This is a genomic window from Lysinibacillus sphaericus OT4b.31, assembly GCF_000392615.1.
GTDB classification, from domain to species: Bacteria; Bacillota; Bacilli; order Bacillales_A; family Planococcaceae; genus Lysinibacillus; species Lysinibacillus sphaericus_B.
Map to the genome: position 1 here is coordinate 315,729 of NZ_KB933398.1, position 57,671 is coordinate 373,399.

General features: G+C 37.8%; 60 protein-coding genes and 4 tRNA genes (1 of these 64 only partly in view). 45 read left to right on the forward strand and 19 right to left on the reverse strand.

Annotated elements, in window-relative coordinates:
* Positions 1 to 16 precede the first annotated feature (16 nt).
* From H131_RS01470 to H131_RS01495, 6 genes are all read left to right on the forward strand, one after another.
* A tRNA-Gln gene (locus H131_RS01470) sits at positions 17 to 91 on the forward strand.
* A 6-nt stretch (positions 92 to 97) separates the two neighbouring features.
* Positions 98 to 172 (forward strand) — tRNA-Gly (locus H131_RS01475).
* Positions 173 to 181: 9 nt separating this feature from the next.
* Positions 182 to 255, forward strand: a tRNA-Cys gene (locus tag H131_RS01480).
* 55 nt (positions 256 to 310) lie between these two features.
* A tRNA-Leu gene (locus tag H131_RS01485) sits at positions 311 to 391 on the forward strand.
* Between the two features lie 148 nt (positions 392 to 539).
* Complete coding sequence (locus tag H131_RS01490; RefSeq protein ID WP_010857268.1) at positions 540 to 1,502, forward strand: tyrosine-type recombinase/integrase; 963 nt, start codon at positions 540 to 542, stop codon at positions 1,500 to 1,502.
* Positions 1,503 to 2,264: 762 nt separating this feature from the next.
* Positions 2,265 to 3,077: a hypothetical protein gene (locus H131_RS01495; RefSeq protein ID WP_010857269.1), complete on the forward strand. Its 813-nt coding sequence runs from the start codon at positions 2,265 to 2,267 to the stop codon at positions 3,075 to 3,077.
* Between the two features lie 44 nt (positions 3,078 to 3,121).
* Here the strand turns inward: H131_RS01495 and H131_RS01500 are convergent, their stop codons facing one another.
* Positions 3,122 to 3,319, reverse strand: a complete 198-nt coding sequence (locus H131_RS01500; RefSeq protein WP_010857270.1) for a helix-turn-helix domain-containing protein — start codon at positions 3,317 to 3,319, stop codon at positions 3,122 to 3,124.
* Between the two features lie 141 nt (positions 3,320 to 3,460).
* Between H131_RS01500 and H131_RS01505 the strand changes: the two genes are divergently transcribed.
* Positions 3,461 to 3,718 (forward strand): hypothetical protein, encoded by a 258-nt coding sequence (locus tag H131_RS01505; protein ID WP_010857271.1) that lies wholly within the window; start codon positions 3,461 to 3,463, stop codon positions 3,716 to 3,718.
* A 162-nt stretch (positions 3,719 to 3,880) separates the two neighbouring features.
* Here the strand turns inward: H131_RS01505 and H131_RS01510 are convergent, their stop codons facing one another.
* Positions 3,881 to 4,249 (reverse strand): hypothetical protein, encoded by a 369-nt coding sequence (locus tag H131_RS01510; RefSeq protein ID WP_010857272.1) that lies wholly within the window; start codon positions 4,247 to 4,249, stop codon positions 3,881 to 3,883.
* 818 nt (positions 4,250 to 5,067) lie between these two features.
* Between H131_RS01510 and H131_RS01520 the strand changes: the two genes are divergently transcribed.
* The 17 genes from H131_RS01520 (at position 5,068) to H131_RS01595 (ending at position 20,204) form a co-directional block, all read left to right on the forward strand.
* On the forward strand, positions 5,068 to 5,556 hold the full coding sequence (locus tag H131_RS01520; RefSeq protein ID WP_010857274.1) for a helix-turn-helix domain-containing protein: 489 nt from the start codon (positions 5,068 to 5,070) through the stop codon (positions 5,554 to 5,556).
* Between the two features lie 243 nt (positions 5,557 to 5,799).
* Positions 5,800 to 6,537, forward strand: coding sequence for a hypothetical protein (locus H131_RS01525; RefSeq protein WP_010857275.1), 738 nt, complete (start codon positions 5,800 to 5,802; stop codon positions 6,535 to 6,537).
* Between the two features lie 106 nt (positions 6,538 to 6,643).
* Positions 6,644 to 6,859: a helix-turn-helix domain-containing protein gene (locus H131_RS01530; RefSeq protein ID WP_010857276.1), complete on the forward strand. Its 216-nt coding sequence runs from the start codon at positions 6,644 to 6,646 to the stop codon at positions 6,857 to 6,859.
* A gap of 3 nt (positions 6,860 to 6,862) precedes the next feature.
* Positions 6,863 to 7,117 (forward strand): hypothetical protein, encoded by a 255-nt coding sequence (locus H131_RS01535; protein ID WP_010857277.1) that lies wholly within the window; start codon positions 6,863 to 6,865, stop codon positions 7,115 to 7,117.
* A gap of 268 nt (positions 7,118 to 7,385) precedes the next feature.
* Positions 7,386 to 7,850, forward strand: coding sequence for a hypothetical protein (locus H131_RS01540; RefSeq protein WP_010857278.1), 465 nt, complete (start codon positions 7,386 to 7,388; stop codon positions 7,848 to 7,850).
* Positions 7,850 to 8,944: an SU10 major capsid protein gene (locus tag H131_RS01545; RefSeq protein ID WP_010857279.1), complete on the forward strand. Its 1,095-nt coding sequence runs from the start codon at positions 7,850 to 7,852 to the stop codon at positions 8,942 to 8,944. Before H131_RS01540 ends, H131_RS01545 begins: the two co-directional genes overlap by 1 nt.
* Positions 8,945 to 9,023: 79 nt before the next feature.
* Positions 9,024 to 9,935 carry a phage tail protein gene (locus H131_RS22955; RefSeq protein ID WP_010857280.1) on the forward strand — a complete coding sequence of 304 codons (912 nt, stop codon included), beginning with the start codon at positions 9,024 to 9,026 and terminating at the stop codon, positions 9,933 to 9,935.
* A gap of 165 nt (positions 9,936 to 10,100) precedes the next feature.
* Positions 10,101 to 10,436 (forward strand): hypothetical protein, encoded by a 336-nt coding sequence (locus tag H131_RS01555; RefSeq protein WP_010857281.1) that lies wholly within the window; start codon positions 10,101 to 10,103, stop codon positions 10,434 to 10,436.
* 53 nt (positions 10,437 to 10,489) lie between these two features.
* The gene (locus H131_RS01560) at positions 10,490 to 12,898 is read left to right on the forward strand and encodes a phage tail family protein (protein ID WP_010857282.1); all 2,409 of its coding nucleotides are present in this window, start codon (positions 10,490 to 10,492) and stop codon (positions 12,896 to 12,898) included.
* Positions 12,899 to 13,005: 107 nt separating this feature from the next.
* Positions 13,006 to 13,518 carry a hypothetical protein gene (locus H131_RS01565; protein ID WP_010857283.1) on the forward strand — a complete coding sequence of 171 codons (513 nt, stop codon included), beginning with the start codon at positions 13,006 to 13,008 and terminating at the stop codon, positions 13,516 to 13,518.
* On the forward strand, positions 13,503 to 13,907 hold the full coding sequence (locus H131_RS01570) for a phBC6A51 family helix-turn-helix protein (protein WP_010857284.1): 405 nt from the start codon (positions 13,503 to 13,505) through the stop codon (positions 13,905 to 13,907). The genes H131_RS01565 and H131_RS01570 overlap by 16 nt, the downstream gene beginning before the upstream one ends.
* A gap of 337 nt (positions 13,908 to 14,244) precedes the next feature.
* Positions 14,245 to 14,403 (forward strand): hypothetical protein, encoded by a 159-nt coding sequence (locus H131_RS24885; protein WP_010857285.1) that lies wholly within the window; start codon positions 14,245 to 14,247, stop codon positions 14,401 to 14,403.
* A gap of 234 nt (positions 14,404 to 14,637) precedes the next feature.
* Entirely contained in the window at positions 14,638 to 15,213 is a 576-nt protein-coding gene (locus tag H131_RS01575) for a recombinase family protein (protein ID WP_010857286.1), read from the forward strand.
* 358 nt (positions 15,214 to 15,571) lie between these two features.
* Positions 15,572 to 15,877 (forward strand): MerR family transcriptional regulator, encoded by a 306-nt coding sequence (locus H131_RS01580; protein WP_010857287.1) that lies wholly within the window; start codon positions 15,572 to 15,574, stop codon positions 15,875 to 15,877.
* A gap of 1,041 nt (positions 15,878 to 16,918) precedes the next feature.
* Complete coding sequence (locus H131_RS01585) at positions 16,919 to 18,130, forward strand: MFS transporter (protein WP_010857288.1); 1,212 nt, start codon at positions 16,919 to 16,921, stop codon at positions 18,128 to 18,130.
* The gene (locus H131_RS24890; RefSeq protein ID WP_196228852.1) at positions 18,127 to 18,297 is read left to right on the forward strand and encodes a hypothetical protein; all 171 of its coding nucleotides are present in this window, start codon (positions 18,127 to 18,129) and stop codon (positions 18,295 to 18,297) included. Before H131_RS01585 ends, H131_RS24890 begins: the two co-directional genes overlap by 4 nt.
* Positions 18,298 to 19,109: 812 nt before the next feature.
* A complete protein-coding gene (locus tag H131_RS01595; RefSeq protein WP_010857290.1) occupies positions 19,110 to 20,204 on the forward strand; it encodes an S-layer homology domain-containing protein in 1,095 nt (364 codons plus the stop codon).
* Positions 20,205 to 20,240: 36 nt separating this feature from the next.
* On the opposite strand, the gene H131_RS01600 is transcribed toward H131_RS01595, so the two are convergent.
* Positions 20,241 to 20,990 carry an arylamine N-acetyltransferase family protein gene (locus H131_RS01600; protein ID WP_329600442.1) on the reverse strand — a complete coding sequence of 250 codons (750 nt, stop codon included), beginning with the start codon at positions 20,988 to 20,990 and terminating at the stop codon, positions 20,241 to 20,243.
* A 190-nt stretch (positions 20,991 to 21,180) separates the two neighbouring features.
* Between H131_RS01600 and nagB the strand changes: the two genes are divergently transcribed.
* Positions 21,181 to 21,894, forward strand: coding sequence for a glucosamine-6-phosphate deaminase (nagB, locus tag H131_RS01605; protein ID WP_010857292.1), 714 nt, complete (start codon positions 21,181 to 21,183; stop codon positions 21,892 to 21,894).
* A gap of 381 nt (positions 21,895 to 22,275) precedes the next feature.
* Positions 22,276 to 23,178 (forward strand): S66 peptidase family protein, encoded by a 903-nt coding sequence (locus tag H131_RS01610; RefSeq protein WP_010857293.1) that lies wholly within the window; start codon positions 22,276 to 22,278, stop codon positions 23,176 to 23,178.
* A gap of 48 nt (positions 23,179 to 23,226) precedes the next feature.
* Here the strand turns inward: H131_RS01610 and H131_RS01615 are convergent, their stop codons facing one another.
* A complete protein-coding gene (locus H131_RS01615) occupies positions 23,227 to 24,813 on the reverse strand; it encodes a catalase (RefSeq protein WP_010857294.1) in 1,587 nt (528 codons plus the stop codon).
* Between the two features lie 528 nt (positions 24,814 to 25,341).
* Here H131_RS01615 and H131_RS24185 point away from each other — a divergent pair.
* On the forward strand, positions 25,342 to 25,479 hold the full coding sequence (locus tag H131_RS24185) for a hypothetical protein (protein ID WP_010857295.1): 138 nt from the start codon (positions 25,342 to 25,344) through the stop codon (positions 25,477 to 25,479).
* A 553-nt stretch (positions 25,480 to 26,032) separates the two neighbouring features.
* Here H131_RS24185 and H131_RS01620 read toward each other — a convergent pair.
* Together H131_RS01620 and H131_RS01625 are read right to left on the reverse strand one after the other, a co-directional pair.
* The gene (locus tag H131_RS01620) at positions 26,033 to 26,248 is read right to left on the reverse strand and encodes a helix-turn-helix domain-containing protein (protein WP_010857296.1); all 216 of its coding nucleotides are present in this window, start codon (positions 26,246 to 26,248) and stop codon (positions 26,033 to 26,035) included.
* A 10-nt stretch (positions 26,249 to 26,258) separates the two neighbouring features.
* Entirely contained in the window at positions 26,259 to 26,741 is a 483-nt protein-coding gene (locus H131_RS01625) for a DUF2975 domain-containing protein (protein WP_010857297.1), read from the reverse strand.
* A gap of 627 nt (positions 26,742 to 27,368) precedes the next feature.
* Between H131_RS01625 and H131_RS01630 the strand changes: the two genes are divergently transcribed.
* Positions 27,369 to 28,010 (forward strand): hypothetical protein, encoded by a 642-nt coding sequence (locus H131_RS01630; protein ID WP_010857298.1) that lies wholly within the window; start codon positions 27,369 to 27,371, stop codon positions 28,008 to 28,010.
* Between the two features lie 219 nt (positions 28,011 to 28,229).
* Here H131_RS01630 and H131_RS01635 read toward each other — a convergent pair whose 3' ends face one another.
* Positions 28,230 to 28,739 carry a hypothetical protein gene (locus H131_RS01635; protein WP_010857299.1) on the reverse strand — a complete coding sequence of 170 codons (510 nt, stop codon included), beginning with the start codon at positions 28,737 to 28,739 and terminating at the stop codon, positions 28,230 to 28,232.
* Between the two features lie 15 nt (positions 28,740 to 28,754).
* Positions 28,755 to 29,444, reverse strand: coding sequence for a B3/B4 domain-containing protein (locus H131_RS01640; RefSeq protein WP_010857300.1), 690 nt, complete (start codon positions 29,442 to 29,444; stop codon positions 28,755 to 28,757).
* A gap of 59 nt (positions 29,445 to 29,503) precedes the next feature.
* On the opposite strand from H131_RS01640, the gene queG reads away from it, so the two are divergent.
* Complete coding sequence (gene queG, locus H131_RS01645) at positions 29,504 to 30,634, forward strand: tRNA epoxyqueuosine(34) reductase QueG (protein ID WP_010857301.1); 1,131 nt, start codon at positions 29,504 to 29,506, stop codon at positions 30,632 to 30,634.
* A 14-nt stretch (positions 30,635 to 30,648) separates the two neighbouring features.
* Positions 30,649 to 31,122 carry a tRNA (uridine(34)/cytosine(34)/5-carboxymethylaminomethyluridine(34)-2'-O)-methyltransferase TrmL gene (trmL, locus tag H131_RS01650; protein ID WP_010857302.1) on the forward strand — a complete coding sequence of 158 codons (474 nt, stop codon included), beginning with the start codon at positions 30,649 to 30,651 and terminating at the stop codon, positions 31,120 to 31,122.
* 146 nt (positions 31,123 to 31,268) lie between these two features.
* Here trmL and H131_RS01655 read toward each other — a convergent pair whose 3' ends face one another.
* Entirely contained in the window at positions 31,269 to 32,114 is an 846-nt protein-coding gene (locus H131_RS01655; protein WP_010857303.1) for a VOC family protein, read from the reverse strand.
* Between the two features lie 486 nt (positions 32,115 to 32,600).
* On the opposite strand from H131_RS01655, the gene H131_RS24895 reads away from it, so the two are divergent.
* Both H131_RS24895 and H131_RS01660 read left to right on the forward strand, forming a co-directional pair.
* Positions 32,601 to 32,777 carry a hypothetical protein gene (locus H131_RS24895; protein WP_010857304.1) on the forward strand — a complete coding sequence of 59 codons (177 nt, stop codon included), beginning with the start codon at positions 32,601 to 32,603 and terminating at the stop codon, positions 32,775 to 32,777.
* Between the two features lie 172 nt (positions 32,778 to 32,949).
* Positions 32,950 to 33,780: an aldo/keto reductase gene (locus H131_RS01660; RefSeq protein ID WP_010857305.1), complete on the forward strand. Its 831-nt coding sequence runs from the start codon at positions 32,950 to 32,952 to the stop codon at positions 33,778 to 33,780.
* A gap of 163 nt (positions 33,781 to 33,943) precedes the next feature.
* Here H131_RS01660 and H131_RS01665 read toward each other — a convergent pair whose 3' ends face one another.
* From H131_RS01665 to H131_RS01675, 3 genes are all read right to left on the reverse strand, one after another.
* Positions 33,944 to 36,118 (reverse strand): 5'-nucleotidase C-terminal domain-containing protein, encoded by a 2,175-nt coding sequence (locus H131_RS01665; RefSeq protein WP_010857306.1) that lies wholly within the window; start codon positions 36,116 to 36,118, stop codon positions 33,944 to 33,946.
* Positions 36,119 to 36,689: 571 nt separating this feature from the next.
* Entirely contained in the window at positions 36,690 to 37,532 is an 843-nt protein-coding gene (locus tag H131_RS01670; protein WP_010857308.1) for an RluA family pseudouridine synthase, read from the reverse strand.
* Positions 37,533 to 37,798: 266 nt separating this feature from the next.
* On the reverse strand, positions 37,799 to 38,224 hold the full coding sequence (locus H131_RS01675; protein WP_010857309.1) for a disulfide formation protein C: 426 nt from the start codon (positions 38,222 to 38,224) through the stop codon (positions 37,799 to 37,801).
* Between the two features lie 201 nt (positions 38,225 to 38,425).
* Here H131_RS01675 and H131_RS01680 point away from each other — a divergent pair, with 201 nt between their 5' ends.
* Both H131_RS01680 and H131_RS01685 read left to right on the forward strand, forming a co-directional pair.
* Positions 38,426 to 39,541 (forward strand): GAF domain-containing sensor histidine kinase, encoded by a 1,116-nt coding sequence (locus H131_RS01680; protein WP_036130920.1) that lies wholly within the window; start codon positions 38,426 to 38,428, stop codon positions 39,539 to 39,541.
* 14 nt (positions 39,542 to 39,555) lie between these two features.
* Complete coding sequence (locus tag H131_RS01685; RefSeq protein WP_010857311.1) at positions 39,556 to 40,203, forward strand: response regulator; 648 nt, start codon at positions 39,556 to 39,558, stop codon at positions 40,201 to 40,203.
* A gap of 103 nt (positions 40,204 to 40,306) precedes the next feature.
* Here the strand turns inward: H131_RS01685 and H131_RS01690 are convergent, their stop codons facing one another.
* Positions 40,307 to 41,425: a response regulator gene (locus tag H131_RS01690; RefSeq protein ID WP_010857312.1), complete on the reverse strand. Its 1,119-nt coding sequence runs from the start codon at positions 41,423 to 41,425 to the stop codon at positions 40,307 to 40,309.
* Between the two features lie 412 nt (positions 41,426 to 41,837).
* Here H131_RS01690 and H131_RS01695 point away from each other — a divergent pair, with 412 nt between their 5' ends.
* Together H131_RS01695 and H131_RS01700 are read left to right on the forward strand one after the other, a co-directional pair.
* Positions 41,838 to 42,764 carry a helix-turn-helix transcriptional regulator gene (locus H131_RS01695; protein WP_010857313.1) on the forward strand — a complete coding sequence of 309 codons (927 nt, stop codon included), beginning with the start codon at positions 41,838 to 41,840 and terminating at the stop codon, positions 42,762 to 42,764.
* 74 nt (positions 42,765 to 42,838) lie between these two features.
* Positions 42,839 to 43,582: an effector binding domain-containing protein gene (locus H131_RS01700; protein WP_010857314.1), complete on the forward strand. Its 744-nt coding sequence runs from the start codon at positions 42,839 to 42,841 to the stop codon at positions 43,580 to 43,582.
* Positions 43,583 to 43,938: 356 nt separating this feature from the next.
* On the opposite strand, the gene H131_RS01705 is transcribed toward H131_RS01700, so the two are convergent.
* The 4 genes from H131_RS01705 to H131_RS01720 form a co-directional block, all read right to left on the reverse strand.
* On the reverse strand, positions 43,939 to 44,862 hold the full coding sequence (locus H131_RS01705) for a cation diffusion facilitator family transporter (protein ID WP_010857315.1): 924 nt from the start codon (positions 44,860 to 44,862) through the stop codon (positions 43,939 to 43,941).
* A gap of 75 nt (positions 44,863 to 44,937) precedes the next feature.
* Complete coding sequence (locus H131_RS01710; RefSeq protein ID WP_268890947.1) at positions 44,938 to 46,281, reverse strand: hemolysin family protein; 1,344 nt, start codon at positions 46,279 to 46,281, stop codon at positions 44,938 to 44,940.
* Positions 46,282 to 46,737: 456 nt separating this feature from the next.
* On the reverse strand, positions 46,738 to 47,154 hold the full coding sequence (locus H131_RS01715) for a hypothetical protein (RefSeq protein ID WP_010857317.1): 417 nt from the start codon (positions 47,152 to 47,154) through the stop codon (positions 46,738 to 46,740).
* A 170-nt stretch (positions 47,155 to 47,324) separates the two neighbouring features.
* Positions 47,325 to 47,528 carry a YheE family protein gene (locus H131_RS01720; RefSeq protein WP_036129709.1) on the reverse strand — a complete coding sequence of 68 codons (204 nt, stop codon included), beginning with the start codon at positions 47,526 to 47,528 and terminating at the stop codon, positions 47,325 to 47,327.
* Between the two features lie 173 nt (positions 47,529 to 47,701).
* On the opposite strand from H131_RS01720, the gene H131_RS01725 reads away from it, so the two are divergent.
* The 4 genes from H131_RS01725 (at position 47,702) to H131_RS01740 (ending at position 51,397) form a co-directional block, all read left to right on the forward strand.
* Positions 47,702 to 48,844: a DUF445 domain-containing protein gene (locus tag H131_RS01725; protein ID WP_010857319.1), complete on the forward strand. Its 1,143-nt coding sequence runs from the start codon at positions 47,702 to 47,704 to the stop codon at positions 48,842 to 48,844.
* Between the two features lie 16 nt (positions 48,845 to 48,860).
* Positions 48,861 to 49,208, forward strand: coding sequence for a YlbF family regulator (locus H131_RS01730; protein ID WP_010857320.1), 348 nt, complete (start codon positions 48,861 to 48,863; stop codon positions 49,206 to 49,208).
* A 392-nt stretch (positions 49,209 to 49,600) separates the two neighbouring features.
* On the forward strand, positions 49,601 to 50,263 hold the full coding sequence (locus H131_RS01735) for a ribonuclease H family protein (protein WP_010857321.1): 663 nt from the start codon (positions 49,601 to 49,603) through the stop codon (positions 50,261 to 50,263).
* 204 nt (positions 50,264 to 50,467) lie between these two features.
* Positions 50,468 to 51,397 (forward strand): copper amine oxidase N-terminal domain-containing protein, encoded by a 930-nt coding sequence (locus H131_RS01740; RefSeq protein ID WP_010857322.1) that lies wholly within the window; start codon positions 50,468 to 50,470, stop codon positions 51,395 to 51,397.
* 146 nt (positions 51,398 to 51,543) lie between these two features.
* Here H131_RS01740 and H131_RS01745 read toward each other — a convergent pair whose 3' ends face one another.
* Positions 51,544 to 51,903: a hypothetical protein gene (locus H131_RS01745; RefSeq protein ID WP_010857323.1), complete on the reverse strand. Its 360-nt coding sequence runs from the start codon at positions 51,901 to 51,903 to the stop codon at positions 51,544 to 51,546.
* 194 nt (positions 51,904 to 52,097) lie between these two features.
* Between H131_RS01745 and H131_RS01750 the strand changes: the two genes are divergently transcribed.
* Positions 52,098 to 53,603: a coproporphyrinogen III oxidase gene (locus H131_RS01750; protein ID WP_010857324.1), complete on the forward strand. Its 1,506-nt coding sequence runs from the start codon at positions 52,098 to 52,100 to the stop codon at positions 53,601 to 53,603.
* 47 nt (positions 53,604 to 53,650) lie between these two features.
* Here H131_RS01750 and H131_RS23370 read toward each other — a convergent pair whose 3' ends face one another.
* Positions 53,651 to 53,851, reverse strand: a complete 201-nt coding sequence (locus tag H131_RS23370) for a helix-turn-helix domain-containing protein (protein ID WP_155242360.1) — start codon at positions 53,849 to 53,851, stop codon at positions 53,651 to 53,653.
* 135 nt (positions 53,852 to 53,986) lie between these two features.
* On the opposite strand from H131_RS23370, the gene H131_RS01755 reads away from it, so the two are divergent.
* The 4 genes from H131_RS01755 to H131_RS01770 all read left to right on the forward strand — a co-directional run.
* Positions 53,987 to 55,123, forward strand: a complete 1,137-nt coding sequence (locus H131_RS01755) for a glycerate kinase (RefSeq protein ID WP_010857325.1) — start codon at positions 53,987 to 53,989, stop codon at positions 55,121 to 55,123.
* Positions 55,124 to 55,282: 159 nt separating this feature from the next.
* Complete coding sequence (locus tag H131_RS01760; RefSeq protein ID WP_010857326.1) at positions 55,283 to 56,461, forward strand: MBL fold metallo-hydrolase; 1,179 nt, start codon at positions 55,283 to 55,285, stop codon at positions 56,459 to 56,461.
* The gene (locus H131_RS01765) at positions 56,448 to 56,708 is read left to right on the forward strand and encodes a DUF3006 family protein (protein ID WP_010857327.1); all 261 of its coding nucleotides are present in this window, start codon (positions 56,448 to 56,450) and stop codon (positions 56,706 to 56,708) included. Before H131_RS01760 ends, H131_RS01765 begins: the two co-directional genes overlap by 14 nt.
* A gap of 246 nt (positions 56,709 to 56,954) precedes the next feature.
* On the forward strand, positions 56,955 to 57,671 hold the 5' portion of the coding sequence (locus H131_RS01770) for an HAD family hydrolase (RefSeq protein WP_010857328.1). Its footprint extends 72 nt past the window's final position; only the first 717 of its 789 coding nucleotides appear in the window; it begins with the start codon at positions 56,955 to 56,957; its stop codon lies off the right edge, out of view.

Consider the following 57,671-nt stretch of genomic DNA (forward strand, 5'->3'; position numbering starts at 1 on the left):
ATATACATTTAGTTTTTGGGGTATAGCCAAGCGGTAAGGCAACGGATTTTGATTCCGTCATGCCCTGGTTCGAATCCAGGTACCCCAGCCATTTATTGCGGAAGTAGTTCAGTGGTAGAACACCACCTTGCCAAGGTGGGGGTCGCGAGTTCGAACCTCGTCTTCCGCTCCATTTTTTTCTGGCGGCATAGCCAAGTGGTAAGGCACAGGTCTGCAACACCTTTACCACCGGTTCAAATCCGGTTGCCGCCTCCATACTATTTTTACTTATAATCGGATAATCCGATTTTTTTTATCTCTAAGGTATCATGCCGGTGTGGCGGAATTGGCAGACGCGCACGACTCAAAATCGTGTTCCTTTGGAGTGTCGGTTCGACCCCGACCACCGGTATCAATTGATCGTTAGTTTGACGGCGTTTCATGCGTAAGCATGAGGCGCCTTCTTGCGTTTATAGACGTACAATGTGCGACAAATTAGTCGTTAGCATGTCCTCTATTAGACCGTTTTCCTTAAACACTAGGGAAGGCGGTCTTTTTCTATGTCTAAGCGTAATAACGATTTGGTGGGACGCGAACTCGACATCGTGAGTCGTTCGGTATCAATGCAGGTGACGACGTTCGATGAAGCGTTAGCAGTGTTCATAAAAGATGCACAACGCAGAGGTTTACGAGAATTTACGATTACGTATTACAAACGCGAACTAAATCATTTTCGCGCGTTTCTAGTAAACGAAAATCATTCGCTTTTTATTCATGACGTACAGCGGAAACACCTGGAGGAATTAGTTGAGGATATGCAGGATAGAGGATTGCGGACAACTACTATTAACACGAAGCTACGTGCTATTAGAGCGTTTTTTCATTGGTTACTCGAAAATAAATACTTAGCGGTGAATGACCTCGCAAAGTTTCCCCTCGTACGGGATCGTAAGAACAACGTAGAAACATTTACCGTTAAGCAGTTACATGCGCTGTTAAATGCGACGGACAAGCGGACATTTACAGGACAACGAGACTATACGTTTATGATGCTGCTACTCGAAACTGGAATCCGGCTAAATGAAGCTTGCGGTATTTTAGTAGAGGACGTAAAGCTATCGGAAGGACTCGTTTTTATTCGTAATACGAAAAATCACTATCACCGCTATGTACCTATCCAGGCGAAGATGAAAGAGCAGCTTAGACGGTATTTGCAAATAAGAGGTACATGTGAAACCGAAGCATTATTCGTCACACTTGAAGGGTCTGCGATGAAACGTAACTCACTACAGAAAATCGTTGCTCAATACGGCAATAAAGCGGACATAAAAGGCGTTAGGTGCTCACCTCATACACTACGTCATACGTTTGCAAAGCTATCTGTTATGAATGGCGCTGGCATATTCGAGTTACAAAAGATACTCGGCCATTCAACAATGGAGATGGTAAAAACCTATGTAAATCTATTTTCAACGGAGGTTCACGACAAACATCGTGAGTTTAGTCCGTTAAATAATCTTTAGACAAAAGAAAAAGCCTAGCGTTGGAGCGCTAGACCTTAACTTAACACGATTACACTAATTGCCTGGCAGCGATAGTGTTCACTCACAACTGAATATGAGCGATGATATGCCTTCATTTTACCTCGAAAAATCGTAAAATGCAAAGGCCCGCTTTCCTATTGTCTTTTTTAGGAACGCTCACTGACGAGAAGCCGTTAAGCGTCGTTAAAAAACACGTCAGGTTACGCCGAGCCAACGCAGTAAATTCGGCTAGGACACAATATGCGAGTTCCTTGTTTCTCGTAGTGTCTGAATGTGGTTGACGCACATAATCGGTCAGGAGTGGAAGGTCTGAATGGTTACGGTCATGCAGAATACACGATACATTGTAATTATTGCCGAGTTCCTCATAACAGTAGGATAAGCATTTATGATACATACAAAGGGTGTGTAGACGGATTACAAGACGTTTCGGGGGCAGAAGTAGAAACTACGTGTATTGATTCGAAAGGATCACGATTAAACAAGGGCATACAATACGGATACCTTAATTGAGGATTCATGGAATCGGCTGTCTATGTTAGTTGATTCTTTTTTGAGTCGCTAACGTAGGCAACCGAAATCAGCGCCAAGCCGTTTTCCTTATCTCGGCTTCATGATGTTAACCAATATCTGAATGTCAATGAAAAATCCATAATAATTCATTTAATAGGAAATATTTCTTATAGTATAATAGGTTAAGATGGAATTAATTATTTTTATAGATGGAAGTTGGGGTATTAAATGATTAAAGAAGTAATAGAAAAAACAGGAAGTCTCATCCCGATATTAACAATCGTATTTGGTAGTGTTAGTATTCGGGGTCTATTCGTATCATTTTTTACTTCACTATCTTACGACTCATTTGATATGAGATTATTACCAAGAGGTAGATTTGCAGTGATTAAATTTAAAAAAATTATAAGTGTATTTCTGCTTATTATTCCTGTATATTGTGGATTAGCATTCTTATTAGCGTATGAAGCGATAATATTTCCCGTGTTTGTTTGGATATTTAGTATAGCTTTCCTTGTAATTACTTTTGGAATTACACTTAGTTATTTAATATCTATATTAGAATATATATACATAAAAAGTGATAACTTTAGATGGTTACTTTGGGTAAGGGAAATTTTAGGGAAACTTTCGAAGATTTTTGAAATCAATACTAAAGCCAAAGTTTATATAATATTTACTTTTCTGCTTCTTTCACTAATAATGTTAGCTTATGGGTATTTTGCTGATGTTAAAATAATATTAACTAGCCTAACAGAATACTTAATAACAATGATAGGGGTATCTTTTTTATTCATATACTCAATAAAACCCGATACTAGACCTGTTGAATACATCTTTATTGAAGAAGATGATAATTTAGACGAATTATTAGAAAAGTATTCTGTGAAAAAAGAACTGAAATTAGAATACTTTTTGTCAGATTCAATAGCCGTTTTTTCAACTAAAGATAAAGAAGATAAAGAAGAATATAAAGTGATTAAACGAATATCTGAACCAAAAAGTATATTTGAGGTATATAAAGCTTTAAAGAGTGATTAAAATAAGGAGCGCCTAGCTGTGATGCTAGAGCGCTTTTCCTTATGTTATTTTTTCATTTTAAAATCAATGACTAGTTCCAAATTCAATACTTCTGCAATCTTTTCAAGATCTGAAACAGTATAACTTTCGTTCTTCATTTTCTTAGATAAATTAGATTGAGTTGTATCCATCTTTTTAGCTAATTGTGTTGCAGTCATTTCGTTTTCTACTAGAAGTAATTTAATTTTCTTTGTGATATTCATTTATATACCATCCTTTTATGTATTGTTAGAAATAATATATCATATTTTATGAATTTAATTCATATTTTATGTTGACTTAGTCATATTATTCATTTATTATGAATTTAAGGAATAAATAATGAGTGAGTGGGGGGCTGTATTATGTTTACACAAATGCAAATCGTTGAAGTTGAGCCAGGGTATAGTTACGTAGTGGAAAGAACTCAGATTTTGGACGGAGTACATTTAGAGGTATTCAGACAGCCGGGATACGCTGACGATGCAATCTTGTATCTCGGTGATAATGAAATATTGTTCGCATGGGATGAAGAAGTTGCTAAACTTTTCTCTGAATTGGATACCGCAGAACCTATCGAATTACTAGCAATCCTAGCGCAAGTACCGAAAGTATTAGCTTAAACCGAATCATACTCGCGTCAACGAGTCGAGTCGTCCGTTTTGCTGCCAACATTACGGACAATGCTAGAGTCAGCGCCAACTGGCTTTAGCGTATGAATACGAAGGATCATTGCGCCAACGATGGTCAAAGAAAGCTAGGAGTTGGCGCTCCTAGCTTTCATTTTAGTACCCATCACAATCTTTATCTAAATCAATTACTATTTCTTGACCTAGAATTTTAAACTTTAATTTACCGGTTAAGCAAAGTTCGCTTTTTTCAATATCATTAATAACATCGCCTTCTAATTTTGCTTTTACTTTTACGCCTTCATACTCAAATTCGACTGTAACATTTGTTATACGCTTACTGGGTTCCGTTAGACCAATTGTATCTCTATGCCAATCTCCTAAATCATTATATATCAAGAATTCAATGGCATCATCTTTTCGTTCGGCTTTGATACTAAGGATTTTACCGAAATTAATATTATCTGACCCTTTATTACCTGTTTTCCCTATATTATCAAACGAACCATTGTTTACATCTGTCATATATTTATCACTCCTTTTTTATTATTATCTGCAAGTTAGTGCCTATATATACAAAAGGCTAAAGATTCTTTCGTGTCTTGTTTTGCTAATCTGCTTCGTTAATTTAATAGCAGCAATTGTAATAACATTCTTGACGTAATAGTAGAACACATTATTTTACCTTTAGATGGCTGCCTAATTAGCGCCGAAGTATAGTAGGTAATAGTGTTTTATCATGAACGGATTAGAACGGCTGAATCGACGGTAAAACAGAGATAATTTATCGAGGGGAATTTTTAAATGTTTTTGCTGATAACTTGTCTCAAAAAGGAATTTTGTTCGGGTATAGATAGTAGGGAAGTTTATCTCCTTAATTTCGCCTTTATAAACGTGGCTAAGAACGGCTTTATATCGCAAGTAGACGTATTTATCATGCGAAGGCTAGAACGCCTAAAACAAAGGAGAATTGAACGTTTAAGTCAGTAGGAATAAATATTTCCGAAAACTTGTCCCAAAATAGGACGTTTTAGTGTGCAGTATATAGTAGAACGAAATTTTTCAAAAGTGATATCAAATTCAAATTTTACCGGGCAGTAAGTAGTAGGAAGAAAATTATCAGAAACATGTCCGAAACTGGTTTTTCGTTCGGGTATACAAAGTAGTGGCAAACTTTTTATTCAAATAGTGTTAACGAAATTAAATTTTACTCGCGAATATATAGTAGCAAGTTTTTCTTGAAAAGTGTTAACAGATTTTATTTTTACCGAGCATTATACAGTAGAGGCAATCCCGTCGAGCAGTCGGCGTTCAACCAATAATCAGCTAAAGGAGACGATTTTATGACGGAACAAGCAACGCAAACAATTGATATCCAAAAGGTATTACCGTTTAAGTATGATGCAGGTTGGACAGGCGTCCCTAACTCTATATTCGAAATTTATTCGTTTCATCCTAAGTTTACAGGGGCAACGATGCTTGTTTACTTGTTCCTATTACACCGCCACAACCATAAAGAAGGCTACGCGTGGCCGACGCATGACCAAATAGCAGATGCAGTATGTATTAGTCGGACCACGGTTGGTTCATCAATTAGGGCTTTAAAGGAATTAGATTTAATTTTAGTTGAGCGCAATCCCACTCACAGCAACGATGTGTACTTCATTAAACGTCCTATTGCTGACCGCTCTACATTTGAGCGCAAATTTCCGGAGGCATTAGAGAAAAGAATTAAGCATGAACAATCGCGTCTGTTAGATATTCAACAGCGCCGTGATCGAAAAGAGAAGTTTGAGGCTAAACGTAGGGCAGCGAAGCAAGGTCTTTTGTGAATATATATTTTCCAATGTGTAATTTTTACTTTGCTGTGGTGCAATTTCTGTACCGTATAAAGACTTACTTACTAAGACTTACCTATAAAGACTTAAAACATTTAGCGCTCATTAATGCTTAAAAGAGTGCATTAATAAACGCTATCTATCACTCTCATATATTAGTGATGGTATTTAAAAGAGCATAAACAAAAAATACAACGTGTGGTTAAATTTTTACACCACGAAAATGGGGGTCATCTAATGCAAGAAACAGCCGCAATCATGCCAATAGTTACATTCAAGATGAAAAAAGGAGAAGTATTAGTAGTAACAGATTTAAAAGAACCCGGCGCAGGTGCTATCGAATTAGCTCGGCAGTATATCGGACCAAAAGCGGAATATTATGATGCACTAGATATTATGGCAGATGTAATCGACGGTTACTTTATAGGTGTGGAGGATCCGCGAGTGCGTCGTTGCAATTGTTGCGGTTTTTTCTATCGAGATACAACTAAGAATAATAGTTCGCTAACATGCTCACTGGAATGTAAAACGAAGAAAGATGTTGTAATAAAAGCATGGCGTCGAGAAGTGCGTAAAGCAGGAAAGCCACGCAGACCAACTTTTAAAAATTTATATTATACCGAAGGGTTAGAGTATCCTTTTTGGGCGAATGAAGATCGTATGTACGAATACGACCGTAAGCGTGGGGGTTATTCCTACGGAGATAATTTTGAAGAGTATGTAGGACGTAAGCTCTTAGATGCACAAATGGGCGGTAAAAAGAAGTCGGCGCAGATTATTGATTATGATGGATACGATAAAGCGATGCCTTTTGAGGTAAATCTATCGGAAAAACTACACAAAACAAACAAAAAAACAGTTTATAAACGTAGCGCCGCGGAAATCGATGCCGAATTATTAGAGCGATATGGCGCGGAAAAACTACGCCAAGCACGTATGCAGGCGAAGTATTTTGAAACGGGAAATTACTTCTGATTTAGCTACGACCAACTCAGCTATAAGTGAAGAGTCAGGTTTAGCCTGGCTATTTTATTTAAGCATCTAGCGTTAAAAGTAATAATAAATGATAAGGAGCGATAGTATGGATTTTAGCGAATATTTACGTCACACCCGACATTTTCATGGGCTGACCCAAGCGGTGTTTGCAGAAACGCTCGGGTATAAGCAATCAACGGTATCCGATATTGAAAACAAACGAAAAAACGCAAGTAATAAATTTAAAGCAGCGCTCGTTCGAATGTACCCTCGTACAGAATCGTTCGAGCGTTTTTTAATTGAGATAAAACAAGGAGATTAACATATGACAGCAGAACTTTGGCGTCAAACCGACGCAACATTCGCTCTATACCTCGACTCGATACACTATCGAGAAATCCGCAACATTAAAAGGTCACGAGATTGGTACGTCATAGCAACCTATCAAAAGAATGGACGAGTTGTCGGCTTACAGTGGAGAATTCCTGAAAAAGACTACCGAGCAGCAAAGCGCATTGAAAAACGCGTTAACAAAAGTGTACATGAAATCGTAGAAACACCTTCGTTAGACACGGGCTAGTAGATTGGAGGTACAAACACCTTACCTATTAGCCTATCTATGCTGTAATCAAGCGAAATGACGAATTTATGTTCATATGTGTAGCCTTTTTAAGGGGGTGATAGTAGTGCCAAATAAGTGGGGGGATTTGCGTGATTATACATGCTTAAAAATTGAATCTGAAAAGTTAAAACAAAAAACAAATGCACCTAAAAAGTCGAGAAAAACTGCATTTACTAAATAATTAAATCGAAGTGCCCTAGCAATTAAACAAAGGAGGAAAAGAACTATGACAGACGAAACAACAGTACAGCCGGAACAAGAAGTAATTGAGGCACAAGAAGCCGAACAACCGACAGAGCAAACGGAAATTGACGAGTTACGAGCGCAGGTAGCCGAGTATGAAGCGTTAAAAGCGCAATTGGCAGAGCAAGAGGCAACTCAAAAAGCCGAGATATTAGCGCAGAAGGTCGAACAGTCTGGCGTTAAAGACTTCGATAAATTACAACCGTTCCTAGACGCTGCGAAGCTAGACGGTGACGCACTCGACGAACTCCTGGGAATCTTGCAGGGAATGAAGCCAAAACCAGCGCCAATCGGATCGGCAACAAATGGTGGTAGTGGAGAAAAGACAGCTCAACAGATTGTACTCGCAGAAGCAGAGGCAAAAGCCAGACGCACGGGCACAGTCGAAGATATTGCAGCATTCAGCGGATTAAAACAAAAAATTAAACAATTTGGGGGACGACGATAATGACAAACGCAATTAACACAACAAACTTAGTAGGTAAGAAAGAATCTGTAGTAGATGAGGTACTTTTACTTAATCCAAATCAAACACCTTTAATCAACTTACTTGGTTTCAGTAATCCAGTAACAAATACCATTCATCAGTGGTACGAAGATAAAATGTTTGATACAAAAATGAAGGTAACAGCCGCAGCAACTGCAGCAGCAACGGAATTAACAGTAGCAAGCGTTGAACCGTTTGTAATTCATTCAGTCGCGCAGATTGACGAGGAATTAGTCCTTGTTACTGCGATTGATACGGCTGCTAAAAAACTGACAGTTGAGCGTGGGTATGCGAACACCACAGCGGCAGCGATCGTAAAAGATGCCGAAATCGAGTTCCAATACGATATGACGCCGGAGGGAGCAGACGCACCTAAATCACGATACAAGGCACGTACTCCACAAAATAACGTAACGCAAATCTTTATGGAATCAGTAGAAGTAACAGGTTCAGCGCAAGAGGTTGAGCAGTATGGTGTAGATGACCTCTATAATTACGAAAAGGCGAAGAAACAGTTAGAGGTAGCACTCCAGCTTGAAAAAGCATTAATCAACGGTATCAAGCTAGATAACGGCATTGTGCGACACATGGGTGGCTTACGTCAGTTAATTAAGACGAATGTAATTGACGCTTCTGGCGCACCAGTGACAGTTAAAATGCTCGGAGACTTAGTGCAAGATGTATTTGAAAAAGGAGGTTTAGCAGGCGGTGGTAATCACGCGTTTATCGTATCGGCGCATCAAAAGCGTGTAATCAGCGATTTGCAGAATGATAAAATCCGTATCACACAAGTTGAAAACAATCGTGGCCAAGTAGTTGACCATCTAGTAACCGATTTCGGAAGATTCCCAATCGTGATGAACGATAACGTCAAGACGAATGAAATTTTCTTCATTGATATTAACCGTACGAAAATTAAACCGTTAGGTAAACGAGGATTCTTCCATAAGGAGTTGCCTGAACAGGGAGACAGAAAAGCCGGAATGATTATTGGTGAATACACGTTAGAGTTCAAACAAGAGTCGGCCCATGGTCGTATTAAAAATCTAGCGTAACAATTTCCAAGAGGCTTGCGATTAATTTCGCAGGCTTCTTTTTTATTTATCTGACAAACAATAATCGGAGGCTATAAAAATGGCGAACTTTTACACACTATTAACACCGATAGGACTTGCGAAGGTTACTAACGCACAAATAACGCAAAGTAAAGTGGCAATATCGCATATTGCGGTAGGCGACTCGAATGGAACGAATTATCCACCGACAGGCAACGAAACAGCGCTCAAGAAAGAGAAATGGCGAGGTGGCGTATCAAGCGTTGCTGTCGACGCGGCTAATCCGAATTGGATTGTCGTTGAAGCGATTCTGCCTGCGACAGTTGGTGGATTTACCCTCCGCGAAGTAGCGTTATACGACGAAGTTGGCGACATGATTGCAATCGGTAACTATCCGGATACGTACAAGCCGGTGGCTAGCGATGGTTCGACGATGGACTTGTTGCTACGAACAATTATTGAGGTTAGTAACGCAGATAGCGTCACATTAAAGATTGATCCGAACGTTATTGTTGCAAGTCGTAAATATGTAGACGATAAAATAGCGCCAATTCAGGGGCAAATTACGGACCATGCGGCTAAAAGCGCTAGTGCAGCACATGGAAAAATTTGTAAAGAATACATGTTGTTTCAAGGCGCCTTGGCTACTGGAAGTGCTACCTTGTCTATGCCTGCAGGATTTGCGACGCTAAGCGATTTTGATGAAATTATCATTTCTGGGACAATGAACAATACATCGTCATCAACTTGGAAGCATTTTTGTCAACGGATTGATATACAAAATGTAGGAGAAACATTTGCAGTATCAGAATCTTATGAAATCCTTTACTCATCTACTGCTACCTCAGATGTGTTTTGGTTAAAAGCTAATTTAAATAAAACTTTAAATACTTTAGACGTTGTATATAACAGGAAAAAAGTAGGTGCAAATAACGGTATCGATGTGACAGAAAACCTTATAGGTGTGGTGGTAGGTGTTAGATATGAGTAACATTAAATATACAGTTATCTAATTTAAAAGATGTATTTATTGTACATGGTACAACCTAATCGATTTAATTCATAACGTTTCAATAACTCAAAAGGACGCAAGGCATGACGTTTTCTAAACAAGCGTTGTGCCTTTTTCTATGCACAAAAACAGGGGGAAGCAGAAATGAAACTAGTTAAACGTAAGCAGGAAATAACGCAATTACTAGACGATAACGAAGTGATACTTGCTGCAGCTAAGTTTGTAGTTGAAGTTGAACGCCTTCACGGAAAAGTGCCGCAATTTAAGGTCAAACAGGCAACCGATTTAAAAGTACCACTATCAGCTATAGCAATGAGTGGCCGAATACAAGCTAATCATGCTCGCAAACGATTAGAGGCGCTGAATGCAGCGATCGAATATGCAAATGGTGATAGGAGCGCACGCAAGCGATACATTGCAGCCAGCCAACAAGCCGATCGTTTAGCAGACATAGTGGCAAAGAGAGTTGACAGAATCTAATGACTATTAATCTAACGGCAGTTTTCAGAATGAGGGACCAGGGATCGTCACGTATGCGCCAATTAACGCAGATGATGGAGCGAATGAATCGGACAAGTAGAGCGGCAGGTGAGTCGGTAAGTCGATCTCAAACAGCAGTAAATAGGTTTGGTAGCGCTGTATCTTCAACGTCAAATCGTATGAGTGGATTTTCTACTCGTATGACAGGCTTACGTGCGGGGACTAACGGGCTTAGTGCAAGTTTTAGTGGAATGCAAAGTGCGCTAGTCGGGATAGCTTCGGCATATTTAGGTGCTCAAGGTGCTGCAAAAGCGTTTGATGCAACCATTGGCGCAGCAGCAAGGTATCAACAGTCAGAAGTTGCAGTAAAAGCTATTTTTAATGATGACAAAAAGTCCAATGCGTACATGAAGATGGTTGATAAAATGGCGATCGATAGCCCACTACTTAACAGTACGGACATGCTTGCCTCGTCAAAATCGCTTGTTTCAATGACTAAAAACGTTGATGACTTAGGTAAGGCATGGTCGATTATCGAGCGACTTATGGTGCTTGACCCTACGCAAGGTACAGATGGGGCAGCTTTTAGTTTGAAGGAGCTTTGGCAGGGAGATTCTCAGTCGATGGTTGAGCGTTTTGGGCTTGATAGGCAAAAACTTAATGATATTAAGAAGATGGCTATCCCACAACAAATTGCAGAGATTAATAAAATGCTAGACGGTATGGGAATTACGCAGAAAACCGTAGACGCAATGGGTAAGACAACTCTTGGCTATTGGGCACAAATTGGAGAGCGAGTCGGAAAGTTCATGCGGCAAATCGGAAATATGGGTAACTCTAAACTAGGTGCTTCATTAGGTGGCATCGTTAAAATGTTTGACAATTCTGAGAGTGCTTTAAATTCATTGGCTGCCAAATTAGACGCCAAACTTGCTAGTATCGTGGACAAAGCAATCTCTTTCGGAAAATTCGTATGGAAATGGCGTGAACCTATTGCATATACCATTGGAGCGTTAGCCGCAGCACTAGGCGCATTTGCAGTCGTAGGTGTCATTGCAGCTCTAGCGAATCCAATCTCTTTAATCGCCGCTGGAATCGCATCTGCAGTAGTTGGATTTAAAGCACTTTACGACAATAGCAAGTTAGTTAGAGGAGTCATAGACGGTATTGGTACTGCATTTGACGCAATTTCGAAAATATTTAATGGTGAACACAGAGCAGCAATAGATTTACTTGAATCGACAGGATTAAATCCGAAACAGGTAGATTTGATTAGAAAGTTCGGTTACTCACTAAAAGAAGCTGTCGGCAATATTAAAGGAACATTTCAAAGTATCTCTCACATTTTTAACGGGCAACACAAAGCTGCTATCGACGTACTAAAGAGCGCTGGATTTTCGACAGAACAAGCAAATCAGGTACGTAAGTTTGGCTATAGGTTGAAATCGGCATTTGACGTTGTCCGCGAGGTACTTAATGGTGTAGGTACGCTTTTAACTGGCGGAGGTTCTACTGATTTAGCAGCAGCGCTAGGTATGTCGCCTGAAACGGCAACAAAAGTAGACGGATTTATCAAAAACGTCTATGACAACATTGTCAGTTTCGTGAACTTCACTAAAACGAAATTCGAGGAATTTAAGACGTACATTTCTGAAAAAATAACGCAGATACAACCTGTCTTTGAACGACTAAAAGAAGCATTTTCGCAAGCCTTTACGACGATAGGTTCGATTATATCAAATGCTTGGTCGATTATTGAACCTTACCTAAGTGGATTCTGGAATCTCCTTCAAATTCTCGGAGATATTGCGGTAATTGTATTTAATAACGTTATTGCCCCATCTATTTCGTTCACCACACAACTATTCTCGACTTTATGGACTATTGCACAGCCTATTCTTAGCGCATTAGCAGTAGGATTTGAGCTACTCTCCGAAGTAATTAAATGGTTATGGGATAACGTACTAGCTCCGCTAGTTGAGTTTATCTTAACCGGCGTTAAAAACGCGTTCGATACTTTTTCAGAAGTGTTATCAGCCGTGCAAGGATGGTTCGAAACATTAAGCGGTTGGATATCGACGGCATACGGCCACGTTAAGGATTTCGCAAGCTTTATTAGTTCCGTAAAGATGCCGGACTGGATTACGAACGGAATTAGCGCAGGGGTAAACTTCGTCGGGGGATTAATCGGTGCTGGAGACAAAGGCGGTAAGAAATCTCACTATAGCGGACTAGATTCTGTCCCTTACGACGGTTATTCGGCAAGGCTTCACAAAGGGGAGCGTGTGCTTACTTCGCGCGAAAATAAGGAATATTCGCAAGGTAATGGAGGATCATCTAATGGAGCGATTACTATCGCTAAATTGGCGGACAGTATCATTGTTCGTGAGGATGCGGACATTGACCGAATTGCAGATGGACTTGTAACGAAAATACTAGAGAGACGTGGGGTGACGGCATGAGCATAGAGTTTTAGTAGAAAGACCTTCATAACGAATAACAACGAGGCAGGCATCGAAATTACAACGGTGCTTGCCTTTTCTGATAAAACGAAATGAGGAGTGACGAAATGAAGCAATCACCAACTATGGAAGAATTAAAAGCGGACATTGAGCGTTTACAAGGTGAGATTGATGCGGCAGATTCTGAGCGAGGTTATTGTAAAATACCGTTTCCGCCGATTAGCGACGTTTGGGCAGAACAGGTATACAAACGTAATCTAGCAGATATTAAGCCGTTCTTAGCAGACTACGTTGAGTTAGTTTTAGCAGCAAAGGAAATCGTACCTTTAGGCGAACTAGAACGTGTTAACGATTGGTTAGATGCGCTAAAGGTTGCGAGAGAGGCAAATGATATCGTCTTAGGGGCTACATGTACGTGCATAGCCGTTTTATTACGTATCGCGACTAATGGTGACAGTAGAATGCACTACGCTAACCTTGCGGATATGATCGTAAGTACCATCGAGGAAGTACCTTATTCCGTTTTTTACGAAGATGTCTATAAAGGCGACTATGACGGAAATTATGATAAATACTACGCTGAAAAGCGAGAGGAGCTAATTAAATGGCACGAAAACTAGACGAAATTTTAAAGGAACTGACGGTTGACCAAGCGAAGGCTGCAGAGTTAATTTATGAAAACGACCTATTGTCGAAAGGTAAGCGTCGTTCTTACGTTGAAATCGCAAAGGAAATTGGCGTATCTGACCGAACATTACGTAAATGGCGCCAGTTGCCCGCGATGTTAGAATATAAGACAGCGGTAACAGATACGTATTTAGCGGATAATCGTACACGCGTTATGCAGGCGCTTATTAACGAATGTGAGGCGGGCAATGCCTCGATGATGAAGTTATACATGCAAACGATGGGTATGCTCGTTGATAAGGCGGAAGTTGAGATTAAAGCGCCTAATGCAGATCCAGACGCAGTTGCAGCTCGATTAGCGAATATTAAAAATCGATATTAAATGGCAATATATCAACGTTTTAGTGCGTTAAAGTGATATAAATGCGAGGTTGGCTACGTGCTGACTTCGCTCTTTTTTTATGCGTTGGAAGAGCGTTATGATTCCGTTTTATTCCGAAATAAGGTGAAATAATCGGGTGGACGGTGCTGGCGGACGCGCTACCTTGAAAACAAATAGAAGTCTGACAATTCATATCTGCGCAAATTACTAGGTTGGTGCATATAGAAGCGTGTAAATCGCTATGTATTCCATTATCATAACTTTAACAGTATTGACATCTTTTATGAAGAAATGTACACTAACGATGCAGTATGGTTAATGAGATAGGGGGCAGATGATGGATAACCAATATTTCGTAGGTTGGGGTACATTGGCATTGATAAATGCTGCACTTGCACAAGGGAAGAATAGAACAGGGTTAAATTGGTTTTTACTTTCTCTTGTATTAGGTCCATTCGCAACACTAATTTTGTTATCTGTTGAAAAGAGACAGTAACACTACATATTCACAATAATTGATTTAAGTTAATAAAGCGAGAAGCGTGGTAATGTAGACTCTCTCTTATTCAACTATTGGGGCTTTAATAAAAGCGTAAGTCGATTATGGCTCGGCTTATTTTTTTACTTCAATATTGTCATAACTTAACAGTATTGACAACGTTTTGCCGATACGATAAGATAGCCTTATAAACGTTATCAAAACTTATTATCAAAAGTTAGGGGCGGTATAATGGCTAAATACGGATATGCTCGAGTGTCAACCGTTGCACAAGAATTAGAGTCACAAATTCAGTCGCTAGAATCGGAAGGCTGTACGATTATCTATAAAGAGAAGTTCACAGGAGCTAAGACGGATAGACCGGTATTTAATGAAGTCATGGCGTTGTTAACGGAAGGTGATACGTTAGTAGTAACGAAACTAGACCGACTAGCCCGTAACACTAAAGAGGGTATCGATGTTGTCGAGGCGTTATTCGAGCGCGGTGTACGTGTTCATGTACTTAACGTAGGACTATTAGAGAATACGACAATGGGACGTTTCTTCCTTACTACGTTATTAGCTGTAGCTGAAATGGAACGCAATTTAATCATTGAACGAACTCAAGAAGGCAAAGCGATTGCTAAGCAGCGAGAGGACTTCCGAGAAGGTAGACCGAAGAAATTTGATAAGAAACACTTAGACAATGCAATGCAGCTATTGGAATCGAATAGTTATAAAGAAGTCGAAGCAAGGACGGGAATTTCAGTCGCTACATTAGCGCGTGAGAAACGTAAACGAAAAGAACAAGCGATTATCAACGATTGAGCGAACGTGCTTGATCGTCATTTTTTGCGTTGAAACTGCGTCACCCCAAAGCCCCTTATTCTGAGAGGCGTCATCTGGTCTTCGAGAATTACAGACATCATTTTTAAAACAAGCCGACTTTTGCGCTGTCAGACGCATCGACATTCGCAAAATAAGGTGGTTGTGCGAGTGGTATCGTCTGAGAAATGAGTTTCTTCTATTATATATATATGTATTAAAAGCCTGTTTTGCGTCAATGTTGCGTTGATCTTTTACTAACGATTTATAATTGTAGCATAACATGAAATGCGGTAAAAAGACTATTCTCATGCGGTTTGTATGCGTGTATACTCCGAATTATGAATAGGAGGAGATACTATTGCTAACACATAATTTAACACCAAGAGAAGTATTAGATATGATACCTTTAAAAGAACGCGCATTACAAATCTACGCGGAAATGATGTCCGAACGGATACCGACATTTGCTCCCAAGACGACGAAAGGTAGACGCTATTCAAGAAAAGAAGTTGAGGTATTACTTTATATTTTGCGACGTAAAGATAATGGTTTGACTATTGAAGCGGCGATGGATGAGGCGATGGATATATTTTACGATACTACTGAGCGGGATAGAGTATTAGAAGAAGTAAAATCGCTAGTAAATAAGCTATTAGAGACGTAAGTAAAATTACTTGTTATCGCTTTACTTTCCGATAAGCATACCGTAAACTAGCAGTAATAGGAAAACGGTCGTTTACGCATATGGCGATACAATGTCCGTTCAAATTAACGTATTAGCATGACGGTGAAGGTAACGCACTCTTTTCACGACTCAAAATCGTGTTCCTTTGGAGTGTCGGTTCGACCCCGACCACCGGTATCAATTGAACAAATTAGTTCACTCGAGTAAAAATGAAAAACACCCACAGACGTTGAAATACAGCGTTTGTGGGTGTTTTTTTGATTTAAAGAACAATAGGAAGTTAAATTATTTTAAACTTTTAGATATGGAGTTAATTTAAATAATTTTGATAAGATTGCTCGACTACTTTAATCATACAAGTGAATTCATTTCATAAATAGTTTTTCTATATAGAAACAAGATCATTTTGGTAGGAGCGTAAGGAGGCTACTCCAGCTGGAAAAGCAAGCGAACCGAGACTTTAGACTGAGCGAACCGATGGAATGGGCTCGGTGCTTGCCCGTGGAAAGCGTCCGCCTGTAGCGGAATATACCTATTTGATAGGAACAATTATTTATTTTCTTTAATCATATTCGCCTTTATTGAAATGAAAGTGAATTATGAAATTGACACAATTTGATAAAGATATTGAATAAAAACTTACAATGGAACATAATGGAATTACCCTGGTAATATGTCGAAAGCCGATAAATTCAAGTTGTAATAAATGATTAAAACCGGCATTCCTTCATGTGGGAGACTTCAATTATTTAGATGGTCTTTTCATGTAAACACACATAATAAATAGATGGAATATTTTGATAATATATAGTGTTAAAGGTCTAAGTAATGAACGAAGTAGTTACAAAAATCTTGGTTATTTAAGAATATTTTTCGTTAGTTTTATTCTTTGTACCATTATTTGCAGAACTTTATAAAACACTATATGTCAATAAGTCAGCAAGTCAATGTTAAGAACGAGCTTTTTTGGCAGTGAAAAGGTCGATTAATAATGAATAGTACCTTATAGGGGGACGTTGGATGGACATGGCTCGTAAATATGGTTTGTTAATAGGAGGATTTGGATTTTCTTATTTGGGAAATTGGATTTACCTTGTAGCACTAAATTTATTTGTCTGGCATTTAACAGCATCACCAGCTGCAATGGCAGGGATTTTTATAGTTGGCCCTATTGCTAGGGTTTTAACGAGCTTTATTGCAGGCTCTATCATTGATCGCACGAATAAAAGGAAGATAATGATTTTAAGTGACATCGTACGAGGAAGTATCGTTTTTTTTCTACCATTTATGGAGTCAATTTGGCTAATTTATGCGTTGTTATTTTTAGCTAATATTGCGAGTAGTTTTTTTGGACCGAGTAGTACTTATTATATTACGAAATATGTTTCAATGGAGGATAAACAACGCTTTAATGCATTGTTAGGTACGTTTAATTCAGGGTCATTCTTAGTTGGACCAGCATTAGCTGGCGTGCTGATTATGCTGTTTAATACCACGATAGCTATTTGGATCAATAGTTTCACATTTTTTGTTTGTGCTTTTGTCATTTATTCATTGCCTGATGTAGATGACACTGCAGAGACTTTGCAACAACGTGTTACTTGGCGCATGCTAAAAAGTGATTATTTAGCAGTAGTATTCTTTATACGGAAAAATGGTCTATTTTTGAAAATCTATTTGCTGTTCCAGTGTAGCCTAATGATTGCATTTGCTCTTGATTCTCAGGAAGCAACATTCATTAAGAAGGATTTAGCTTTATCTGATGGCTTATATGGAACAATCGTAAGTATTGCGGGTGTAGGATCTATTGTAGGTGGGATTGTGGCAGCAAGTTTCGCAAAGAAATGGTCGCTTCGCTCATATATTGCAGTGGGACTACTAATGACAATGGTATTTTATACTACATTTTATGCTTCGACCACTAGTTGGATGGCAGTTGTAAGTTTTGTTGCATTAGGTTTCTTTATGGCATTTAGTAATGCGGGTTATGACACATTTTATCAGCAAAGTGTACCACCTGAATTGATGGGGCGCTTTGGAAGTGTCGCTAATATTTTTCAAAGTGTCTTACAGATTTTGTTTACTTTACTGTTAGGCCTGTTTGCACAATGCTTCAATCTACAAATGACTGCAATTGTCTTTGGTGTTTTTAGTATTTTATTGTCCGTGGCATTATTTTTTGTCCTGTACGCTAAAGCGGCTTCGCACAAATTAAAGGGGGAAGTACTATGATTAGTTACTCACTTCACTGCATTTTTTGTAAGCAAATTTTTGAAGTTGTTGAAGGAACAAAGAAATATAATTTGTACAAACAAAATATGAAAGGGAAATTTTCCTGTGAAGATTGTGATTGCAAAATCGAATTACAGTCACGTAAAGGGTTGATGGGAAAACTATAAATTACCGTGTATTTTTATGGTTCAAGCTCAAACGTTCTTTCTATAAATTGTGGCAAGACGTTATTAATGATTGCGCTAGTAGCAAATTCATGATGAAAGTAATGCATAAATTTTCAAACTTATTAAGCAATACTTCCTTTAGGAAAGGGTGTTCTATAGAAGCTATAGCATTATTAAATTTGTGCTACAAAATATGGAAGAGTAATTAGATTCGAACTAAATAGTCAGTATCCAAAAAAAGCAGCAGAATTTTATGCTAAAGTGTTTAACTGGGAAATTGCTGAGCCTCATTGGGATTATTGGGCAGTTACAACAAGAAGGATGGCATTAATGGGGTATTGGTAAGGGACCACATGATTAACCTTATGGAACACGTATTCAAATTGAAGTTGATTCAATGGATGATGCTATTTGAATGCTAATGGTGCTATAATAGTCCGAGATAAAATGGAATTAGATGATTTTTATCTTGCATACCTGGTTGATCCTACTGGACTGGGTTTAGGATTAATTCAAAAGAAATAACTAGTGAAATCAAAAAATAGTAAATGCTTTGATAGAATGCCTCTACATATCTAGTAGAGGTTTTTTTATTTGTATAGCACAAGTAAATATGTGAATTCAAATGTTTTTTTATAGGCGTAAAAGTAATGGAGAATGGGTAATGAAAACAAATAGATGAGGGGGATTTCAGTTAATCATCGAGGATGATAAAAGAGACAGTTATTTTTATGCGATTTTGAGGGAGTATATCTAATTACTGTTTTTGGTGAATAGGATAACAAGGATGAAAGAAAAATAGGGGGAATGACATGAATAAGATTAGTAAGATGCTGTGTGTGGCTGTGCTTTTTGTCTGGATATTACAAATTCAACCGGTTTATGCAGCTGCAAGCTTTACAGACGTATCGTCGGACAATGTGTTAATAACAGAAATTGATTATTTAGTAGAGAAGGGAATTATCAAGGGATATCCTAATGGTATGTTTAAACCGAATGATTATGTTACAAAGGCACAAGTTGCTGTAATGTTAACTCGTGCGCTGGGATTGAAGACAGCGAACGTAAAGAACCCAAGATACCAGGATGTACCAATGACACATACTTATTATAAAGAAATTGCGGCTACCCAAAATGCTGGGATTTTTGATTCAACCAAGAAGTTTAATCCAGGTGGTACTCTTTCTAGAGGGGAAATGGCGATTGTTTTACAAAGGGCATTTAAACTAAAAGGTTCAAACTCGTATCATTTTACAGATGTTACAGAGAAGACAATTGGTTATAAGGAAATTTTAGCGGTTGCGAATAATAATATTACAAGGGGTTATCAAGACGGTTCATTTAAGCCAAATTTATCGCTAACACGTGCACATTTTTCAGCATTTATGGCACGTGCATTAACGCTTTCGAAAGTGAGTCTCTTAAAGGATCCTGCGTATGTATACACGTATGCATTTTATTCGCCTGATAAGGATATTAGGTATACATTAAATTACCAATATAGCCATAACGATAATAAAAACGACGTATGGACGGTTACCAATATGACCAACAAAGAGCCATTTAACGATGAACTGCTGTACGGCAATGAAACTGTTTATGGACAAGCAATTGCTGCAGACTTTAGCAAGCATTATGATTTATTTATAGGATTACCTCTACGAATTGGTGTGATTGTACACGAACAGGATGATGGACCTGTAGGTGGTAACCGAATAACAGTGAAAATGACAGATGGGACGGTCCGTGCTGGCGGTGTTAACTATAAAAAGGTAGCTATTTTAGAAGAAAAATTTGTCTATAGTGATGTAGTGAAAACCTATTACTTTGTTGATGGTATCGGCTTAGTTAAGGAGCTTCATGGCGAGGAAGTTATTTATGAGTTACTAAAGCGTACGAAAAATTAATACGAATAAGGATGCATTTATCCGCAGCATCCTTATTTAGAAAAGTGAAATATGAAAATAACGTTTCAGTGCTTGCAACCACTCTTTGTCGCTATGTGTTGTATACGTTGTTAGGGATTGACCTTCGTATATTCGAAATTCATTGTTGAGCATTGTATGTCGGCCACGTGGGGTGCGAATCATCGCAATTTTATTAGCTTGTTTAGAAAGCCGTGGGGCAAATTGCGCATCGTTAGCATCATTGGTAAAGCAATAGAGTAAACGCCAATTATGTGAAGTTTGCTCATAAAACATCCAGCCATATGTTTCACTCCACTCAATTTTGTAAAGCTCATTGCCTTCACGATGCTGATGACCTGTAATTAAAGGAACTGGCTTACAGGGAGCTAGTGCACCTACACCAACGTCAGAAATATATTGTACACCGTCAAAAGTGACAATAAGTAGCTGATGCATAGGGACATCTTCAGAAGGTGTATCGGCTTCGATATTGCGCCAAAATTGTGCATAGCGATTTGTAACAGAAAAACCGAGTTCTCGCAGTAGCCAGCTGAATAGTATATTTAGCTCAAAGCAGTTGCCTCCGCGTTTATCATCAATAATTTTATGAAAAAGATCGGGGATAGCGAAGGAGATACTATGTTTCAACGTTACATCTAAATTTTCATATGGAATTGTATGGAGATGGCATGTTTGCAAGAGCCCTAAAAGTTTAACTGATGGCTCTAAAGATCCTTGAAATTTTATATGTTGTAAATACTGCTGTATTTGTGAATTTATAAAAATCGCCTCACTTCCTTACTATTTAACATAACCGAATTGCCAAAAGAATACACGCATAAAGATTGCTAGAGAAAATAATAGAAAAGTAAGTAGATAACTTGTAAAATTAATATATTAGCTACTAATTAGTAAATTATTTTCCATTTTAGTTAATAAAAATGATTGTAAGGTAGGTATATGGATGATAAGCACAATGAAATGGATAGAAGTAAATTCGTATGATGAAATGAGCACAGTGGCAGCAAATATTTTTACTGAGCAATTGAAAGTAAAGCCAGCAAGTATTTTAGGACTTGCTACTGGTGGCTCGCCAGTCGGGATGTATAAGGAATTAGTCAAACGACAACAAGCTGGAGATTTTTCTTTTAAAGATATCAAAACATTTAACCTAGATGAATATGTAGGTCTAGATCAATCTAGTCCAGCTAGTTACTGGACATTTATGCATGAGAATTTATTTAATCATGTGGATATTAACGAGGAAAATATTCATTTGCCAAATGGTAAAGTAGTGGATTTAGCGGCCGAATGTGTTGCCTATGATGCGCGTATAGCAGATGCTGGTGGAATTGATTTGCAGCTATTAGGTATTGGTGTCAATGGACATATTGGCTTTAATGAGCCTGGCACGCCGTTTGCATCATTAACGCATATTGTGGAATTAACAGCATCTACACGAACTGAAAATGCCATTTATTTTGATGATCCGGCCGACGTACCGACACAAGCCATCACCATGGGTATTCAATCTATTATGAATGCCAAGGCAATTGTATTGATTGCATTTGGTGAGAAAAAGTTAGAGGCAATTGAAAAGTTACAAAGTGGTGTTGTGACGGAAGAATTCCCAGCTAGTCAGTTATTAAATCACCCGAATGTAACGGTTATTTATGGTGGTACAAAATAAGAAAAATAAGCGTAGACTTCATATAATTTGAAGTCTACGCATTTTTTTACTAGTCAATAAAACACCTGCTACAACGGTTAGTCCACCAAAAACCCCATAAAAGTGTCGCAAGCAGTAATAATGCAAATGGTGGTATTTTCATGATAAAAAACTCTTTTGACTTTTTTCAGTGATAGTAAGCTTAAATGGAGAACAACTTATAGCCTTTTACGTACACAGAATAAAAGTGATGCAGGATGACACAGGTCCTATGGCAATTGCGTCAAAGTCCAATGAAATAGTAAGAATACTACCATCAGTGATAGGCACTCATACTATGAATAATCAATGATGCAATGTTATACATATGCTAGAATAGAGGAAAGAATAGGAGGGGTTATTGTGAAAAATACAGTACCACGTTTGGTCAAAGGTGATACAGTTGGACTTGTAGCATTATCTAGCCTTGTTGAGCCAGAAAAGCTTGGGGAAGCATTAGCCTTTCTAGACGAATTGGATCTTCGCTATAAAATAGGGGATACAATAAATGCCAAGCATGATTATTTAGCTGGAAGTGATGAGGAGCGGCTGGCAGACTTCCATGCGATGGTGAAAGATCCTGAAGTGAAGGCGATTTTTTGCGTAAAGGGCGGCTATGGTTCTGCTCGTATTGCGGCAAAGATAGATTATGACCTATTAGTAGAAAATCCAAAAATTTTCTGGGGCTTCTCTGATCTTACATATTTGCATTGTGCGATTCATGAATTTGCAGATTTAGTAACCTTCCATGGACCGATGCTAATGGCTGCAAGTAAAATGGACGATATATCAAAAAGAATGTTTTTACAGCTCTTTACACCGATGGAAGTACAATATACTGAAATGATTTCACCATTAACGACAATTACGTCAGGTGTTACACGCGGTCAAATAATAGGAGGAAACCTACGTCGACTCGTAAGTACGCTAGGCACGAAGTTTGAAGTTCATACAGATGGTAAAATTTTATTGATAGAAGATATAACTGAGTCTATTCCTCGTATTGATTCAATGCTTCAGCAATTAAAGCAAGCTCGAAAGCTTGAACAGTTAGCAGGTGTTGTGATTGGTTCCTTTACGCAAACAGGAGCAGATGAAGCGGCACTTCTAACGTTAATGAAAGAGTACTTTGCTGATTTAGGTGTTCCTGTAGTAGCTGGCTTTAAAATTGGACATGAAATAACGAATATTGCCATACCATTAGGGGTAGATGCAATTTTAGACGCACAGGAAAAAGTTTTAAGGATTTTACCAGGAGTACATTAAATAAAAGAAGCGTTCTGCAGGTTTTAATGTGCAGAACGCTTTGTTTCTTTAATAAGGCTCAGCATTATGCCCTTTTTTAATGGCATCGTTAGGCGCATCTTCTCCGTCGATATTACCAAGAGGTCGTGCAGTCGAAGAATCTTTTTGTGCCTTTTCCAAGCCGTCTTTTAATAAGCGACCATATTCTTCATCCGCTTCTTGTGCAAGGGCAATCATTGCTTGTTGGATAGAAATATTGCAACTCGATAAATCGCGAGTTAGATTTTCTAATAGTTCGTCTCGCTCCCATTGCTCAAAATTACGATATGTTTCACCAGCTTGTTTTGTGTTATTTTGGCGATTAATCGATTCACGTACGAGATGGCCTTCAATAAGTGGTGTATATTCTTTAGCTGTTTGTGATGCTTCCTTTAAGCCATTTAACATGGAAGGCTCATAGTTGATATGTGGATTTTGCCCTGGTGCTAAATCTCTCTTATACAGCATTTGACCACCATTTTGATTGGTTGCTACCCGTTTCTTTGGTGCATTAATGGGCAGTTGTAAATAATTTGCTCCGACTCGATGACGCTGTGTGTCAGAATAAGAAAATGTTCGTCCCTGTAACATTTTATCATCGGAGAAATCGAGACCATCCACTAGGACACCGGTACCGAAAGTTGCCTGCTCAACCTCTGCAAAATAGTCTTCAGGATTTTTATTTAATACCATTTTACCGACGGGGTACCATGGGAATTTGTCGTTTGGCCAAAGCTTTGTATCATCTAGAGGATCAAAATCAAGCTCAGGATGTGGCCCATCCTCCATAATTTGTACATTTAACTCCCACTCAGGGTAATCACCATGTGCAATTGCATCATATAAATCTTGCGTTGCATGATTGAAATTCTTCATTTGAATTTCTTCTGCTTCTTTTTGTGTTAAATTTTTAATGCCTTGTACTGGCTCCCAATGATATTTGACAAGTACAGCTTTGCCATCATTATTTACCCATTTATACGTATTAACGCCAGAGCCCTGCATCATTCGATAATTGGCTGGAATGCCCCAAGGTGAGTAAACAAATGTCACCATATGGAAAGATTCCGGTGAACTCGCACAGAAATCAAAAAAGCGTTCAACATCTTGAATATTTGTAATAGGATCAGGCTTGAAAGCATGAATCATATCAGGGAATTTCATAGCATCGCGAATAAAGAAAATTTTTAAATTATTACCGACTAAATCCCAGTTGCCGTCCTCTGTATAAAACTTCACTGCAAAACCGCGCGGATCACGAAGGGTTTCAGGTGAATGTCCTCCATGAATAACCGTTGAAAAGCGAACAAAAACTGGTGTTTGCTTCCCCTTATTTTGAAAAACTTTAGCCCTTGTATACTTAGAAATAGGATCATTGCCCACTACACCATATGTTTCAAAATAGCCATGAGCACCAGCGCCACGAGCATGTACAACACGTTCTGGAATACGTTCTCGGTCAAAGTGACTTATTTTCTCCAAAAAATCATAATTCTCAAGTGTGGCAGGTCCGCGATTACTGACAGTTCGTAGATTTTGATTGTTGGTAATAGGGTGGCCTTGGCGATTTGTTAATGTCTCGTCATTTTTAAGATGTGAATCATTTTGCTTGGTCATTGTATTACCCCTTTTCTTTGGATTACATACATTCTGTCCTTGCTAGGGGCAAACTAGACATAAAAAACTCTCTTACACACTGGGTGTAAGAGAGTTTATTGGGTGGTGTTTTCGAATTAGTCTTCTGATTGCAAATTGTTTTTATACCTTTGCCTATAGTTGGTAATTGGTCATCGGTCATAAAGTAACAGGTCACATGTCATTGGTTTACTAAAGTTATCTACTTAAATGTAGGATTTCGAAAAACAGCACACCCAACTTGGTATGGAGTCTCACCAACTCCATAAATCTATTGTATACAGTTTCAGATGGTATGAAAAGCCTTGAATTATCAGCATGCTTGAAAACATATTTCATGCAATGGATTCAAATGACGAGCTGAATATTCATGGTGCTTCTAACCAAAAAAGGTAGTGTTCATATTTTCCTTTTAATATGAAACCTTTTTTCGTATCAATCGTATTATAAGCTAGACAATCTGAAATGATAGAACTGAAAAAAGGGAGAAATGAATTTTTGAACCATTGAATGAAACAATTACTTCTTGTAATTTACTTGATTGCCATTGCGGATGCGTATTACTCAACGTTGTTTATTGAACCAAAAACACCACCGCAACATCAGACGATTAAAGTGTCTGCCATTACGGTGGCACAACTGCGGTAGCAACCCTAACAAAAAGAAACGACGTGCACGTCGTTTAAAGCCTTCTATGCAGCAACACATTAATCGACTTCTTCAGAGCACTAAGTATTTCAAAGAAAACGTGATGCTTAGTAACCTGTTAAAGAACAGATTGGACATACACAGACCGATGCGAGAGCCGCCTTTCATCTTTTTACGCTTTCGACATTTACGTTGCTGATAATTGTTAGCAATTGTTAAGCTAAAAGCTGCAATATATTTGCAGCTTTTTTTGTGATGGTAGATTAATCTTTCTGTCAAATGATTGAATATTCGGTTGTGAAGCACCCCATAATGTAGTGTTTATATACTTATTAGTACTGAATGAATACATAATATCGCTAAAATAACTACTATCATATATTTAGAAATATACTTAAATATATGTTGCCAACTTTAGGCTGTTTTCACTAAAGCTTGTTGCTAATTTAACGAAAGCCCCTGTGCACAATAATTTCTAGTCCTTGCAGAGAAAGACGCCCAAAAACATCTATATTGCAAACAACTTTGAATCAATCCGTATTTCCCAAGTATTTTAACTATCTTCTTCAAATTTGTACTCTAAAATATCCCCGGGTTGGCATTCTAATGCCTTACAAATTGCTTCTAATGTTGAAAGCCTAATTGCTTTTGCCTTGCCATTTTTCAATATAGAAAGGTTAGCCAGTGTTATTCCAATCCTCTCAGAAAGTTCTGTTACACTCATTTTCCTTTTTGCCAGCATCACATCGATATTGATTATAATTGCCATATTATTCACCTCAGACCGTTAAATCATTTTCTGATTTTATTTCGATGGCATTTTGTAATAGCTTTTGAAGAACAGCAGCAAAGACTGTAATCACAATTGAAGCAAAAATCATGACCATTCCAATTAGTATGATACCTGGCGCATCGTCCATCTCCGCCATGAGATAGAAGAGTGGCATACCTAATACATACAAGATACTGATTGTGATTGCACAGTATTTTATATTTTTTAAAGCTCTTACAGATAAATCCGAGAAAGCGATATTCTTGTCAATGTAGCTTAAAAGTCTAAATGCTTGATACAGAGCAAGGTAAAAAGGAATCGCTGTTGCATACAAATTGATGAAAATGAGATATTTTATATAAGCCATATCCGGATACAATTGTGCTGCAAAACTCGCTATCTCAGGCACCAAAAATATGCACAAAGCAAGGACGGGGATTCCCATAAGTATAACAGCTAACTTTAAAAAGAGTGTTGATACTCGTTTCATAAAAAGCACCTCACTTATTTATTGTCAATTTGAATTTAACATGTAGTTTATTGTTTTACAATAAATTTTTATTAATTTTAACAACATTTTTATTGTTACAATCATTACCATTTCAAAGAACACGTAAAACTATTCAATTTAGGAAAACAGCCATTAGCCACAATCCAAATTATCCAATGCTCAAAATTTTGCCCTCAATTCATGTATGCTGCAAACTTTTGAGCAGCTTTCTCTTTTGATTTTTCAGTGACATTTTTGTGTAGGTATTCAATGTTGTTTGCTTGATTTCCGTGCCCTAAATTTCTTATGTAATCTGCAAACATTAAGAGAAGTCGAGGAGACTCGACTTTTTAAGTACATTTAATTATTTTCTTCGACAGAATTCGAGCTTTTGAAAGACGTTCATAATACCCGTCTAAGATAGTCTATGCGTAATGCGAATTCTTTATATAACCAAAGGTGTCGAAAAATGGCGAAAGATAATGGTGGAAATGTAACCCTTAATTTGGCAAAATTGTAATCGCAGTAAGTGAAATGTTAATTTATAAACTATTTGTATTATAATTGTATTTCGCTAGATCAAATAACGTATATTTTTAATGGTATGCATTCGGAGGGAATAATGTAATGAAGAAAGTTTTATTAGTATTACTAGCCATAATGCTAGTTGGGTGTTCTGGTGAGGGAACAGAAAAGAACAAAGAGGAAAATGTAAAAAAAGAAGAGATCGTAAAGGAAGAGAAAGTTGTTCCTGTAAAATATGAAGAGGTTGATCCTGAATCAAAAGCTACAATAGAAAAGTTTGTTAAAAAATACAATGTCAGAGTTGATGTATATAAACAGGATACAGAAGAACCAATAGAATTAGAGAAGATTCCAGAACCAATAACTAGTGAACTAAATAAAGAGGAAAATATTTTGTCGCAAATCCTATTGGAAACAGATTTTAAAAAATATAAGGGTCATTATAAAATAGTCGCTAAATATAATGAGGATAAAAAATTAGTTGGCTATAATATCTCTGTAGAAGGAAGCCCAATAAACGAAGTAAGTGAAGAGGGAGATGAATGGGAAGAAGGATTATTAGCTGCTATGTCAATTATTGATGCAATAGGATTGAATTTAGATAAAAATGAAGTGGAATTTGATAAAGCTATAGATGAAGAGAAAGACACTCATACATATACTGATTCTAATTATAATGTAACTTTTCTTCTTGCTGATTTAGATTTAGGAACATATGAAATTAATTATGATTTAACGAACTAGAACAAAAAAGCATCTCTAAACGGATGCTTTTTTTGTATTTCAACGAATAATTACAGTTTTAAAAACTCGCAGTGTGAAGAAAAGAGGGAATAATACTTCTGGAGATCTACAAATGAAAAAGATTGGAGCAAATAGCTTCAATCTTTAAGGATAAAACTTGCCCCAACTATAGCATTCATTTAACTTCCGTAACTGTATCTCCATCTCACCGACTGGAGCTTAGAAATAACGAGAATCGTCAAAGTTCAGTGCTACGCTATAATTTTTGGCATTAATTAAATTGGAAAGTTTATGTGCTTCTTTATCGAGTTTAAGAGCACGTTCACGGTATTCATCGGGTTCGTACATAGCAATTTCATAAAGCATCGTGCTTTCACCATAGCCCATGCGTACACTTTCTTTTTCATGCGTACTAAAGTGCTTGCAAAGCTCTGCTTCAGCTCGAAGCTGTGTCGCAAGTTCAATTGCCTCGACCAGCGCTAATTGTTGATCTTTAAAGTCTACTGTGTTTTTAATATTGGCTTCATATACAAGCCGATCTAATGTACGCACATCGAGACGTACCTGCGCTAGCTCAGATTCAATAACAGTCATGGCTCGATTGCTCGTTTTTGGAGCTTGTCCCTTTTCGACTGTTACAAAGGCACTACGGTGCAATTCGCCCATAAGTTCCTGGGTTTTTTTTGTTAAAATGCTTTTCAATTTAACAGCTTCTGCAAGATTTATCATGTGAACACGTCCTCTTTATAGTGTAGTAGATGGTGCTGCATTTGTTAATAGCGTTGTTTTATAGTCGCCACCATGAATTTGATTGAACATTTTTCCTGCAGAGGCAAGAAGCTCTTCGGATTGACTTTCACAAAGTGATGGACGGAGGTAGAAGATTTGTAAAGCATCTATCGTTGTCTCTGAGACAGCCGTTCGTCTTGAATCGACGAATGGCGAACCGAATGCACCTTCCTCGTCACAACTATAGAGGATATTATTTAGCGAATTAAAGCGGCCGTTCAAGCCTTCATACCCTGTTTCTTCGTTGCCAAGTGCGATTTCAACATTTCCTTTAAGAAAAGCTATATCATATAGGCCGATTGGAATTTCATATTGCAAGGAGAAGAAATTATTTAAATCAATACCAGATTGGAATGGTGTTAAATAATTTTGTTTACTGATACGACGCATTAAGCTTTCTGCCGAGTGACGATAGCGGTTTGGATCAGCACCAAGCTTTTTCCATAGTTGTCGCCATTCTGCGATACCAGCTCGTTCTGTAACAGAAGTCTCCTGCATTTCTAAAAATAGATTTTCCTGATACAATTGCATTCGTCCCTTAATCATTTGGGGCGATTGTGTTACGACAATTTTGGTATAATGAATAATGCCGATTTTCAGTTCAGGATGTTGTGTATTGAGAGTTGGATTGAGTGACACTTTCATAATTCATCACCTACTTTAACTATTTCTATTATTGTAACATGTAAGGAGTTGGAAATAAAATGAACATACATGACCTACAACGTGAATTTGTGGCGTATGCAATGTCCATTGGCGTTGATAAAATTGGCTTTACAACGGCAGCTCCATTTACAGAATTAAAAAATCGACTGCGTCGTCAGCAAGAGCTTGGCTATCAGTCAGGCTTTGAAGAAAGCGATATTGAAAAACGTACTGAGCCATTTCAACTATTAGCAGGAGCAGAAAGCATAGTTGCCATAGCGGTAGCGTATCCATCACGTATGCAGGATGCACCTGTTGGAAAAAAAGGCTCAAGACGTGGTATTTTTTGTAGAGCTTCTTGGGGTGTCGATTATCATACAGCGTTAAGAGAGCGTTTGAAACTATTATCAGCATGGCTCGAAGAACGAGTAGAGGGTGTGCGTATAGAGTCAATGGTTGATACAGGCGCACTTGTAGACAGGGCGGTTGCAGAGCGTGCGGGTATTGGTTGGAGCGGGAAAAATTGCTCTATTATTACGCCGGAGTTTGGTTCATATGTGTATTTAGGAGAGATCATTACAAATCTTCCATTTGCCCCGGATACAGCGATGGAAGATGAATGTGGGGATTGCCGCTTATGCTTAGATGTTTGCCCAACAGGCGCGTTAATAGCGGGGGGACAACTTGATTCACAGCGTTGTATTGCTTTTTTAACGCAGACGAAGGGAACTTTGCCCGATGAATTTCGTAGCCATATTGGTAATCGTTTGTACGGCTGTGATACATGCCAAACAGTGTGCCCAAAAAACAAAGGGAAGATTAACTGGATTCACGAAGAGTTTAAGCCAAATCCAGAAATCGCAAAGCCGTTACTTGTACCACTTTTGACCATTTCTAACCGTGATTTTAAAGACAAATTTGGACATGTTTCAGGCTCATGGCGTGGTAAGAAGCCTATTCAACGCAATGCCATTTTGGCTCTAGCGCATTTTAAAGAAGAAATCGCTGTGCCTGATTTAGTGTCGCTTCTTGAAAAAGATGAACGTCCTGTTATCCGAGGAACAGCGGCATGGGCATTAGGGAAAATTGGCGGGGAACAGGCAGAAAGAGCATTACTCGCTGCGAAGGGCACGGAACAAGACGATGAAGTACTCGTTGAAATTAATAAAGGTTTACAATTTTTTAGCTAAGGAAGTGTACCGTTATGCCACTGCATATCGTTTTATATCAACCAGAGATTCCAGCAAATACAGGCAATATTGCACGTACCTGTGCTGGGACGAATACCTCTCTGCATTTAATTCGTCCCCTGGGCTTTTCAACAGACGATAAAATGCTTAAACGTGCCGGATTAGATTACTGGCATAGTGTCAATGTTGTGTATCATGATTCACTTGAGGATTTTATTGAAGTATCGAAAAACGGTGATCTATATTTAATTGAAACGTATAGTGAAGAGCCGTTTACAACACATGATTTTAGTGATCAGGAACGTGACATATACTTTATGTTTGGCAAAGAAACGACAGGCTTGCCAAAGGATTTTGCATATGAACGTCGCGATATGTGTCTGCGTATTCCTCAAAGTGAACATATTCGCTCCTTGAATTTATCGAATACAGCCGCGATTGTTATTTATGAAGCTTTGAGACAGCAAGGTTACCCAGGGTTACATTAAAAAAGCAGTTCTCATGAGGAGAACTGCTTTTTTTCTTGGGGAATATGGAAGTGACGGATAGAATCCCGAAAGTGACAGATAGAACTCTAAAAGTGACGGATAGAATCCCGAAAGTGACGGATAGAACTCTAAAAGTGACGGATAGATTAAAATTTCAGTAGCACAACATTGCCAGCAGGATCTTCTGTTTGGAAGCCACCTTCAATATCAACAATAGTTGCCCCCATAGCATGTAAGTTTTCTTTCATTTTAGCTAGTTGTTTGTCGTTATCTAATCGAAGGGTGTATGTTTTTAAGCCGACCTGATTTTCACCAAGTTTTGGGGCGTCCTCAGAATACCAAGTATTTAGACCAATATGATGATGATAGCGACCTGTTGAGATAAATAATGCCTGACCACCATAGCGTGTTACGATATCAAATCCTAAGCCTTTTGTGTAAAATTCCTCTGCTGCACTTAAACTGGAAACCGATAAATGTATATGTCCCATAACTGTGCCAGCAGGAAGTCCTTGCCATTCGCCGGTACCTTCCGCCAATATGGCTGAAATATTAAGTGGTTCTGTCACCATATGAACTTGATCGAATTGCCAAGTCCAATCACTTTCAGGATGGTCTGTATATACTTCAATACCGTTTTCATCTGGATCTCGTAAATAAAGGGCTTCACTCACATCGTGGTCAGATGCACCAAAATAAACACCCGAATTACGGAAATGACTAATAATATTTGCTAAATCACGGCGTGTTGGTAACAGTAAGGCAAAATGATACAGCCCTGTTGTTAAACTCGTTTTTTCTTCAACTGTTTCTGGCTGTACAATTGTCAGCAGTGCAGTTTTGCCATCAGCAGATAAAGTCGCCTCATGTGACCCTACTTCTAGAACTTTAAAACCAATAATATCTTGATAATATTTTAATGAACGATGTAAATCACTTACTTTGATTTCGACATTTGTAACATATGTGTTTGGTTTTTCATGAAAATGCATAAGAATGTGCCTCCAACTATAAGTTATTTTTGATAATAAACTTACTTTATGTAACTAAGTTTATTTTATATAGTACTTAAAGTCAAGCATTTATGTTTTCACCTAATACCAAGTCGTTAAGGAATTATGTCACAATCTAGGCCATCCTAAGCTTTCCCCATAAAAAAAGAAGTAACCATAATGGCCACTTCTAATAAAATAAGAAATCACTAAGCAGTAGAACACACTTAGTGATTGTCTTGAGGTATTATTTGTCCGCTTTGTAGTCGCCTTCGTAACCAGCCGTGAAAATAGCAACTAAGAAAGCAGCTGTAACACCAAGAATTAATAATAAACTCATGGAAGAACCCTCCTCATGTTTATAAAGAAATCTCCCCTAAGTATAGCTTATCTACTATGAAAAGAAAACGTCAATGCACAATAAAATATGTCAGAAATGGTTCAGTCGTTAGTATTTCGGGAAAACTAAAAAATGAGGTGATGAAAATGGATAAAAAAGTTCCAAATATTGAGAATGGTACAATGGCAGGTAATTTTGATGAGGTGAAGGAGCTAGGCAAGCAAATGGAGCGTATGCGTGATGGTTTAGAGCTTGCGGAGGATGATCGGATTACAGACCCAATTCAGGTAGATGCACCTGAAGAAAAATTCAAGAAACAGTAAGGTGCCGTAATATCGGAATTTACTGTACAAGGTGAACTATCCGCGGAGCAAGGAAGAATACCCACGAAGCGAAGGTTCTCATATATCCTATATTCGAAGAAGGGAACTTCTCCATTTTCTTAAATCCAATTTTTTGTATAATGGAACTAGGAAAAGAAAGGGGCTGAAGTTCTTGAATTTACAATCAACAAAAGTATTAACAAACGGTGTAGAAATGCCGCGTCTTGGTTTAGGTGTATATAAAATGACAGAACGCGAAGAAACATTGCAAGCAATCGATCATGCGCTTAAAGTTGGTTATCGTGCGGTTGATACAGCATCATTATATGGCAATGAGGTCGAGGTAGGCGAAGCGATTCGTCACTCAGGTGTCAATCGGGAGGATATTTTTGTCACGACGAAGGTTTGGAATAATGACCAAGGCTACGATGCGACGTTACGTGCGTTTGAAGTGTCATTGAAAAAGTTAAATATGGAGTATTTGGATTTATATTTAACACATTGGGCAGTGCCACAAACATTTGAAGAAACGTACAGAGCTATTGAACGACTTTATGATGAAAAATTAATTCGTGCAACAGGTGTCTCAAATCACCATGAGCATCATTTACAAAAACTATTAGCAAAAGCAAATATTGCGCCAATGGTCAATCAAGTAGAGGTGCACCCTTATCTTCAACAAAATACTTTGAAGACATATTGTACAAAGCATGATATTGCACTCACAGCATGGTCACCGCTTGGTCGTGGGGGTGTGCTTGATGATCCAACAATTCTTGAAATTGGTCAAGATTTAGGGAAGACTGCTGCACAGGTAGTCCTTCGTTGGCATCTACAAAATGGCACGATTATTATTCCAAAATCGGTTTCACCGAGTCGTATCGAAGAAAATGCACAGATTTTTGATTTTGAATTAACGCAAGCTCAAATGACTCAACTGGCTTCATTGAATCTCAACAAACGTTTTGGACAAGACCCAGATAACTTTAAATTTGATTTTTAAATTATCAAAATCCGTGTCAACCGATGGACGTTTTGGTTCAGCAGGATAAGGTTTTCACAGGCATGTGTTACGAATGCTACTCCGCACATATTATGGTCACATAACTTTTGAATAAAGATAAAAACCCGCTCTCTAGTAGGAGAAGCGGGTTTTTCGTATAGAATTATTTTGCTTCTTTTACATAAGGAATGTAGTTAGAGAGCATTTTAGCCATATGTGCACGCGTAGCATTGTTTCCAGGCATAAATTTGCCATTTGAACCGCTAGCAATTTGTAATTCTTGCATAAGTGCAATAGCGTTTTGCGTTTCTGTATTGTATTTAGAAATATCGCTGAAATCAGCTGTTAAACCAGTTTTCGCATCATGCTGCAAGTTATAAGCACGTGCAAACATTAATGCTAGTTGAGAACGAGTTACTTTGGCAGTAGGATTGAATTTGCCATTTTGACCTTGTACGATGCCAGCTTCTGCGAGTGCTGTAATCTCTTTTTGTGTAGCTACTTCTAAACTCGTAATATCAGAGAATGTAGCTTCACCTTTTGCTTCAAGTTTTAACACACGTGCGATGAATGAAGCGGCCTGTGCACGTGTTAAATTAGCGTTTGGCGAATATGTTGTGGCTGATGTACCTTGTGTTAAATCACGGTAATAAAGATCACGAACGTAGCCCTCTGTTTCAGACCCTTTTGCAATATCTGTAAATGGAATAGTTGCTACAATACGACCTTCAACTTTAGCATCAACTTTTTTAAGCGTATTTAAATGATCGATAAACATTTCATAGTCAATTGTACCTGGCTCACTTACACGGCCGTCAGCATATACTTTTGCAAGTGTTTCGAAGCCATCGCCACCTTTAGCAGTGAAAGTATTTGTAGCACCTTTGTAAGTAGTGGCTTTATCAAGTTCTTTACCGTTTAATTTAATAGATATGACACGTTTACCAGCTGCTGCCTTACCGTCAAATTCTACTTGTAAGCCAGAGAAGTGTAAGAAACCTCCAAATTCTTTCGGGAAGTCTTTCACACTATGTTCAGCAATTTCATAGATTTCAGCACCAGTCATTTTTACAATACCTAGTGCATTACCGAATGGCATGACAGTCATGACTTCACCTACAGTAATGTCCCCAGCGTCAATGCTAGCACGGATACCGCCACCATTTTGGAAGGCAAATTGTACTTCTGGGTCAATTTTTTGTGCACCAGCAAGCATACCGTCCGTGATGATGTTACCTAGGTTTGTTTCACCAGCACGAACGCCCCATAGACCACGCTTTCCGTCAAGTACTGAAACCGCTGTATTACCTGTAGACTGTTGTTTAACTGCAGCAATCTTTTCACTATATGGTGCTAATAATGCTGCTGCGTCAGCGTCAGCTTTTACAGGATTTTCTTTATCATTTAATGCATGTAATTGGCCAAAGTATTCAACAACTGCGCCGTTATCGTTGAAAGTTAGATCAAGCTCTCCTAAATTCTCGCTATATTGACCTGTTTGTACGATAATCGTTGGGTTTTTAAATGACGTATCAGCTTTTACAGCTTTATCTAATTTTGTATGTGTATGTCCACCTACGATAACGTCGATACCTTCTACCGCAGAGGCTAGCAATTGGTCATTATCAAATTCTTTTGAATCATCGAAACCTAAGTGTGTCAGTGCAATAATTTTATTGACACCTTGCTTTTCAAACTCTGCTACTGCTTTTTTCGCAGAATCGATATAGTTAGCAAATTGAACATTGGCAACACTGGAAATGGATGGCGTTTCTTCTGTTGTTAAACCGAAAATACCTACTTTTTCACCATCTACTTCTTTAATAATACCATTATAGATTTTACCGTTTTGGAAGTCTTTTGTAATTGTTTGAGATTGTAAGCCATCAAATAAGGAATCCTTTGAGAAATCCAAGTTACTTCCTAACAATGGGAAATCAGCACCTTTTACAAACTTCGCAAGTGCAGCATGTCCTTCAGGGCTTGACCCTAAATCGAACTCATGGTTACCAAATACCATTGCATCATAGCCCATTAAGTTCATTAACTTCATATCAACTTCTCCAGTGAATTGATTGAAGTATAGAGTACCAGAGAATACGTCACCCGCATCTAATAAAAGAGAGTTTGCATTTGCAGCACGTAGCTCTTTTACCTTTGTTGCGCGTTGTGGTGCAGCTTCAACGTGTGCGTGTGTATCATTCGAGTGTAGAATTGTTAAATTGAAACCGTCTTTCGTAGCTGTTGGTGTTGCTTCTTCAGCTTTTGCAGCAAAACCTGGTGTAGCTAGTAAACTCGCAGCGAGTGTTGTTGCTGCAATACTTTTAACCCATTTCATCAATGAATTCCTCCCTCATTATATGTCAGATGACTGACAATTTACTTTATTCTATCATGAAAAAAATCCATCGTCATTACCAATAATGGAAAATCAATATTAAATTTACTGTAAAATTTAGGGAGTTAATTATTAAATCATATATTTATACTTTTTTAGAATTATAAGTGAATTGATTTGGGGGATATGTTGTTATTTAATAGTCACCAAACAAACGCTATCAGCGCTAACCAAAATTCTTCGCACAGAAATATTTGATTGTCAACTTTAAGACCACGAGTTGATTGGAGCGAAGGCGGCGACTTCTGCGGGAACAGCATGAGCGAAAAGGCCCCGCAGGAGCGTAGCGACGAGGAGACTGAAGCCGTGCCCGCGAAAAGCGTCCGCCATAGCGGAAAGCAACGAGTTCATATAGTTACTTCTATTTGAAAAGAAAAAAGCCATCCCAATTTCATTTGAGATAGCTTCTTCATCATAAAAGTGTAACGTAGACAGATATTTTGTTGTGTAGAAGCGATCGTGACTCCCAGTAAAGCTTGAAGATATTACTGGCTCTTGTTTGAGAAAAGTGTTACTGTTTTTCATCCTTTACTACGATGCGCTTATTTAAAAATGGATGTTCGAATTCTAATTGTATGGCGTGTAGTTCATAGTCACCACTCGCTGTTTCGCGTGCATCGTACATCGTATCACCGATAATAGGATGACCGATATGTGCCATATGCACACGAATTTGATGCGTTCGTCCTGTTTCGAGAATCAGGTGAACAACACAAGAATGTTTATAGCGTGCTACAACCTCATAGTGAGTAACCGCATGTTGTCCTGTTTTTGACACGACTCGTCTCGTTGCATGGTGTCGGTCCTTACCGATAGATTCTGCAATAGTGCCAGAAGTAGAGCGCAGATTTCCTTGGACCTCCGCAGCATACGTACGAATGATTGTTTTTTCTTCGATCATTCGGTCAAATATCGATTTTGCAAGTGGATGCTTGGCAACAAGTAATAAGCCCTGTGTACCTTGGTCAAGACGATGAACATGCTCCGCATAAACACCATCTTGCTCCTTTATGTGCGCCATAACATGGTTCATGCACGTATGTGTATCACGCGCATCATTTGGGTGTGTCGCCATGCCTTTTGGTTTAGAGACAATCAAACAGTGGTCGTCTTCGTAGACAATATCAATCGCACACACGGGTGTTGGTTTATAGCTAGAAGAAGGGATAGGAAATGTGAATTTTATCATTGTTCCTGCTTGTAATGGTTCCTTCCACTGCAGGGGCTCGCCATCCGTTGTTGTGACCGCCTTTGCCATCCGTAATTCATGGACTAGTTTTTTTCCTAGTTTCCAATGATTTCGTAGTAGTTCCTCAACCGTCAAATTATTGTCATTTATTTTGTAATGAAACATCTATCTTCCTCCGTCGAAAAGAAGGCTGTGTAAAGGCCCCTTTATCTATTTTCTACCTAAATCGTACTCATGAAATTTTGATGCAAAAAAATTCGCTCTCTTTTGGTGGGCAATCAGCAAACCACACAGGTCTAAAGCATCTGCAGGTCTCGCTTGGTTCGCTGTCACACAAGAGTATCGCGAATTTTTTTGTAGACAACTTATCATTTACAAAAGCATAGTTCAATTTGGAGCATCTATACCCAAATGGGATAGTCTCAATTTAATTATTTTCCTTCTTTTACAGTTTTCATTAAATAAAAGCTTGCCCCTGCAATTAAAATAAATGCTGTTAGCGCTAAAAATGGAATTGTGATGAAACCAAGCCAGTTAATGTATTGGCCTGTACAAGATACTGCACCGCAAGAGGGGGCTGAATCCGCTAAAAAGCTTAGTTTTTGAATACCATAATGATATAGTGATACGCAACCGCCGATAATGGCAAATACGGCTGTTGTTACAGCAATACGAGCATTTTTTTGAATAAAAGCAATGGTTGTCATAATGACAATTGGATACATAAAAATACGTTGAATCCAACACATTTTACAAGGCTCATAGTGACGGATTTCTGAAAAGTACAATGACCCGAATGTTGCAACTACAGAAACAATCCAAATGAATAATAAGCCATTTTCTTGTTTTTTAGACATATTAAAACTCTCCTTATTAGTAACCTTATACTTGTACGATTATAGATGTTCTGAATATAGAAGTAAATTATCTAGTAAGGATAGTGCAATCTATTTCCAACAAATGAAATTCAGTCTAAAGTATGAATGGCTGAAACGGACGCCTTTGACTTGGAAATGTTATCATTAAAATTAGTAACGCCAAAAAAAAGAGGTGTTTTTGTGAGAGAGAACGAGCACTCGAATATCAGTATTTTAAAAGAAATCGCTGAACTATTAAACGAGGAAACAGAAATTGTTACGATGCTAAAAGGCGCCCTTGTAAAATTTTTAAATGGAACCAATTTTGAAACAGGTTGGATTTTTTTTATAGATGCTAAGGGGCGGTCAGAGCTTGTTGTCCATGAGAATTTACCAGAGGCACTGGAATTTAAAAATTGTCATTATTTGAAAAAAGGTGGCTGTTGGTGTGTATCTCGATACCGCAATGAAGAACTAAAAAAGGCTTCTAATATTATCGAGTGTCAACGTATAGAAAGTGCTATAGCGGCAGATGTGGGTGATCACGCAGGTATCACCCATCACGCAACGGTACCACTTCAATCGGGGCAGGAGCGCTTTGGGGTTCTTAATGTAGCATCAAAAGATACGGTACGTTTTTCAGAGGAGGAGCTAGCCTTACTTGAATCGGTTGCCTTTCAAATGGGTTCCGCTATTAAACGAATTTTACTAACCAAGCAGGAGCAGGAAATGGCACTTGTGAAGGAGCGAAATCGTTTAGCACGTGACTTACATGATTCTGTCAATCAGTTGCTGTTTTCAGTTACATTGACGGCGAGAGCAGGGATTGAAATGAGCAACGATAGTGATGTAAAGGAAACATTTAAGGAGATTCAACATTTAACGCAGGATGCTTTAACAGAAATGCGTGCACTTATTTGGCAGCTTCGTCCCAAAGGCTTAGAAAATGGTTTATTAGAGGCGATTAAAGTCTATGCGGAAATGCTAGGCTTAAAGCTGCAAATAACGGTTTCTGGTGTGTTGCAATTTCCTTCACGTATTGAAGAAACGTTATTTCGTGTAGCGCAGGAGGCCCTCAATAATGTGCGTCGACATGCTGGCGTGTTAGAGGCGGCACTTTACATTACTGTAACTGCAACAGATATTTTGCTTGTCATTCGTGACGAAGGACGAGGCTTTGTGATTGATAAAAATGCTAGGTTGCTATCAATGGGCTTGCAGTCGATTAAAGACCGAGCAAAATCAGTTGGTGGCACAGCTGACTGGGTTAGTGAACTTGGCAAAGGAACGGAGCTGTTAATCAGATTGCCATATTAAGGGAGGGAATGAAAATGATTCGTGTATTAATAGCAGACGATCACCATGTAGTCCGTCGCGGATTATTATTTTTTTTAAAAACGCAAAAAGATATTGAAGTTGTTGGAGAAGCTAAAAATGGTATTGAAGCAATCGCATTAGCTGAAAGTATACAGCCAGATATAATTTTAATGGATTTGGTTATGCCGGAAATGGATGGTATTCAGGCAACAAAGCGTATTAAAGCTAAGTTACCACAAATACAAATTTTAATGTTAACTAGTTTTTCTGACCGAGACCATGTTGTGCCAGCCATGGAGGCAGGAGCAGCAGGCTATCAGCTAAAGGATATCGAACCAGATGAATTGGTTTTATCGATTCGTAGAATTATGCAAGGCGAGAATACATTACATCCTGAAGCAACATCAACACTTGAAATGGATAGACAACAATCAGAAAATGCACTACATGTGCTAAATCCATTAACGCCTCGAGAGCAGGATGTACTTGCAGAGCTCACAAAGGGGAAAAGTAATCGAGAAATAGCTTCTTCTTTATTCGTTACTGAAAAAACAGTTAAAACACATATTTCTAATATTTTCACGAAGTTACAGGTGCAAGACCGTACACAGGCTGCTCTATATGCCGTAAAGCATGGATTGACTGAAGGCAGTGGCATTTAGGCTGTTAGGTAGAAATGAATGAATAAAACATACCTATAAAAAATAGTAAACGGCGAGTTCCTACAAATTTGTAGTTGCCCGTCGTTTTTTGTTGAAATAAGAGTTATCTATTTTGAAATAATTTGTTGGAAAGTTCCATTAAAGTTGGGCTTGGTGTAAGTGCCAAGTCCTCCTTTAATTTTTGCTCATAGGCTAAAAAAATTTTATGTGCTTGTTTATGATGACCTGCATTCATTAGAACTTGCAAGTAGTATTCAAGCTTTTGTTCGTTGTACGGATCGTACTCTAACAGGGTGTTTAAATATTCAATGGCTGTTGCAGTTTCAGTTAATACAGTAGCCTGAAAACCTTTTTCTAATAAATCTATGTATGATTTATAAAGCTTATCTTTATATGTAGTTGCCCATCCATAATCATCAAATATTAATAAACCATTTTTATAGATAGTAAGGCATTGATTGATTAAAAAGATTGGTGGAAACTCTAATTTAGTAAAATCATTATAGTATTGTTGGAATTCATATAAATCACATGAGATATTAGGTTTTTCAAAAACATAATATTTATTGGAAAAGATGATACAGTTTGAATACCCTACGTTATTTAAAGTCTTTCTTAAGTAAGATAGCGCAGTGTGTAGGTTTGATTTAGCTCGTACATAATCTAAATCAGGCCAAAGAATTTCAATTAAATAATCACGATGAATAGGCATGTTTGGGTGCAAGATGAAATAAGAAAATAATTCTTTCGTCTTTTCAGTTTTGAAAGATACTAAGCTATTCTTGCTATACACAGCAAATTGATTGAAACATTGAACGTTTAACAATGTATTGCAAGCTTGTTGTGTTAATTGCTGCATAGAAAATTCATGCTCTATACGTAAAACTGTTTTTTCTAATCGCGCATGGCTAATTGGTTTTAGTAAGTAATCAAGACCACCAACTTCATATGCCTGTATAGCAAAATCTCGGTAAGAAGTGATAAATATAACACTTACATGTGGGCGATTAGCTTTTATAATATCTGCTACTTCAAGCCCATTCAGTTCATCCAGTTTAATCTCTAAAAATATAACCTCGAATTCCATGGAAGGAAGGTTATTTAGGAATAGTTTTACACTCGTAAAGGTTTGTATTACCTCGATTTGTTGAAAGTTTTGTAGTTTGTTTTGAAAATAGTGTAAAGCTAAAGGTTCATTGTCAATTAAAACGGCTCTAATCACATCAAAATCTCCTTTATACAATTAAATTGAAGACCATTAAACTCTAGTTCATTGCTTTTGAAAAGGCTCCTCATATATAGAGAATAGAATTTTTTTATGTTGTGTTAAGAGAATTGAAATAATTGTATAAGCGTTCTTATACTATTTTAATGAAACCGAAAAACAGCGTGATTAAAATAGAAAAATAGCTCATTCAATACTTATTCGAGATTCTTGAGTTATTTTTTTCTTTTATTGGCAAAAAACCATATTGTTTGTAATAATTTATCAGGCGTAATTATAGTACATTTGACTTAAACAAAACTCAAAAAGTACTTAAATAATACTTAATAACAAAAGGAAATAAAATTAAGATGTTATAGTAAAAAAATTTTAACATGAACCTCTCATTGTACTAAAAGGAGTGAGCAAAATGAAACTAGACCGTTTATTAACGATGACCATGATTTTAATTAACCGTAAAAAAGTGAAGGCACAAGAATTGGCTGAGTTGTTTGATGTGTCAGTTCGTACGATTTATCGGGATGTAGAAACGCTTAGTCTTGCTGGAGTTCCTGTTATGAGTCAGCAAGGAGTGAATGGAGGGATTAGTGTAATAGAGGGTTACAGAGTGGATAAGCAAGTGTTTACAAAGGATGAGCTTGCCTCTCTTTCTATTGCTATCAAGAGCGCTCTGACCTCCTATGAGGATGTCCACGCGGAGGCCGTGCTTGAAAAGTTAACCGGTGTTGCAGATACCAAAGTGAAACAATCCATTGATCAAATATTCATTGATCTAAGTCCATGGGGGCACAACGTCATATTAAAAGAACAGATTACGCAAATTAAAAAAGCAATTAAAAACGAGTATTGTGTGGGTTTTATCTATTCTACAGGCTATGGACAGACAACAAACCGAGTCATTGAGCCACATACTTTAGTACAAAAAGGGAAAGTTTGGTATGTGTATGGCTATTGTCTATTAAGGAGAAGTTTTCGTGTATTTAAGATTTCAAGAATGAAGGATTTAAAAAAAGAGATGACGTCTTTTACACGCAAGGAAGTTAATTTAGAGGCATTGCCATGGAATGAAGATTGGTATCAGCCCCAAAACTTAGTTGACCTTACGTTGTCATTTGATGCGAAAATTGTGACATTAGTGGAAGAGACGTTTGGTACAGAAAACGTAAATATCGAAAATTTGATCGTTCAAGTATCATTACCGGAAGACGAATGGCTATACGGTTTCTTACTCAGCTTTGGTAATCGAATAAAGATTCTTAATCCTCCCCATATCAGTGAAATTGTGCAAGAACGTGCGCAGGAAATTGTGAAATTATATAAAGACAATAGAAGTTAATCTAATAGATGACATACAGATGTCAGGTTTGGTTGGTTATAGTAATGACAAATAGACGAAGGGTGGATTTAAACATGCAAAGTCAATGTCAAAGTTGTGGAATGCCGTTAGTGGATGAGAAATTATTAGGTACGGAAAAAGAAGGTCAAGTGAGTCAAGAGTATTGTACATATTGTTATGGAGAAGGTGAATTTAAGCAGCCTAATCTAACAATTAAAGAAATGATTGAAATATGTGTGCTCCATTTAAAGGAAGATGGTATGGGAGAAGATGAAGCACGACAAATGTTAGCTTCCTTTTTACCTAGTTTAAAAAGATGGAGAAAGAGTGAAAGTATCAAACCTGTTGTCATTGAGAAAGATGCTTTTAATGTGGTAGGGGTGGCAGCACGAACAAGCAATGCTAATGAGATAACAGCACAAGCAAAGATCTCTCATCTATGGTCGGCATTTTATGAACAAAATGTCGCGCAGCAAATTTCAAATCAAGTGAACCGAGCAGTAACATACGGTTTGTATTCTGATTATGAGAGTGATGTGAATGGCCATTATACTCTGACGCTTGGAATGGAAGTATCAGCAATTGATGAAATTCCTGAAGGCATGGAAGCAAAGTCAATCCCAGCTGCAAAGTATCTGGTCTTTACATCGGAAAAAGGGCCAATTACGGAGGTTGTCATTAAAGCGTGGCAGGATATTTGGGCTTGGTTTGGCAATTCACAGGAAGAAAGAACTTATACTGGCGATTTTGAAAAGTATGATGAACGATGTGCCAACCCAAATGAAGCGCAGGTCGATATCTATATAGCGATTAAGTAAAAGACCATTCTAATTTACATTGTTTCAAAAAAGAACAACATAAAACAAGGGGCTGTCCCAAAAGAAAAAACAACATGCTTAGAGATGGCCAAGTATGCTATTTTTTTGATGCAAAGGTAAAAATCCGCGTAGACTCCTGCGAATCGTATTTGCGACGAAAGCATGAGTGAAACGGTAGCGACAGGAGCAGGAAAAGCAAGAGCATGAGACCCAACAGGGAATGTTTAGTTGAACGAAGACTAAAGTCGTCACGTCCTGTGACAACGCCTTCGTGACCAACATCCTGTTGCTCTGATGCGGCTCATGCCTTGCTCGCGGAAAGCAAAGCGGATATTTACCATATAGGAAGGCGGACGTTATTGTTTGAAGGACTTTTTAGACAGTTCCTTGTTGTCATCTGCTGGAGCAATTACCTCCATATGTGGTTCAATGTGCACGAGCACCTGGCAAAATGGGTTTTCGCGCATCACGGTGTGTTCGATTTCCTCAGTAATGCGATGACTTTCGAAAACATTTAAATAAGGATTCACAGTGACCGTCACATCGATAAAGTACATATTGCCATGTGCCCGTCCTTTGAAATCCAACAGCTCAATCACACCATCTACATTGCGTATTAATACGGACAATGTTTCAACTTCGTCAATATTAAAGGCATCTGTTAGACTTTGAACCGCTTCCCAAAAGATTTCTACGGCAGTCTTAATAATAAGAAAGGCAACCACTAATGCAGTCAGCGTATCGATGATCGGAAAGCCGAAAATCGCACCAAAAATCCCGATGGCTGTTCCAATACTAACGAGGGCATCTGAGCGGTTATCGTAAGCGGCAGCTTTTACAGCGGCACTACGAATTTTTTTAGCTAAGGCTAAGTTATAGCGATAGACAAGATACATAACAATGGCACTGCCAATAGCTACATAGGCAGTTAATAAAGATGGTGTCGAACCAGTAGGTTCCCAAAGGCTTTTTAAAGAATTGAAAAGAACCTGTAAGCCGACAATTAGCATAATAAATGAAGCAACAAGTGATGCAACGGTTTCAGCGCGTAAATGGCCATATTGGTGATTAGAATCAGGTGGTCTTTGCGCGATACGTAAGCCGATTAAAACAGCAATGGATGCGATGATATCCGTTGTATTGTTCAGTCCATCTGCTTTTAATGCTTCTGATGTGCCTAAATAACCAATTGTCAGTTTTGTTGAGCTCAGTATTAAGTAAGTACCGATGGATAACCAAGCACCTTTTTCCCCTTGCCGTAAATTTGTATAGAGCTCCATTTTGTTTCCTCCTCGCAAAACTTTAGGGCATTATAAAACGACTCCCTTATATGAAAGGGAGTCGTTTTAGCATGTTTATTTATAGTCTTTCAATTCTTCGGTTTCATTTGCTAAATCAAGTTCAGGTAATTTTAGAACTTCTAAGTATAGTATATGGTGACCATCTAATTCTTTAGCTGTGAATTCATAGCCCTGCATCTCAATGCTATCACCTTCAACCGCATCAAAACGTTTCGTCATGAACCAACCACCGATTGTATCGATATCATCATCTTCTATGTCAGTACCTAGCATATCATTGACGTTTTCTAGTAGCATTTTTGCATCTAAAATAAAATGATCTTCGGCAATTTCTTGTACTTCGGGGATTTCATCTTCATCGAATTCATCTTGGATATCTCCGACAATTTCCTCGATAATATCTTCAATCGTTACTAAACCTGATGTTCCGCCATATTCATCCATTAAAATAGCCATATGAATACGTTCTCGCTGTATTTTTAGTAATAGCTCATTGATTTGCGTAGTTTCCATAACACGTATAATCGGCTGCATATAGTCAAGCACAGGTTTGTCACCATTTACAGGATCTTTAATGTATGCCGTTAATAAGTGTTTCATGTTTACTAAGCCGATAATATGGTCCTTATCGCCATCAATAATTGGATAACGGGTATATTGCTCGACGCCCATTAAATCAAATACTTCCTTAATCGTCAGCTCTTTTTCAATTCCGACGATTTCAGTACGTGGTACCATAATTTCTTTTGCAAGACGATCTGAGAACTCGAAAATACTGTTAACATATTCATATTCTGAGTTATTAATTTCTCCACCCTTTAAACTATCAGACAAAATCATTCGTAGCTCTTCTTCAGTGTGTGCTACTTCTGATTCTGACATCATCTTAAGCCCGAACATGCCTGTTAACGCTCGTGCTGAGCCGTTTAACAATTTAATGATGGGATACGTAATGTTGTGGAATAAAATTAATGTGCCAGAAAGATTTAATGTGACAAATTCAGCTTTTTGGATGGCTAAAGTTTTTGGCGCCAATTCCCCAATAACTACATGCATAAAAGTGACAATTGAGAATGCAAGTATGAATGAAAGGATAGATGTTATACTACCGTTCAAATTTAAAAATTCAAACACTGGATGTAAAATGATTTCAAATGTAGGTTCACCAAGCCAACCAAGACCAAGTGCCGTGATGGTGATACCTAACTGACATGCAGATAAGTATTCATCTAAATCTGAAATAACCCGTTTTGCATTTTTCGCTTTTTTATGTCCTTCTGCAAGCAATTGATCAATCCGGGTAGCTCTTACTTTAACGATAGCAAACTCTGTTGCAACAAAAAATCCTGTCATTATAATTAGTAGAGCGAATGCCGCCAACCTTATGGTTATTTCCAATATGTCTCCGTCCAAATAATTCCTTTGCTCCCGCCCAAATGAGGGAAGTAAACAAAGTGTACACCTCCTATGATTTAAAAAATTGTTGGATGTTTCAATCATAAATTATTTAGTAGCAAAACACAAATATTGACAACCACTTTTTCGATGGAATTAAAGAGGACAATTCATTTTGAAAAAACGAGCATTTTGAACGACAAATGATTGAAAATCAAAATACAATATGCTAACTTTATATGGAGCAAGGATAGTTTGTTTAGAGAAAGAAGCATTTGCATCTCATATAAAACGACACGTCAAAAATCTCAAGAGAGCTTTACTTGCGGATTTTTTTAAATGAATTATTTTCAATATGCAACAAAAAAGAGGTTGTCTCATCTGAGATAACCTCTTTTTCTGTCCGCAAGTAGAGCATAAACGCTCAAAGTAATAAACCTGCTTTACTTTCATGCGGTTTTATTGTTGTTGGAAACGTAATTTAAGGCAAGCTTTTTCCACGTCATGTGTTGTCTCTTTGAAAGGAACAACCCCTGAAAACGTGGAGATTGTGATAGGTGCCTTTTCTGTAAGCCCTTGTTGCGTTAATACATAGTTATTTCCGTTATATGAAAAATACATATTTTTTATCGAACGTTTTCCCATTAACGTGCTAGGAGAATCAAAGAAAGCTTTTAATTGGCTACAATATTCATTATAGAAATTAGTACTAAAGCCTGTAAGCGTCTCGAATTTTTTACTATCAATAGTACCGGCCTCATTGGCTAATTCGAAAATTTTAGCGGAAAATTCAGAAAAAAGTTCCTTTACCTTTGCACGTATTAATGCTTTTGAATTATAGCTGTTTAAGTCATCTGAAAGTGTGACTTTACTCATTGAAATAGCCCCCTGCATAAAAAACATTTAAGAATATCCTTATTTATTAAATGTATAAGAATAATACAGGAATATCAATATGAATAAGCAATATTTGCAAAATTAGCGTCCAAATAGTAGTGAAATTTCTGCATATTTATGAGATGTAAGAGTAAAAAACTGTTGTTTTGTTAATCGTAAACATGGTAAAGCATTAGCTCGTGAATCATTTTTTTAACATCGTCTTCGTTTGGTGGTATAGGTCCAATCCATCGTATTTCACCATCTTTTAAATATTCTGCAACGTAGCGTTCTCGTTGATAGAAGAACGAAATAGTCCAACCTGGGAGCTGTGTGTTTTCAAAAAGAGGCTTAAAGCTAAAATGCTGTATCATAAACATCCTCATTTCCATCTGTAGTTACTTATCATTATTCAAGGATAGTGGTTATTTTGCAACTATTCAATTTTATGGGGGTATTTCTTTCGTGGAATTTCATTGCTCTGCTATAATAAGTGCAGAAGGCGACAAAATACGCCACAGTGAATACGATTGAAATGAGGATACTAATGGACAATTTTCTAGTGACATTATTATTTATGGCAGTCATTGGTGCAGCGATCGGCGGCGTCACGAATCATCTAGCAATAAAAATGCTTTTTCGGCCACATGAGGCTATCTATATTAAAAATTGGCGCGTGCCGTTTACACCTGGTCTTATTCCTAAGAGACGTGATGAATTAGCAAAGCAGCTTGGGTTAACGGTTGTAAATTATTTATTGACGCCCGAAACCTTTAGAAAGAAATTTTTCTCGAAGGACATTCAAGACAAAGTGGAGCAGTTCGTCCAATCAAAAGTACAAGAAACTATTTTTACTGATGATAAAACGATTCAAGATTGGTTGAATTTAGCTGGCTTTGCTAACATGCCAGCTACAATTGAACAAAAAGTAGAGGCAATTGTTGCAGGACAATTTGAATCAGTAAAAAATACATTATCAACGAGCTCTATTCGTACACTGTTATCAGCGGACATTCAAAATGTAATCGATGCCAAAATTCCAGTAGCAGTTGGACATATCTTGGAAAAGGGTGAGGATTATTTTTTATCACCAGAAGGCGAATTGACAATAAAGGCAATGATTGATGATTTCTTATCATCTAAAGGTTCTTTTGGTGGCATGATTAATATGTTTTTGGGTGATTCCTCGTCACTAGTAGGCAAAGTCCAACGTGAACTTGTAAAGTTTATACAGGCACCAGGAACGACATCCCTATTAACGAAAATTTTTATGCAGGAATGGGAAAAACTTAAGGACCGTCCAGCAATGGACTTTCTTGAGGATATTAACTTTGAGCCGATTTTAGCGAATTTACAAAGTTATGTAAAAGAGCAATTAGCAGTAGCGGAGCGATTAAATCATCCAATATCGTATTATTGGCCTGAAGGTAGTACGTGGATGACAGAAAGTGTTGTTCCACGATTAATCGAAAAAGCGTTTATCCAGGCTGAAGACAAGTTAGAAGACGTGCTAAAGCGTTTAAACTTACAGGAAGTTGTTCGTGAGCAAGTAGATTCATTTCCAGTATCTAAACTGGAAGAGCTTGTATTAGGTATTTCAAAGCGAGAATTTAAAATGATTACCGTTCTTGGCGCAGTACTTGGTGGTTTAATTGGGATTGTGCAAGGTTTAATTGTCTATTTTATTTAAAAAGGGGATTATGTTGATGATTAATATTTACAATGAAATTAATGCATTAGAAGGAACTTTCCGTAAGACAGCCGAATTTGAGACTTTAAAAGAAGCTGTAGAAGTCGTGAAGGCAGATGAAGAAGCATTAAATGTATTCAAAAACTTCCGTAAGATTCAAATTGAATTACAGAAGAAGCAGTTAGCTGGTGAGGATTTACTGGAAGATGAGCTTGTCTATGCACAAAAAGCGGCACAGCTTGCCCAGCAAAATGAAAAAATCTCCGCTATGCTTGAGGCAGAGATGCAGCTAAGCAAAGTGATCGAAGAAGTAAACCGCATTTTAGTAAAACCAATACAGACATTGTATGAAGGAATTCAATAAAGGTAACTAAGTTGTCTCACCGTCCGGCGGAAGCGATGGATCAACCGGCGATAAAGAGTGTCAAACCGGCGATATTGCGATTCCTATCAGCGAAGCCATTGTCTACTCCTCATTTGGCTAAATAGCTTTTTTAGGAATAATTAAACGGATATTTGCACATATAACAGGTAAGTAGCAAAACGTGTCTCAGTAAACCGAGGCACGTTTTAACTTTATTTAGTAGTTGTTGTCTCGACTTCAGAAATAGAACAATTGAAAAAAATAGTTTTTTCCCGCATTAACGATCAGTTCTGATTGTTGGCGTATTTAAAATTAACGTGTAATTATCGTTCATTGCCATTAATGCACATGATTGGGAGCGAATAATTAGCTAAAATAATGGAGGGAATGTTATGCATATATCAATTGAATGGACCTATAAAACGCCAAAAGGTGCGGGGACAGTTTTGCACTCTGATGAAATGCCAGCAGCACAAGCCTTATTATTAGCAGAGGATATGGAGCGGACAGGTCGCGTTAAGTCACTACAATTCATAGATCGCCAAGATGTAATATGGTCGATTAAAGAGCTGAAGGCATACTTAAAAGAAGTTGATACTGAGCCACATAACATTACGGTCTATTTTGATGGGGGATTTGACCGTACTACTAAACAGTCAGGGTTAGGGTGTGTCATTTATTATGAACAGAATGGTAAGCCATACAGGTTAAGAAGAAATGCCTCTTCCGCTGAACTCAAATCAAATAACGAAGCAGAATATGCAGCTCTTTATTTAAGCTTAGTGGAGTTAGAGTTATTAAATGTCCATCATCTACCTATTAGCTTTGTAGGCGATTCGCAAGTTGTTCTCAATCAGTTAAGTGGAGAATGGCCAGCATTAGAAAAAGACCTAGCAAAGTGGGCAGATAAAATTGATGCAAAGTTAAACGGGCTAGGGATCCAGCCTGAATACAAGCCAGTATCGCGGAAAGATAATTCAGAAGCGGATCGACTGGCAACGCAAGCTTTAAAAGGCATTGATATTACAGGGTTGAGGGAGCTAGTTAAAGAATAAGTTGCCACGAGTATTATACTTTGAAAGTAATGGGGGACTTCTCAAAATTTGAGTCGTCTCCTTTTACGTGAATATACCTACAAATGCAAATGTGTTAGGCAATTGGTATTTTTCCTTTTTATCATAAATTTTCCTGTGCAAGCTGTAACTTTTTCCATTTTAAAGCTACTACTTCCATGAACTTAAAAATGAGGAGAGATTATTATGAAAATGAAAAAAATTGTACCCGTAGCTATGACAGCGTTGTTATTTGGGAGCGTAGCAGTAGCACCAGTTGCTTCAGCAAATGAAGGAAATTCGGCACAAGCACAAGAGCAAGTTCCGCAGATTCAAATTGATCCAGTCCATATTTTCAACAACACGAATGGAACAATTGATCATGTAAATGTTGGTGAAAATATTACATACTACACGTTAAAAGACGGTGAACAATCGAATATTCTTGAGGTAACAAATGAAACACTTGTTTTTGATAATACAGGGAAAAAAGTGGAACTTCAAAAAGGTGATAAAGTAGTGGCTTACACATTTGCAAACAAGCCTCAAAAAGCAATTTACCCACCACAATTCAATCCTGATGTTATCATAGTTGAAACAGAGGAAGCAGGATTTGTAGAAGTCGATTATTTCTTTGAAGACTTAACAAATACTTACGATATTTTAAAATTAAATATCGCTGAAAATACTGAGCTTTTAAATATTAAAGGGGAGAAAGTAACAGCGGAAGACTTAGCAGAGAAACATTTAGTTGTGTTCTATACAGCTTCAACAAAAAGTATCCCAGCTCAAACAACGCCTTCGAAAGTAATAGTTCTTGATGATGAGAAACAAAATACTACGGAAATTCCAAATGTACAAGCAGAAATTGCTGAAATACTAGCGACTGATTATTATGAAGTAGATGGAACGAAGATGGTGCCATTACGCGTGATTGCAGAAAAGCTTGGCTACACTGTAGAGTCAACAGGGAAAGGCGCAATTATTTCAAAAGGTAATTTATCGTACACAATTACTCGTGGAGAAAAAATGTTTGGTTATAATAAAGCATTGTTTCCTTTAGAGGTAGCGCCAGCATTGTTAGAGGCTCAAAAAACATATGTACCTGTTGAATTTGTAGAGACTTATTTAAAATAATTTAAATCATTGCCCATGGTGTTTTTACGAGAAGTAATTAATAAGCATTATATCTGAAAGTAAGCTAGATTGTTTAAAGTCCGTTTATAGTGCTCAATATTTTATGTGGCAAAGCACATTACTAATTAATTTTAGTAGTGTGCTTTTTATTTTTTTGGCAAAAACAAATGACAATTGTCGGAATTTTTTTTGAAGGAATGTGTATCCATAAAGTTTTGAGCTAATAGTAATTCATCAGAATACAGTAGCGTGTGATGGACATGCTGTTCAAAAAACTTTTTTGCATTTGCATAATGCTCGTTGATAGAGATGGCACCGTAAACATCTGGATGATCTAAAATATATATAAAATCACAAAGAACCTGATGAGTTTGATATTTTAGTATAACTGTTATAAAAAATGTTCTTTCATCACAATGTTGTAAATCAAAATAATGGAAAGTTACTTCTATTTTGTGGGTGATGCTTGAAACGGAAGAAAAATAATGTTTTTTCATAAGGACCATTATCAACACCACCTTTATTAGAAATTATAGTATTACTTAATAAATATGTCTATTTTTATTCAGAATATTCAGTCTTTATAGGTGGTTAACATAGTAGCTTTGCGTAAGCTTATCAAAATTTGTTAAACTATTGATGCAATCAATTATCGGTCATTTCGGTAAAAATGGAATATTGAAAGAAGAGAGCGAAAAAGATGAAAATTATTCACATAGATCAAAAATATCCTGAGGATTGGATTCGAGTTTTAAATCATATTGCGAATTTATTTTTTGAGGATTCCAAGCTAAAAGTTGAAGCACATGGAGCTGATATGGCGGTTACTTTTACATACCACGTTGAAGCAGATTTTTCTGTATATACGAATGCTGTCCTAGAGGTAGATGGCAAACGATATACGAATGATTATCATATTAAATACGATACTGAAGCTGTTGGACGTGAGCTAAATATACGGATGAAGCGTGCATTATCACATGTATTTTTAGATGTGTTAGAACAGTATTCGGGTATGCATCAACAATGGGGAATATTAACAGGCGTGCGACCAACAAAACTGTATCATAAATTCCGAAAGGCTGGCATGAACGATGCAGAAATTGCTGAGGTACTTATACGAGATTTCCGTCTGTCACAGGAAAAGGTTGAGCTACTAAAGGAAATTGTGGCTCGTCAGTTAGTGACAATTCCAGATTTAGATAACATAGGTAAGGAAATTAGCGTTTATATCGGTATTCCATTTTGCCCGACAAAATGCGCTTATTGTACATTCCCAGCCTATGCAATTGGCAGTAATCGCAAGCAAGGTCGTGTAGCTACATTTTTAGACGGACTACATATTGAGTTGCGTGAGATGGGGAAATGGTTGACGGAAAATAATATGAAAATTACTTCGATTTATTGGGGTGGTGGGACACCAACTTCTATTGAAGCACATGAAATGGATGCACTATATCAAACGATGTATGAATCTTTCCCTCATCCTGAAACCATTCGTGAGGTGACGGTTGAAGCAGGGCGTCCTGATACGATCACACCAGAAAAATTAGCTGTGCTGAAAAAATGGGGCATTGATCGGATCAGTGTCAATCCTCAGTCGTATACGGATGAAACGTTAAAGGCAATTGGTCGTCATCATACGGTACAAGAAACCGTTGATAAGTTTTGGCTAGCACGTGAATCGGGTATGAATAACATTAATATGGATTTAATTATTGGCTTGCCAAATGAGGGGACTTACGAATTCCAGCATTCATTGAATGAATCAGAAAAAATGCAACCAGAGTCGCTAACTGTTCATACGCTATCATTTAAGCGTGCATCAGAAATGACGCGTAATAAAGCTAAATATAAGGTAGCAGATCGAGATACAGTTGCAGAAATGATGCATATGGCGCAAGTGTGGACGAAAGATAATGATTATGTACCGTACTATTTATATCGACAAAAAAATATTTTAGGAAATTTAGAAAATGTTGGCTACAGTAAAGCGGGAGAGGAAAGTATCTATAATATCGTTATTATGGAAGAAGTACAGACGATTTTAGGGGTTGGATGTGGGGCATCCTCGAAATTTGTTCATCCCGAAACAGGGAAGATTACGCAGTTCCATAATCCTAAGGACCCTGCAGCCTATATCATGACTTTTGAAGAAGCAACAGCAAAAAAAATCGAACTGTTAAATGATTTATTTAAATCTTAACAATAAAGGGCTATAAGAAAGTAGACTATTACTTTTTTGATAGCTCTTTATTGTAATCGTAAGGAACAGGCCATTTTTAACATGACAACATCATCAAAATATTGCGGATCGTAGCCTGTAAACTCTCTAATTTTATTTAGTCGATAGCTGAGAGTATGGCGATGAATGTGACTGTTGAGCACAAAGCTTGAGTTGTATATGTAAAAATTGCAATCAAAAAAAGCTTGTAATGTTTTAATTTGCTTCATACTTAATTTGTTGAAAAAGCGCTATAAATTGTAAGCGTTTATATCAAGAGCTTATTAAAAAATACCAAAGATTTGAATATTTGTGACTGTAACATTTGGATAAATGTGGATAGTCGTAAACAGTGGAGGTATGAAATGAAGGTAATTATTAGTCCAGATTCCTATAAAGGCACTTTGTCAGCAATTGACGTTGCAAATGCGATGCAAGAAGGTATCAAGGACGTTAATCAATCGATTGAAACAGTCATTCTACCGGTAGCCGATGGAGGAGAAGGTACGCTAGCATCTCTTATTGCTTCAACGGGAGGGCGGTATATTACAGAAAATGTGTTAGATCCATTGGGCAGGATGATTGAAGCCCAGTATGGTGTGCTTGGTGATAAAGAAACATGCGTAATTGAGATGGCACAGGCCTCCGGTATCATGCTGTTACAGGACAGTGAGAAAAATCCAGAAATAGCCACGACATATGGAACAGGTCAGTTAATAAAGGCTGCTCTTGATGAAGGATTTAGAAAGTATATTATCGGTATTGGCGGTAGTGCCACAAATGATGCCGGTATCGGGATGTTAAAGGTGCTTGGTCTGCAATTGAAGAAGGAAGATGGTACACCAATCGCTGAGGGAGTATCTGCATTGTTAGATTTAAAGTCTATTGATGCAAGTCGTTTAGATTCACGTTTGGCTGATGCAAATTTTATTATTGCATGCGATGTAGATAATCCATTGATCGGTGAGTATGGGGCAACAGCAATTTTTGGCCCACAAAAAGGGGTGAATAAACAACAAATAGCCTTTTACGATAGTTGTTTAAAGCATTTTGCAGATATCGTTGAAAAACAGTATCAGATTCGCTTACATGATTATAAGGGAGCAGGTGCAGCTGGGGGTTTAGGAGGTGCGTTAATAGCTTTTTTACATGGTACTTTTCATGCAGGTATTGATATTGTGATAGATGCCGTACAGTTAAAAAGGCATTTAGTAGACGCACAATTTGTGATAACAGGTGAAGGCAAATCCGATCGGCAAACATTACATGGGAAGGCGCCATTAGGGGTGGCGAATGTGGTAAAAGCAACAGATGTGCAGTCGGTCTTATTGTCGGGCGCTATTGATGAAAACTATAAATTAGCATTGCTTGAGCACTTCGCAATAGTCGAATCTTTAGTTGATGAAAATATTACTTTGCAACAGGCAATGCAAAAACCGTATCACTTCATCCGCTTGAAAACAAAAAAGATATTTGGGTTACTACACAGTACAGTGGGATGAAAGTCACTAGGCACAAACTGTCGCAACATTACTACGAGGGCTTGTAACAATTATTGTAACGATGATTTTATGGTTGATATGAGTTTAATAAGAAAAGTGAGCTGCCTTCGGGTGAGCTCTCTTTTTTGTATAATAGAATAATAGAAAGGAAGTAATTTGATGAAAAAAATGATTTTAGGACTATTTTGCCTTGTTTTACTAGCTGGTTGTACGATGTCGGTGGAAACGGAAAAACAACCAGTAACAGCAGGACAAAACATGCGTGTGCATTTTATTGATGTAGGTCAAGGGGATTCGATTTTTATAGAATCACCAAATGGCAAAACAATGCTTGTTGATGGGGGTGTCAAAGGTGCTGGTCAACAGATTGTCTCTTATTTACATGAACTAGGTGTGAAAAAGCTTGATATTGTGGTAGCAACACATCCGGATGCTGACCATATTGGTGGATTAATCCCTGTGTTGAATTCCATCGACGTTAAGCAATTTTACGATTCAGGGAAAGTACATACATCACAAACCTTTGAAGAAATGCTGACGCTTATTGATACAAAAAATATTCCATATGATGTGCCAAAAACAGGTGACGAGATTGTATTTGATGAGCAAATAAATGTAAAAGTGCTAAACGCAGATGAAACCGCATCAGATAATAATGACGCGTCCATTGTACTAAAACTTACTTATGGTGCTGTGTCATTTTTATTAACGGGCGATGCCGGAGTGGCTTTAGAAAAGGAAATGCTAGCGCAAGATGTTAAAGCGACAGTGTTAAAGGCTGGTCATCATGGCTCTAATACAAGTAGCTCGCAAAATTTTATTCAAGCAGTGCATCCAGCAGTAACTGTCTTGAGCTATGGGAAAGACAATAAATACGGGCACCCACACGATGAGGTTGTAGAGCGGTTACAACAGATTGGTAGTAAAATTTATGCAACGGCCGAAGCAGGGACTGTTACCGTGTCAACAGACGGGGTAAACTATGATGTAAGTGCGAAGGAATGGTCGGGAACAGTTGCCACTACATCAACAGCTCCACAGGGTGTAGTAGAAATGATAAGCAAAGATTTAGTAAATGAAATTGTTGCTATTCAAAATAACAGTAAAGAACCAGTTGTACTGAAAGATTGGCAGCTTGTATCAATAGAGGGTAATCAGATTTTTAACTTTCCAAATGTGACATTGCAGCCTGGTAAAACGATATATGTCACAAGTGGGTCAGACGCACGTGAGGGACAAAATTATTTGAAATGGACGACAAGACAAATTTGGCTAAACGATGGAGATGCTGCACAATTACGTAATGCGAAAGGGGAAATTGTCAGTGAGCTCGACTAAATACACATTGGACCGTATTGAAGATGGTTACGCTATTTTTTTAAAATATCCAGATGAAGTAGAACAGGCTATTATATCGATTGCTGCAATTGATCAACCAATCCAAGCGGGTGACCGTGTACTTATAAAGGAAATCGATGACACCTATCATATCGAAATTTTACAAGAAGAAACAGAGCAAAAAAAAGAAGAAGTTCAAAGTTTAATGGAAAGATTACGCAGAAAAAATAACCATGCTGATAGTTGAATAAACTTTTCCCGCAAAGTACGAGGTCCTATCAACTTGTAATGTTATTATCAATGTTGTTAAAGCATTTTACGAGTAAAACACTACGCTGTGTTACTCGTATTTTTTCATTGAAAGATACAGTTCGTAAAGACCCTTGAGGAGCAGGAATATGCATAAAATGCTATGCTAACAATTTTGAAAATATGCTAAAATAAGCGATAGGAATGCTTTCTTCAAGTAGAAAAGAAGCTAGGAGCTGACACAATGTCAATTAATACAATTATTTTTGATTTAGATGATACGTTATTATGGGACAAAAAATCTGTTAAAACAGCATTTGAAAAAACGTGCGAATATGCAGCAACAGTACATACGGTAGATCCAAATGACTTAGAAGAAGCAGTGCGCATAGAAGCACGTGCACTTTATGAAGGCTATGAAACATATGATTATACGGTGTTAATTGGCATTAACCCATTCGAAGGCCTTTGGGGTACATTTGATGATACAACTGAGTCTTTCCAAAAAATGAAAGGTATCGTGCCGGGTTATCGTACAGATGCATGGACAAAGGGGCTAGCGGCTCTTGGTATTGAAGATGCAAAGCTAGGGGCAGAACTGGGGGAACGTTTTGTAGCAGAACGTAAAGTATCGCCGTTTTTATATGAAGATACTTTTGCAGTTCTAGATGAACTAAAAGGTAAGTACCAACTCATATTACTAACAAATGGAGCGCCAAGCTTACAAAACTTAAAGCTAGAAATTACACCGGAAATCGCACCATACTTCGACCATATCATTATTTCAGGGGACTTCGGTAAAGGTAAACCAGATGCATCCATCTTCGAACATGTCTTAGAAAAGGCTGGTATCTCAGCGGACGAGGCGATTATGGTAGGTGATAACTTAAATACTGATATTTTAGGTTCATCTCGTGTTGGTATGCGTAATATTTGGATTAACCGTGAAAATAATGTGTTA

What these genes read in the sequence shown, in the direction of transcription:
- H131_RS01490 (WP_010857268.1), top strand. Translation starts at nt 540, where the DNA reads ATGTCTAAGCGTAATAACGATTTGGTGGGACGCGAACTCGACATCGTG.
- H131_RS01495 (WP_010857269.1), top strand. Translation starts at nt 2,265, where the DNA reads ATGATTAAAGAAGTAATAGAAAAAACAGGAAGTCTCATCCCGATATTA.
- H131_RS01500 (WP_010857270.1), bottom strand. Translation starts at nt 3,319, where the DNA reads ATGAATATCACAAAGAAAATTAAATTACTTCTAGTAGAAAACGAAATG.
- H131_RS01505 (WP_010857271.1), top strand. Translation starts at nt 3,461, where the DNA reads ATGTTTACACAAATGCAAATCGTTGAAGTTGAGCCAGGGTATAGTTAC.
- H131_RS01510 (WP_010857272.1), bottom strand. Translation starts at nt 4,249, where the DNA reads ATGACAGATGTAAACAATGGTTCGTTTGATAATATAGGGAAAACAGGT.
- H131_RS01520 (WP_010857274.1), top strand. Translation starts at nt 5,068, where the DNA reads ATGACGGAACAAGCAACGCAAACAATTGATATCCAAAAGGTATTACCG.
- H131_RS01525 (WP_010857275.1), top strand. Translation starts at nt 5,800, where the DNA reads ATGCAAGAAACAGCCGCAATCATGCCAATAGTTACATTCAAGATGAAA.
- H131_RS01530 (WP_010857276.1), top strand. Translation starts at nt 6,644, where the DNA reads ATGGATTTTAGCGAATATTTACGTCACACCCGACATTTTCATGGGCTG.
- H131_RS01535 (WP_010857277.1), top strand. Translation starts at nt 6,863, where the DNA reads ATGACAGCAGAACTTTGGCGTCAAACCGACGCAACATTCGCTCTATAC.
- H131_RS01540 (WP_010857278.1), top strand. Translation starts at nt 7,386, where the DNA reads ATGACAGACGAAACAACAGTACAGCCGGAACAAGAAGTAATTGAGGCA.
- H131_RS01545 (WP_010857279.1), top strand. Translation starts at nt 7,850, where the DNA reads ATGACAAACGCAATTAACACAACAAACTTAGTAGGTAAGAAAGAATCT.
- H131_RS22955 (WP_010857280.1), top strand. Translation starts at nt 9,024, where the DNA reads ATGGCGAACTTTTACACACTATTAACACCGATAGGACTTGCGAAGGTT.
- H131_RS01555 (WP_010857281.1), top strand. Translation starts at nt 10,101, where the DNA reads ATGAAACTAGTTAAACGTAAGCAGGAAATAACGCAATTACTAGACGAT.
- H131_RS01560 (WP_010857282.1), top strand. Translation starts at nt 10,490, where the DNA reads ATGCGCCAATTAACGCAGATGATGGAGCGAATGAATCGGACAAGTAGA.
- H131_RS01565 (WP_010857283.1), top strand. Translation starts at nt 13,006, where the DNA reads ATGAAGCAATCACCAACTATGGAAGAATTAAAAGCGGACATTGAGCGT.
- H131_RS01570 (WP_010857284.1), top strand. Translation starts at nt 13,503, where the DNA reads ATGGCACGAAAACTAGACGAAATTTTAAAGGAACTGACGGTTGACCAA.
- H131_RS24885 (WP_010857285.1), top strand. Translation starts at nt 14,245, where the DNA reads ATGGATAACCAATATTTCGTAGGTTGGGGTACATTGGCATTGATAAAT.
- H131_RS01575 (WP_010857286.1), top strand. Translation starts at nt 14,638, where the DNA reads ATGGCTAAATACGGATATGCTCGAGTGTCAACCGTTGCACAAGAATTA.
- H131_RS01585 (WP_010857288.1), top strand. Translation starts at nt 16,919, where the DNA reads ATGGACATGGCTCGTAAATATGGTTTGTTAATAGGAGGATTTGGATTT.
- H131_RS24890 (WP_196228852.1), top strand. Translation starts at nt 18,127, where the DNA reads ATGATTAGTTACTCACTTCACTGCATTTTTTGTAAGCAAATTTTTGAA.
- H131_RS01595 (WP_010857290.1), top strand. Translation starts at nt 19,110, where the DNA reads ATGAATAAGATTAGTAAGATGCTGTGTGTGGCTGTGCTTTTTGTCTGG.
- nagB (WP_010857292.1), top strand. Translation starts at nt 21,181, where the DNA reads ATGAAATGGATAGAAGTAAATTCGTATGATGAAATGAGCACAGTGGCA.
- H131_RS01615 (WP_010857294.1), bottom strand. Translation starts at nt 24,813, where the DNA reads ATGACCAAGCAAAATGATTCACATCTTAAAAATGACGAGACATTAACA.
- H131_RS24185 (WP_010857295.1), top strand. Translation starts at nt 25,342, where the DNA reads ATGAAACAATTACTTCTTGTAATTTACTTGATTGCCATTGCGGATGCG.
- H131_RS01620 (WP_010857296.1), bottom strand. Translation starts at nt 26,248, where the DNA reads ATGGCAATTATAATCAATATCGATGTGATGCTGGCAAAAAGGAAAATG.
- H131_RS01625 (WP_010857297.1), bottom strand. Translation starts at nt 26,741, where the DNA reads ATGAAACGAGTATCAACACTCTTTTTAAAGTTAGCTGTTATACTTATG.
- H131_RS01630 (WP_010857298.1), top strand. Translation starts at nt 27,369, where the DNA reads ATGAAGAAAGTTTTATTAGTATTACTAGCCATAATGCTAGTTGGGTGT.
- H131_RS01635 (WP_010857299.1), bottom strand. Translation starts at nt 28,739, where the DNA reads ATGATAAATCTTGCAGAAGCTGTTAAATTGAAAAGCATTTTAACAAAA.
- H131_RS01640 (WP_010857300.1), bottom strand. Translation starts at nt 29,444, where the DNA reads ATGAAAGTGTCACTCAATCCAACTCTCAATACACAACATCCTGAACTG.
- queG (WP_010857301.1), top strand. Translation starts at nt 29,504, where the DNA reads ATGAACATACATGACCTACAACGTGAATTTGTGGCGTATGCAATGTCC.
- trmL (WP_010857302.1), top strand. Translation starts at nt 30,649, where the DNA reads ATGCCACTGCATATCGTTTTATATCAACCAGAGATTCCAGCAAATACA.
- H131_RS01655 (WP_010857303.1), bottom strand. Translation starts at nt 32,114, where the DNA reads ATGCATTTTCATGAAAAACCAAACACATATGTTACAAATGTCGAAATC.
- H131_RS24895 (WP_010857304.1), top strand. Translation starts at nt 32,601, where the DNA reads ATGGATAAAAAAGTTCCAAATATTGAGAATGGTACAATGGCAGGTAAT.
- H131_RS01665 (WP_010857306.1), bottom strand. Translation starts at nt 36,118, where the DNA reads ATGAAATGGGTTAAAAGTATTGCAGCAACAACACTCGCTGCGAGTTTA.
- H131_RS01670 (WP_010857308.1), bottom strand. Translation starts at nt 37,532, where the DNA reads ATGTTTCATTACAAAATAAATGACAATAATTTGACGGTTGAGGAACTA.
- H131_RS01675 (WP_010857309.1), bottom strand. Translation starts at nt 38,224, where the DNA reads ATGTCTAAAAAACAAGAAAATGGCTTATTATTCATTTGGATTGTTTCT.
- H131_RS01685 (WP_010857311.1), top strand. Translation starts at nt 39,556, where the DNA reads ATGATTCGTGTATTAATAGCAGACGATCACCATGTAGTCCGTCGCGGA.
- H131_RS01695 (WP_010857313.1), top strand. Translation starts at nt 41,838, where the DNA reads ATGAAACTAGACCGTTTATTAACGATGACCATGATTTTAATTAACCGT.
- H131_RS01700 (WP_010857314.1), top strand. Translation starts at nt 42,839, where the DNA reads ATGCAAAGTCAATGTCAAAGTTGTGGAATGCCGTTAGTGGATGAGAAA.
- H131_RS01705 (WP_010857315.1), bottom strand. Translation starts at nt 44,862, where the DNA reads ATGGAGCTCTATACAAATTTACGGCAAGGGGAAAAAGGTGCTTGGTTA.
- H131_RS01715 (WP_010857317.1), bottom strand. Translation starts at nt 47,154, where the DNA reads ATGAGTAAAGTCACACTTTCAGATGACTTAAACAGCTATAATTCAAAA.
- H131_RS01720 (WP_036129709.1), bottom strand. Translation starts at nt 47,528, where the DNA reads ATGATACAGCATTTTAGCTTTAAGCCTCTTTTTGAAAACACACAGCTC.
- H131_RS01725 (WP_010857319.1), top strand. Translation starts at nt 47,702, where the DNA reads ATGGACAATTTTCTAGTGACATTATTATTTATGGCAGTCATTGGTGCA.
- H131_RS01730 (WP_010857320.1), top strand. Translation starts at nt 48,861, where the DNA reads ATGATTAATATTTACAATGAAATTAATGCATTAGAAGGAACTTTCCGT.
- H131_RS01735 (WP_010857321.1), top strand. Translation starts at nt 49,601, where the DNA reads ATGCATATATCAATTGAATGGACCTATAAAACGCCAAAAGGTGCGGGG.
- H131_RS01740 (WP_010857322.1), top strand. Translation starts at nt 50,468, where the DNA reads ATGAAAATGAAAAAAATTGTACCCGTAGCTATGACAGCGTTGTTATTT.
- H131_RS01745 (WP_010857323.1), bottom strand. Translation starts at nt 51,903, where the DNA reads ATGGTCCTTATGAAAAAACATTATTTTTCTTCCGTTTCAAGCATCACC.
- H131_RS01750 (WP_010857324.1), top strand. Translation starts at nt 52,098, where the DNA reads ATGAAAATTATTCACATAGATCAAAAATATCCTGAGGATTGGATTCGA.
- H131_RS23370 (WP_155242360.1), bottom strand. Translation starts at nt 53,851, where the DNA reads ATGAAGCAAATTAAAACATTACAAGCTTTTTTTGATTGCAATTTTTAC.
- H131_RS01755 (WP_010857325.1), top strand. Translation starts at nt 53,987, where the DNA reads ATGAAGGTAATTATTAGTCCAGATTCCTATAAAGGCACTTTGTCAGCA.
- H131_RS01760 (WP_010857326.1), top strand. Translation starts at nt 55,283, where the DNA reads ATGAAAAAAATGATTTTAGGACTATTTTGCCTTGTTTTACTAGCTGGT.